This is a genomic window from Streptomyces sp. NPDC107575, assembly GCF_055657265.1.
Map to the genome: position 1 here is coordinate 729812 of NZ_JBVKBG010000001.1, position 56052 is coordinate 785863.

At 70.0% G+C, this 56052-nt stretch carries 53 protein-coding genes and 2 pseudogenes (2 of these 55 only partly in view); 39 read left to right on the top strand and 16 right to left on the bottom strand.

All coding sequences use genetic code 11. The features are described from left to right. On the top strand, nucleotides 1-494 hold the 3' portion of the coding sequence (gene hutC / locus ACZ7L4_RS03395; RefSeq protein WP_472099290.1) for a histidine utilization repressor. The gene continues 262 nt to the left of window position 1, outside the view; only the last 494 of its 756 coding nucleotides appear in the window; its start codon lies beyond the left edge, outside the window; the stop codon is at nucleotides 492-494. 13 nt (nucleotides 495-507) lie between these two features. On the opposite strand, the gene ACZ7L4_RS03400 is transcribed toward hutC, so the two are convergent. Beyond that, complete coding sequence (locus ACZ7L4_RS03400) at nucleotides 508-1356, bottom strand: IclR family transcriptional regulator (RefSeq protein ID WP_472099291.1); 849 nt, start codon at nucleotides 1354-1356, stop codon at nucleotides 508-510. Nucleotides 1357-1479: 123 nt separating this feature from the next. Between ACZ7L4_RS03400 and ACZ7L4_RS03405 the strand changes: the two genes are divergently transcribed. The 6 genes from ACZ7L4_RS03405 to ACZ7L4_RS03430 all read left to right on the top strand — a co-directional run bounded on the left by ACZ7L4_RS03405 (nucleotide 1480) and on the right by ACZ7L4_RS03430 (nucleotide 8583). Further along, nucleotides 1480-2907 (top strand): amino acid permease, encoded by a 1428-nt coding sequence (locus tag ACZ7L4_RS03405; protein WP_472099293.1) that lies wholly within the window; start codon nucleotides 1480-1482, stop codon nucleotides 2905-2907. Between the two features lie 195 nt (nucleotides 2908-3102). After that, the gene (locus ACZ7L4_RS03410) at nucleotides 3103-4053 is read left to right on the top strand and encodes an SDR family NAD(P)-dependent oxidoreductase (RefSeq protein ID WP_472099295.1); all 951 of its coding nucleotides are present in this window, start codon (nucleotides 3103-3105) and stop codon (nucleotides 4051-4053) included. A gap of 196 nt (nucleotides 4054-4249) precedes the next feature. After that, complete coding sequence (locus ACZ7L4_RS03415; protein WP_472099296.1) at nucleotides 4250-5356, top strand: phosphotransferase; 1107 nt, start codon at nucleotides 4250-4252, stop codon at nucleotides 5354-5356. A 52-nt stretch (nucleotides 5357-5408) separates the two neighbouring features. Beyond that, the gene (locus ACZ7L4_RS03420) at nucleotides 5409-6767 is read left to right on the top strand and encodes an aspartate aminotransferase family protein (RefSeq protein ID WP_472099297.1); all 1359 of its coding nucleotides are present in this window, start codon (nucleotides 5409-5411) and stop codon (nucleotides 6765-6767) included. A 77-nt stretch (nucleotides 6768-6844) separates the two neighbouring features. Next, a complete protein-coding gene (locus ACZ7L4_RS03425) occupies nucleotides 6845-7342 on the top strand; it encodes a MarR family winged helix-turn-helix transcriptional regulator (RefSeq protein ID WP_472099299.1) in 498 nt (165 codons plus the stop codon). Beyond that, a complete protein-coding gene (locus ACZ7L4_RS03430; protein ID WP_472099301.1) occupies nucleotides 7339-8583 on the top strand; it encodes a multidrug effflux MFS transporter in 1245 nt (414 codons plus the stop codon). The genes ACZ7L4_RS03425 and ACZ7L4_RS03430 overlap by 4 nt, the downstream gene beginning before the upstream one ends. An 11-nt stretch (nucleotides 8584-8594) precedes the next feature. Here the strand turns inward: ACZ7L4_RS03430 and ACZ7L4_RS03435 are convergent, their stop codons facing one another. Further along, nucleotides 8595-9275 carry an HAD family hydrolase gene (locus ACZ7L4_RS03435; protein WP_472099303.1) on the bottom strand — a complete coding sequence of 227 codons (681 nt, stop codon included), beginning with the start codon at nucleotides 9273-9275 and terminating at the stop codon, nucleotides 8595-8597. Nucleotides 9276-9352: 77 nt separating this feature from the next. Here ACZ7L4_RS03435 and ACZ7L4_RS03440 point away from each other — a divergent pair, with 77 nt between their 5' ends. Continuing rightward, a complete protein-coding gene (locus ACZ7L4_RS03440) occupies nucleotides 9353-9697 on the top strand; it encodes a VOC family protein (protein ID WP_472099304.1) in 345 nt (114 codons plus the stop codon). A 45-nt stretch (nucleotides 9698-9742) separates the two neighbouring features. Here ACZ7L4_RS03440 and ACZ7L4_RS03445 read toward each other — a convergent pair whose 3' ends face one another. Continuing rightward, the gene (locus ACZ7L4_RS03445) at nucleotides 9743-11155 is read right to left on the bottom strand and encodes an FG-GAP-like repeat-containing protein (RefSeq protein WP_472100376.1); all 1413 of its coding nucleotides are present in this window, start codon (nucleotides 11153-11155) and stop codon (nucleotides 9743-9745) included. 477 nt (nucleotides 11156-11632) lie between these two features. On the opposite strand from ACZ7L4_RS03445, the gene ACZ7L4_RS03450 reads away from it, so the two are divergent. The 5 genes from ACZ7L4_RS03450 to ACZ7L4_RS03470 all read left to right on the top strand — a co-directional run bounded on the left by ACZ7L4_RS03450 (nucleotide 11633) and on the right by ACZ7L4_RS03470 (nucleotide 15532). Next, entirely contained in the window at nucleotides 11633-12172 is a 540-nt protein-coding gene (locus tag ACZ7L4_RS03450) for a transglycosylase SLT domain-containing protein (protein WP_472100378.1), read from the top strand. A 75-nt stretch (nucleotides 12173-12247) separates the two neighbouring features. After that, nucleotides 12248-13396, top strand: coding sequence for an LCP family protein (locus ACZ7L4_RS03455; protein WP_472099305.1), 1149 nt, complete (start codon nucleotides 12248-12250; stop codon nucleotides 13394-13396). A 130-nt stretch (nucleotides 13397-13526) separates the two neighbouring features. Next, nucleotides 13527-14276 (top strand): SDR family oxidoreductase, encoded by a 750-nt coding sequence (locus ACZ7L4_RS03460; protein WP_472099306.1) that lies wholly within the window; start codon nucleotides 13527-13529, stop codon nucleotides 14274-14276. A 20-nt stretch (nucleotides 14277-14296) separates the two neighbouring features. After that, nucleotides 14297-14611 (top strand): nuclear transport factor 2 family protein, encoded by a 315-nt coding sequence (locus ACZ7L4_RS03465; RefSeq protein ID WP_472099307.1) that lies wholly within the window; start codon nucleotides 14297-14299, stop codon nucleotides 14609-14611. 42 nt (nucleotides 14612-14653) lie between these two features. Continuing rightward, nucleotides 14654-15532 carry a LysR family transcriptional regulator gene (locus ACZ7L4_RS03470; RefSeq protein WP_472099308.1) on the top strand — a complete coding sequence of 293 codons (879 nt, stop codon included), beginning with the start codon at nucleotides 14654-14656 and terminating at the stop codon, nucleotides 15530-15532. A 27-nt stretch (nucleotides 15533-15559) separates the two neighbouring features. Here ACZ7L4_RS03470 and ACZ7L4_RS03475 read toward each other — a convergent pair whose 3' ends face one another. Together ACZ7L4_RS03475 and ACZ7L4_RS03480 are read right to left on the bottom strand one after the other, a co-directional pair. After that, nucleotides 15560-16309, bottom strand: a complete 750-nt coding sequence (locus tag ACZ7L4_RS03475) for a FadR/GntR family transcriptional regulator (RefSeq protein ID WP_472099309.1) — start codon at nucleotides 16307-16309, stop codon at nucleotides 15560-15562. Nucleotides 16310-16313: 4 nt separating this feature from the next. Further along, entirely contained in the window at nucleotides 16314-17642 is a 1329-nt protein-coding gene (locus ACZ7L4_RS03480; RefSeq protein ID WP_472099310.1) for an enolase C-terminal domain-like protein, read from the bottom strand. Nucleotides 17643-17876: 234 nt separating this feature from the next. Between ACZ7L4_RS03480 and ACZ7L4_RS03485 the strand changes: the two genes are divergently transcribed. The 3 genes from ACZ7L4_RS03485 to ACZ7L4_RS03495 all read left to right on the top strand — a co-directional run bounded on the left by ACZ7L4_RS03485 (nucleotide 17877) and on the right by ACZ7L4_RS03495 (nucleotide 20623). Further along, nucleotides 17877-19205 carry an MFS transporter gene (locus ACZ7L4_RS03485; RefSeq protein ID WP_472099311.1) on the top strand — a complete coding sequence of 443 codons (1329 nt, stop codon included), beginning with the start codon at nucleotides 17877-17879 and terminating at the stop codon, nucleotides 19203-19205. After that, nucleotides 19180-20097, top strand: coding sequence for a fumarylacetoacetate hydrolase family protein (locus tag ACZ7L4_RS03490; RefSeq protein ID WP_472099312.1), 918 nt, complete (start codon nucleotides 19180-19182; stop codon nucleotides 20095-20097). The genes ACZ7L4_RS03485 and ACZ7L4_RS03490 overlap by 26 nt, the downstream gene beginning before the upstream one ends. 67 nt (nucleotides 20098-20164) lie before the next feature. Next, entirely contained in the window at nucleotides 20165-20623 is a 459-nt protein-coding gene (locus tag ACZ7L4_RS03495) for a nuclear transport factor 2 family protein (protein WP_472099313.1), read from the top strand. A 19-nt stretch (nucleotides 20624-20642) separates the two neighbouring features. Here ACZ7L4_RS03495 and ACZ7L4_RS03500 read toward each other — a convergent pair whose 3' ends face one another. Continuing rightward, nucleotides 20643-22121, bottom strand: coding sequence for a glycoside hydrolase family 43 protein (locus ACZ7L4_RS03500; RefSeq protein WP_472099315.1), 1479 nt, complete (start codon nucleotides 22119-22121; stop codon nucleotides 20643-20645). 155 nt (nucleotides 22122-22276) lie between these two features. Between ACZ7L4_RS03500 and ACZ7L4_RS03505 the strand changes: the two are divergent. Beyond that, nucleotides 22277-22948: pseudogene (locus ACZ7L4_RS03505) on the top strand (LacI family DNA-binding transcriptional regulator); the annotation flags it as partial. Further along, nucleotides 22834-23289 (top strand): annotated as a pseudogene (locus tag ACZ7L4_RS03510) (substrate-binding domain-containing protein); the annotation flags it as partial. The pseudogenes ACZ7L4_RS03505 and ACZ7L4_RS03510, both read left to right, overlap by 115 nt. A gap of 50 nt (nucleotides 23290-23339) precedes the next feature. Here the strand turns inward: ACZ7L4_RS03510 and ACZ7L4_RS03515 are convergent. Then, the gene (locus tag ACZ7L4_RS03515; protein WP_472099316.1) at nucleotides 23340-24200 is read right to left on the bottom strand and encodes an SDR family oxidoreductase; all 861 of its coding nucleotides are present in this window, start codon (nucleotides 24198-24200) and stop codon (nucleotides 23340-23342) included. An 89-nt stretch (nucleotides 24201-24289) separates the two neighbouring features. On the opposite strand from ACZ7L4_RS03515, the gene ACZ7L4_RS03520 reads away from it, so the two are divergent. Further along, a complete protein-coding gene (locus ACZ7L4_RS03520) occupies nucleotides 24290-25042 on the top strand; it encodes a TetR/AcrR family transcriptional regulator (RefSeq protein WP_472099317.1) in 753 nt (250 codons plus the stop codon). A 28-nt stretch (nucleotides 25043-25070) separates the two neighbouring features. On the opposite strand, the gene ACZ7L4_RS03525 is transcribed toward ACZ7L4_RS03520, so the two are convergent. Continuing rightward, a complete protein-coding gene (locus tag ACZ7L4_RS03525; protein WP_472099319.1) occupies nucleotides 25071-27053 on the bottom strand; it encodes an ABC transporter ATP-binding protein in 1983 nt (660 codons plus the stop codon). 227 nt (nucleotides 27054-27280) lie between these two features. On the opposite strand from ACZ7L4_RS03525, the gene ACZ7L4_RS03530 reads away from it, so the two are divergent. The 8 genes from ACZ7L4_RS03530 to ACZ7L4_RS03565 all read left to right on the top strand — a co-directional run bounded on the left by ACZ7L4_RS03530 (nucleotide 27281) and on the right by ACZ7L4_RS03565 (nucleotide 34383). Then, nucleotides 27281-28660, top strand: a complete 1380-nt coding sequence (locus tag ACZ7L4_RS03530) for a GntP family permease (RefSeq protein WP_472099320.1) — start codon at nucleotides 27281-27283, stop codon at nucleotides 28658-28660. Between the two features lie 45 nt (nucleotides 28661-28705). Continuing rightward, nucleotides 28706-29881 (top strand): CaiB/BaiF CoA transferase family protein, encoded by a 1176-nt coding sequence (locus ACZ7L4_RS03535; protein ID WP_472099322.1) that lies wholly within the window; start codon nucleotides 28706-28708, stop codon nucleotides 29879-29881. After that, nucleotides 29878-30702, top strand: a complete 825-nt coding sequence (locus tag ACZ7L4_RS03540) for an HpcH/HpaI aldolase/citrate lyase family protein (RefSeq protein ID WP_472099324.1) — start codon at nucleotides 29878-29880, stop codon at nucleotides 30700-30702. Before ACZ7L4_RS03535 ends, ACZ7L4_RS03540 begins: the two co-directional genes overlap by 4 nt. A 39-nt stretch (nucleotides 30703-30741) precedes the next feature. Further along, a complete protein-coding gene (locus ACZ7L4_RS03545; RefSeq protein ID WP_472099325.1) occupies nucleotides 30742-31725 on the top strand; it encodes a LysR substrate-binding domain-containing protein in 984 nt (327 codons plus the stop codon). A 102-nt stretch (nucleotides 31726-31827) separates the two neighbouring features. Beyond that, complete coding sequence (locus tag ACZ7L4_RS03550) at nucleotides 31828-32598, top strand: DUF1206 domain-containing protein (protein ID WP_472100379.1); 771 nt, start codon at nucleotides 31828-31830, stop codon at nucleotides 32596-32598. A 55-nt stretch (nucleotides 32599-32653) separates the two neighbouring features. Continuing rightward, nucleotides 32654-32872 (top strand): hypothetical protein, encoded by a 219-nt coding sequence (locus ACZ7L4_RS03555; protein WP_450810037.1) that lies wholly within the window; start codon nucleotides 32654-32656, stop codon nucleotides 32870-32872. 62 nt (nucleotides 32873-32934) lie between these two features. After that, nucleotides 32935-33105, top strand: coding sequence for a hydrophobic protein (locus ACZ7L4_RS03560; RefSeq protein WP_422481572.1), 171 nt, complete (start codon nucleotides 32935-32937; stop codon nucleotides 33103-33105). A gap of 114 nt (nucleotides 33106-33219) precedes the next feature. After that, the gene (locus ACZ7L4_RS03565; RefSeq protein WP_472099327.1) at nucleotides 33220-34383 is read left to right on the top strand and encodes an FUSC family protein; all 1164 of its coding nucleotides are present in this window, start codon (nucleotides 33220-33222) and stop codon (nucleotides 34381-34383) included. Between the two features lie 77 nt (nucleotides 34384-34460). Here ACZ7L4_RS03565 and ACZ7L4_RS03570 read toward each other — a convergent pair whose 3' ends face one another. Beyond that, nucleotides 34461-34865, bottom strand: a complete 405-nt coding sequence (locus ACZ7L4_RS03570) for an ATP-binding protein (RefSeq protein WP_472099329.1) — start codon at nucleotides 34863-34865, stop codon at nucleotides 34461-34463. A 160-nt stretch (nucleotides 34866-35025) separates the two neighbouring features. Here ACZ7L4_RS03570 and ACZ7L4_RS03575 point away from each other — a divergent pair, with 160 nt between their 5' ends. After that, complete coding sequence (locus ACZ7L4_RS03575) at nucleotides 35026-36027, top strand: YdcF family protein (RefSeq protein WP_472099330.1); 1002 nt, start codon at nucleotides 35026-35028, stop codon at nucleotides 36025-36027. A 164-nt stretch (nucleotides 36028-36191) separates the two neighbouring features. After that, the gene (locus ACZ7L4_RS03580; RefSeq protein WP_472099332.1) at nucleotides 36192-36431 is read left to right on the top strand and encodes a lipoprotein; all 240 of its coding nucleotides are present in this window, start codon (nucleotides 36192-36194) and stop codon (nucleotides 36429-36431) included. Between the two features lie 30 nt (nucleotides 36432-36461). Here ACZ7L4_RS03580 and ACZ7L4_RS03585 read toward each other — a convergent pair whose 3' ends face one another. The 7 genes from ACZ7L4_RS03585 to ACZ7L4_RS03615 all read right to left on the bottom strand — a co-directional run bounded on the left by ACZ7L4_RS03585 (nucleotide 36462) and on the right by ACZ7L4_RS03615 (nucleotide 45444). Further along, complete coding sequence (locus tag ACZ7L4_RS03585; RefSeq protein WP_472099334.1) at nucleotides 36462-37046, bottom strand: S1 RNA-binding domain-containing protein; 585 nt, start codon at nucleotides 37044-37046, stop codon at nucleotides 36462-36464. A gap of 10 nt (nucleotides 37047-37056) precedes the next feature. Further along, nucleotides 37057-37836, bottom strand: a complete 780-nt coding sequence (locus ACZ7L4_RS03590; protein ID WP_472100380.1) for a class I SAM-dependent methyltransferase — start codon at nucleotides 37834-37836, stop codon at nucleotides 37057-37059. A 165-nt stretch (nucleotides 37837-38001) separates the two neighbouring features. Next, the gene (locus ACZ7L4_RS03595; protein WP_472099335.1) at nucleotides 38002-38250 is read right to left on the bottom strand and encodes an SCO4226 family nickel-binding protein; all 249 of its coding nucleotides are present in this window, start codon (nucleotides 38248-38250) and stop codon (nucleotides 38002-38004) included. Nucleotides 38251-39711: 1461 nt separating this feature from the next. Further along, a complete protein-coding gene (locus ACZ7L4_RS03600; RefSeq protein WP_472099336.1) occupies nucleotides 39712-41394 on the bottom strand; it encodes a carboxylesterase/lipase family protein in 1683 nt (560 codons plus the stop codon). Nucleotides 41395-41407: 13 nt separating this feature from the next. Beyond that, entirely contained in the window at nucleotides 41408-42553 is a 1146-nt protein-coding gene (locus ACZ7L4_RS03605; protein ID WP_472099337.1) for an ABC transporter ATP-binding protein, read from the bottom strand. Between the two features lie 17 nt (nucleotides 42554-42570). Beyond that, the gene (locus ACZ7L4_RS03610; protein ID WP_472100382.1) at nucleotides 42571-44223 is read right to left on the bottom strand and encodes an ABC transporter permease; all 1653 of its coding nucleotides are present in this window, start codon (nucleotides 44221-44223) and stop codon (nucleotides 42571-42573) included. A gap of 156 nt (nucleotides 44224-44379) precedes the next feature. After that, on the bottom strand, nucleotides 44380-45444 hold the full coding sequence (locus tag ACZ7L4_RS03615; protein WP_472099338.1) for an ABC transporter substrate-binding protein: 1065 nt from the start codon (nucleotides 45442-45444) through the stop codon (nucleotides 44380-44382). Nucleotides 45445-45916: 472 nt separating this feature from the next. On the opposite strand from ACZ7L4_RS03615, the gene ACZ7L4_RS03620 reads away from it, so the two are divergent. From ACZ7L4_RS03620 to ACZ7L4_RS03665, 10 genes are all read left to right on the top strand, one after another. Continuing rightward, the gene (locus ACZ7L4_RS03620; RefSeq protein ID WP_472099339.1) at nucleotides 45917-46600 is read left to right on the top strand and encodes a GntR family transcriptional regulator; all 684 of its coding nucleotides are present in this window, start codon (nucleotides 45917-45919) and stop codon (nucleotides 46598-46600) included. Nucleotides 46601-46777: 177 nt separating this feature from the next. Then, complete coding sequence (locus ACZ7L4_RS03625; RefSeq protein ID WP_472099340.1) at nucleotides 46778-47671, top strand: substrate-binding domain-containing protein; 894 nt, start codon at nucleotides 46778-46780, stop codon at nucleotides 47669-47671. 64 nt (nucleotides 47672-47735) lie between these two features. Beyond that, entirely contained in the window at nucleotides 47736-48602 is an 867-nt protein-coding gene (locus ACZ7L4_RS03630; RefSeq protein WP_472099341.1) for an amidohydrolase family protein, read from the top strand. Between the two features lie 47 nt (nucleotides 48603-48649). Continuing rightward, nucleotides 48650-49738, top strand: a complete 1089-nt coding sequence (locus ACZ7L4_RS03635) for an ABC transporter substrate-binding protein (RefSeq protein WP_472099342.1) — start codon at nucleotides 48650-48652, stop codon at nucleotides 49736-49738. Further along, nucleotides 49728-51005 carry an MFS transporter gene (locus ACZ7L4_RS03640; protein WP_472099344.1) on the top strand — a complete coding sequence of 426 codons (1278 nt, stop codon included), beginning with the start codon at nucleotides 49728-49730 and terminating at the stop codon, nucleotides 51003-51005. Before ACZ7L4_RS03635 ends, ACZ7L4_RS03640 begins: the two co-directional genes overlap by 11 nt. A gap of 251 nt (nucleotides 51006-51256) precedes the next feature. Further along, nucleotides 51257-52051 carry an ABC transporter ATP-binding protein gene (locus ACZ7L4_RS03645; protein WP_472099345.1) on the top strand — a complete coding sequence of 265 codons (795 nt, stop codon included), beginning with the start codon at nucleotides 51257-51259 and terminating at the stop codon, nucleotides 52049-52051. A gap of 99 nt (nucleotides 52052-52150) precedes the next feature. Further along, entirely contained in the window at nucleotides 52151-52801 is a 651-nt protein-coding gene (locus ACZ7L4_RS03650) for an SRPBCC domain-containing protein (protein ID WP_472099347.1), read from the top strand. After that, nucleotides 52798-53670 (top strand): HpcH/HpaI aldolase family protein, encoded by an 873-nt coding sequence (locus ACZ7L4_RS03655; protein WP_472099349.1) that lies wholly within the window; start codon nucleotides 52798-52800, stop codon nucleotides 53668-53670. Before ACZ7L4_RS03650 ends, ACZ7L4_RS03655 begins: the two co-directional genes overlap by 4 nt. A 45-nt stretch (nucleotides 53671-53715) precedes the next feature. After that, the gene (locus ACZ7L4_RS03660) at nucleotides 53716-54783 is read left to right on the top strand and encodes an amidohydrolase family protein (RefSeq protein ID WP_472099351.1); all 1068 of its coding nucleotides are present in this window, start codon (nucleotides 53716-53718) and stop codon (nucleotides 54781-54783) included. Then, nucleotides 54780-56052: the 5' portion of a thiamine pyrophosphate-binding protein gene (locus tag ACZ7L4_RS03665; RefSeq protein ID WP_472099353.1), read on the top strand. The gene runs 380 nt beyond the window's last position; only the first 1273 of its 1653 coding nucleotides appear in the window; its start codon is at nucleotides 54780-54782; the stop codon falls past the right edge of the window. The genes ACZ7L4_RS03660 and ACZ7L4_RS03665 overlap by 4 nt, the downstream gene beginning before the upstream one ends.

Below are 56052 nucleotides of genomic sequence, written 5' to 3' on the forward strand. Positions count from 1 at the left end.
GCAAGGCCAGCTCCGCGCTCCTGGAGGTCCACAACATCGCCGACGAGGTGCACCGGCGCGGCCACCGCTACTCGGCCCGCGTGCTGTCCCTGGGCGAGGAGGAGGCCGACGAGCGCACGGGCGCCCACCTCGGCCTCGGCAAGGGCCGGCCGGTCTTCCGCTCCCAGGTCGTGCACTACGAGGACGGGGTGCCGCTCCAGCTGGAGGACCGGTACGTCAACCCGGCCTTCGCGCCCGGCTACCTGGAGCAGGACTTCACGCTGCAGACGCCGTTCGCGTTCCTGTCGAAGGTGGCTCCGCTCGGCCGCGGTGAGCACATCGTCGAGGCGGTCCTGGCCTCGCCGGAGGAGTGCGCGATCCTCGACGTGGGACCGACGGAGCCGTGCCTGCTGATCCAGCGCCGCACCTGGTCGCGGGACGCCCTCGTGAGCATCGCGCGGCTGCTGCACCCGGGCACCCGCTACCGGCTCGAGGGCGCGTTCGCCACGCACTGAGCACCGGCCCGGCTCAGGACGACGCCTGACCCCCACCCGGAGTCGGGACGTGTCCGGAGAACGCCGTGGTCAGCCGCGCCGCGCCCTGGGCGAGTGCCTCGCGGACGTCCTCGGTGTCGTGCCGGCCGTGGTGGCGGCGCCAGGTGGTGCTGATCGCGGCCACCGGGCGTGCGTTGTGGTCGAAGGCGGCCGCGCCCATCGAGCAGAAGCCCGGCGACACCAGCTCCACCTCCTGCGACCAGCCGCGCTCCCGCTCCCTGCCGAGCTCGGCGGTCAGCTCCGTGAGCGAACGCGGACCGCGCCCGGTGCGGGTGGTCAGATCGCCGGGCCGGGAGAACAGCGCGCGCAGCTGCGCCTCGGAGGTGTGCGCGAGGATGGCGCGCCCGTTGGCCGTCAGATGCGCGGGCAGCCGCACACCCACATCCGTCACGAGTGCGATGTCGATGTCACCGGCACGGACCGGAGGACGCTCCTTGAGCAGATAGACCGTCTCCGCGCCGTGCAGGATCCCGAGGTGCACGGTCTGGCCGAGCCGGCTCGCGACGGTGCGCAGGATGGGCCGCGCGAGCCGCTCCAGGGGCTCGTGGCGCAGATAGGCGGAGCCCACCTCGAAGGACGAGACACCCAGTCCGTAGGCCTGCTCGGAGGGCACGTAGGTGACGAAGCCGCGGTCCACCAGGACCGTGAGCACGTGGTAGGCCGACGAGCGTGGAATGCCCAGGTCACGGGCTAGAGTGGCGGCTTGCACCAGGCCAGGTCGGCCGGCGAGGTACAGCAACATGTCCAGGGCGCGTCCCACGGCCGGGGACGCGCTCGACGCGGTTCCGGGGGACCGCTCGGGGCCGTTCGCCCGCTCACTCATCGGACCACCTCTTGACGCACCTGTATAGACAGGAATATACAGGCTGCCGTTCGTCATTGGGAGCCCGGACATCAGGTCCCCCGGAACGTCCGTTGGCCCCACCCCGAAGAGGGAGACACTCGTTTGCGTACCGAAAAGGCCGGCCTGAGCCGAGGGCTCAACTCACGGCACATCCGCTTCATCGCGCTCGGCTCAGCCATCGGCACGGGGCTGTTCTACGGCTCCTCCGAGTCCATACAGGCGGGCGGTCCGGCCGTCCTGCTCGCCTATCTGATCGGCGGCGCCGCCGTCTTCCTCGTCCTGCGGTCCCTGGGCGAGATGGCCGTGGCATCGCCGACCGCCGGCTCCTTCGGCGAGTACGCGAACCGGTACCTGGGCCCGCTGGCCGGCTTCGTCACCGGCTGGACGTACGCCTTCGAGATGGTCATCGTGGCCGTCGCCGACGTCACCGCCATCGGCGTCTACATGGGCTTCTGGTTCCCCGACGTGCCCCGCTGGATCTGGGTGCTCGCCGCCGTCGTCATCGTCGGCGCGCTCAACCTCGTCAGCGTGAAGGTCTTCGGTGAGCTGGAGTTCTGGCTCTCCCTCGTGAAGATCGTCGCCATCGTCGCGATGATCCTCGTCGGCATCGCGGTCATCGCCTTCGGCCTCGGCAGCGGCCACGTCCACGTCGGCCTGGACAACCTGTGGAGCCACGGCGGCTTCTTCGCGGGCGGCATCGACGGCTTCGTGGTCTCCTTCGCCATCGTCATGTTCGCCTTCGGCGGCACCGAGATCATCGGCGTCACGGCGGGCGAGGCGCAGTCCCCGGAGAAGACGATCCCGGGCGCGGTCAACACCATCCCGATGCGGATCATCCTGTTCTACGTCCTGACCCTCGCCGTGATCATGTCGATCACGCCGTGGCAGCAGATCGACGACTCGGGCAGCCCGTTCGTGCAGATCTTCGCCGGGGTCGGCCTCAAGTCCGCGGCCGCCGTCCTCAACGTCGTCGTCCTGACCGCCGCCCTGTCGGCCATCAACAGCGACATCTTCGCCGCCGGACGCACCATGTACGGCCTCGCCGAGCGCGGCCACGGCCCCGCCGCCATGCGGCGCACGACCCGCAACGGCGTGCCGTGGGTGACCACCCTCGTCATGATCGGCGCGCTGCTCTTCGGTGTCGTGATGAACGCCGTCGTGCCCGGCGAGATCTTCCTGATCATCTCCTCGATCGCCACGTTCGCGACGGTCTTCGTCTGGGTGATGATCATGCTGACCCATGTGAAGGCCCGCCGCTCGATGTCGGCCGAGGAGACCGCGGCCCTGAAGTTCCCGGCCCCGTTCTGGCCCTACGGCCAGATCATCACGCTCGTCTTCATGGCCGCCGTCCTGGTCCTGCTCGGCTTCCACGAGGACACCCGCGTGGCGCTCGAGGTCGGCGCGGTCTGGCTGGCGCTGCTCACGGTGGTCTACGTCCTCGCGGCACGCCGCAAGACCGGTGCGGGCCCGCAGTCCGCACCGGCCGAGGCGGACGTCACCTCGGAGGAGCGGGCCGAGGTCGCCGGCTGACCCGACGAGAACCCCCTGCGGCCCGGACCGCGACGTCGACCGTGCAAACGGCGTCGCGGTCCGGGCCGCAGTGTGTGCGGACCGCGGTGTGTCGGAGACCTGTCGGCGACATGTCGGCGGGGCTTGTGAGGGTGGGCGTACGGGTGCTCCGCAGGCCATGAGCACACCGCCCCCGAGCGCAAGGAGTCCGACACCGTGTCTTCCGCAACCCGGCACCGGCCGTGGGACGTTCACCGGCTGCCGTCCGCCGAGGGCAGCACCTTCCTGGTCACCGGGGGCAACGCCGGCATCGGCTACTTCACCGCGGAGCAACTCGCCGCCACCGGCGCGCACGTCGTCCTCGGCTGCCGGGACGGCGCCAAGGCCGACGCCGCGGCGGCGTCGATCCGCTCGCGCGTCCCCGAGGCGCGGGTGAGCCACCTCCGGCTCGACCTCGCCGATCTGACGTCTCTGAAGGCGTCCGTGGCCGATCTCGGTCTCGACCGTCTCGACGCGGTGGTCCACAACGCGGGGGTCGCGCTCGACGACCCGCCCCGCAGACAGACCGGCGACGGCCACGAGCTGATGTTCGCCACCAACCACCTCGGCCACTTCGCCCTGACCCGGTGGCTTGCACCCCTGCTGTCGGCGGCGCCCGCGGGCCGCGTCGTGACGGTGGGAAGCTTCGCGGCACGCTCCGAACGCCTGGACCTCGACGATCTCCAGTCGACCCGGGACTACCGGCCCAAGCAGACCTACGGCCGCTCGAAGCTCGCCCAGATGTCCTTCGGCTTCGAACTCGACCGCCGACTCCGTGCCCTCGACAGCACCGTCCTCAGCGTGGTCGCCCACCCCGGCGGCGCGCTCGACTCCCTCACCCCGTCCCGCCCGCCGGTCCGCGTGACCACGCCCGGCGAGCGGCTGCGCGCCCTGCCCGCCGCGCTCCTGGTCCAGGGCAAGGAGGCCGGGGCATGGCCCGTCGTACGCGCCGTGCTTGATGAGCAGGTACGGGGAGGTGACCTGTGGGGGCCCCGGATCTTCGGGCTGCGGGGCACGCCGCGACGGGAGCCGGTTCCCGCGCACATGGCGGACGCGGGCGTGGCCGCACGACTGTGGGCCACGAGCGGGGAGTTGACCGGTACGGATCCGGACCTCGGCTTCCGGTAGGCGGTCGGCAGGTTTTGGCGAGGGCATCGCGGCGTATTCCTTCGGGGAGGCACAGGAGTACGAGCGGCACGAGGCGTGAGGGAGGGACGGGGAGCCGGAGCGGCACGAGGAGCGCACGAACGTCGAGTGCGTCATTACGTCGAGTACGTCATTACGGAGATCACCGGTGACCTGCGCGCCGGGGGAGGACGGTGCCATGACGGACGCGGTTGCCCGGCAGATCGAGGGCGTGGACCCCGGGGTGACGCTCGACCGGCTCGGCCTGGGGAGCGGGCGCCTTGCCGCGGCCCACGCGGTGATGAGCGAGTCCGAGGCGGTCGCCCTGGCCCGTGCGCGATGGGCCCTCGACGTCGTCGCCGCGACCCGCCTTGCGACGGAGAAGGACGACACGTTCCGCCTCGACGCCTCGGGCGGCGAGCGCTTCGTCGTGAAGGTCTCCCACCCCGACGAGGACGACGACGAAGTCGACTTCGAGACCGAGCTGATGCGGCACGTGCACGAGTCCGGATACCGGGTGCCGGTCCCCGAACTGCTGCCCTCACGCGGCGGCCGACTGCTCGAACCGCTACGGGACGGGTCCGGCCGGCACCGCCTGGCCCGGTTGATGACCCTCGCGGCGGGCACACCGCTCGACATGACGGGGACCTCCGCGCCGGAACGGGAACGCATCGGGGAGATGCTGGCGCAACTGCGTTACGCCACGGCAGACTTCCACCACCCGGCGGACGGCCGGGTGTGCGCCTGGGACGTCACCCACCTCCCGGCCCTGCGCCCCTTGATCGACGAAGTCCCGGACGCCGCGCAACGCCGGGCCCTGGCCGAGGGCCTGTCCCGCTTCACGGACGTGGTCGTGCCCCAACTGCCTTCCCTGCGTAGCCAGGTGCTGCACAACGACTTCAGCACGTCCAACCTCCTCGTCGACCACGGCGCCCCCGAATTCGTCACCGGTGTCATCGACTTCGGCGACGCCGTGCACACCGCGATCGCGGTCGATGTCGCCACCGCATTGCTCAACCAACTGCCCCGGGATGCCGCGCGGCGCCCCGTCCCTGACCTGTTCGCCGAGGCCCGCGACGTACTGCGCGGATACCTTCGCCGCACCGACCTCACCGAGACGGAACTGGTGCTGCTCCCGCACCTCGTGATGGGCCGGGTGGTCGCCCGGGCGCTCATCACCATGCACCGCGCGTCGCTGATCCCGGGGAACACCACGTACATCCTGCGCAACACCCGCCCGGGATGGGGCCAGTTGGCGTGGTTCCTCGACCGCACGCCCGACGAGATCTCCGCGACGTTCCTCTGAACACGGCCGACGCCCGGGCCGCCCACCGCACACACCACCACGAAGGACGAGCATGAGCACCCCTGAGACCACCACCAAGGCCCGCGGAAAGATGAACAACGCGTTCGACCCGAGCGCGGCGGAGGGCCTCTCACCGGCCTCCCGCCAACTTGTCGCGCGCCGCGAGAAGTTGCTGGGCCCCGCCTACCGCCTCTTCTACCAGCAGCCACTGCACATCGTGCGCGGCAAGGGCTGTCGCCTCTGGGACGACGAGGGAAACGAGTACCTCGACGCCTACAACAACGTCGTCTCGGTAGGCCACGCCCACCCGCACGTCGTCGAGGCCGTGCACCAGCAGATGCAGACACTGTGCACGCACACCCGCTACCTCCAGGAAGGCGTCCTGGACTACGCCGAGGACCTGCTGTCGACCCTCAGCGGTCCGGTCGCGGACGGCCACGCGATGTTCACCTGCACGGGCTCGGAGGCCAACGACCTCGCGCTGCGCATCGCCAAGTACCGCACCGGCAACCAGGGCGTCATCATCACCTCGGAGGCGTACCACGGAAACTCCGACCAGGTGGCGGGGATCTCGCCGGCCATGGGCGAGAACGCGCTGCTGGGCACCTGGGTGCGCCGGGTGCCGACCCCGGACTCGTACCGCGTCCCCCCGGAGGGCATGGCGGAGTGGTTCGCCGACCATGTTCGCGAGCAGATACGGGAGTTGGAGCGCCACGGCGTGGGCGTGGCCGCCTTCGTCGTCGACTCCCTCTTCAGCTCCGACGGCCTGTACGCCCAGCCGACGGACCTGCTCGGCCCGGCCGTCAAGGCGGTGCAGGACGCGGGCGGACTGTTCATCGCGGACGAGGTGCAGTGCGGCTTCGCCCGCTCGGGCGAGCGGATGTGGGGCCACCAGCGCCACGACGTGCACCCCGACATCGTCACGATGGGCAAGCCGATGGGGAACGGGTACCCCGTCGCCGGCCTCGCCGTCACCCACGACGCCGTCGCCGAATTCGGCCACGACATGCGGTACTTCAACACCTTCGGCGGCAACACGGTCGCCATCGCGGCGGCCCAGGCGACCCTCGACGTCATCCGCGACGAGAACCTCCTCGACAACTCCCGCCGGGTGGGCGAACTCCTCCGGACGGGCCTCACCGACCTGGGCGCCCGCCACCCGGCCATCGGCGACGTCCGCGGGGCCGGCCTGTACGTGGGCGTGGAACTGGTCACGGACCGCGACACCAGGACCCCGGACCAGGCGCTGGCGACCGCGGTGGTCAACGGCCTCCGCGAACGCAAGGTCCTGATCTCGGCGACCGGCGCGGAGGGCAACGTCCTGAAGATCCGCCCGCCGCTGGTCTTCGACGAGAACGACGCGGACCGGCTGGTGAGCGTCCTGGACGAGGTTCTCGGTGGCGGTCGGTAAATAGAACGCTTGGGCTTGGTATTTCTCTCGCTGTCCTAGGGCTTCTCTCGTGAAGAAGGAAGCCCTAGCTTGGTGTTATGGACGCGGACGAAGAGGACTTGGTCACCGCTGAGCAACTGCGCTGGGGCGTCTCGCGCCTGGCCTCCCGGCTGCGGGCGGAGCATCCGGGACATGCCGAGCCCCTGACCCGGCTGTCGGCCTCGGTGCTGTCGAACCTCAAGCACCGCGGCCCGCTGGCGATCAGCGAGTTGGCGGCGATCGAGGGGGTCCAGGCACAGTCGCTGACACGCGTGGTGCAGGAGCTTGAGCGACAGGGGCGGGTGGCGCGCAGTCGGAGCACCGTGGACAGGCGGCGTCAGGACATCGTGGTCACCGAGGACGGTGTGGAGGCACTGCGGGAGCATGTCCGGGACGGGAACGCCTGGTTGGCGTCCGCCCTGGCACGCACACTGACGCCGGCCGAACGCGGACTCCTGCGCCTGGCGGGCGATCTGATGCAGCAGGTCGCCCTGGTCGACCTGGAGTTGGAGGGCGGCCAGGAACCTGCCGACGGGGCACGGGAACGGTCGAGGTGATCGCCGGCCGGGAAGGAACGCGGCGGGGGAAGGCCCGGGCACGGAGCCGCGGCGGCTCTCGGGCGCTGCTGTTGGCGGTGCTGGCCGGGCTCGGGGCGGCGAGCCCCTTGGCCACGGACATGTACGTGCCCGGCCTGCCGGACATGGCGCGGTCGCTGGACACGAGCAGCGCGGGGACGCAGGTGACGCTCACGGCGTTCCTGCTCGGTGTCATCGTCGGGCAGCTCGTCCTGGGACCGCTGAGCGACATCGTGGGGCGCAGGCCCGTCCTGCTGTTGGGTACGGCGGCGTTCGCCCTGTTCGGACTGGGGTGCGCGCTCGCGCCGACGATCGAGGCGATGACGGCGCTGCGCTTCGGGCAGGGTGTCTCGGGGGCCGCGGGCCTGGTGGTCGGGCGAGCGGTGGTCGTCGATCTGTTCCACGGGAGTGAACTGGCCCGCGTGTACGGGACGTTGTCGGGGATCGGCGCGCTGGGGCCGGTGCTGGCCCCGGTGTTGGGCGGGGCGCTGCTGGCGGTGGCGCCGTGGCGGTTCGTGTTCGTGGCGCTCGGGATCGTCGGGGTTGTCCTGGTGGTGGGTCTCGCGCGCGGCGTGCCCGAGTCGCTGCCGCCGCAACGGCGCATCGGGGGAGGGGCCGGAGGCGCCCTGCGCGCGACGACCCGCCTCCTGGCGCGGCCCGCCGTACTGGCGCCGGTACTGACCATGGGCTGCATGGGCGCGGCGGTCTTCGCCTACGTGGCCGGGGCCACGTTCGTACTGCACGACCTGCTGCGCCTTTCGCCCGCGGCGAGCAGCCTCGTGTACGGGGTGAACGCGCTCGGGAACCTGGGGGCCTCGCTCCTGTACGGGCGCCTGGCCCATCGGTTCGGCCCGGAGTCGCTGATGCTGGCGGGAGCCGCGGTCGGCCTCGCGGGGCAGGTCGCACTCCTGATGTTCACCGGCGCGGGCGGTGCGGGCCTGTGGCCGGTCTGGCTGTGCCTGTTCGTGTCGGTGGCGTCGTTCGGGTTCCTGTTCCCCGCCCTGACCACGGTGGGCCAGAGCCGAGGAAGGGAGGCTCCCGGCGCGATGTCCGCGCTCCTGGGCGCGGCCCAGTTCACCTTCGGTGCGGCGGCGTCACCACTGGTCGGCCTGTTCGGTACGCGGAGTGCCGCTCCGATGGCACTGGTGATGGGTGGGTTCCTGGCGCTGGCGACGGTCGGGGCGGTTGTGTGCCGCCGGCAGAGCGGTGCGGTGGTCTCGTAGGGCGTGAAGCATCAGAAGAAGCGCAGGAGTTCGGCCAGGGAGCCGATGGACGGCACGCCGGAAACGGCGGCGTCGCGGCACAACGCGCATCCCGCGTAACCGAGTTGGACGGCCGCGGCGACCAGTCCCGGATCGTCGTCCACGAAGAGGCACTGTGACGGGGCGAGGCCCAGCGCGGTGCTGGCGTGGTGGTACATGCGCGGGTCCGGCTTGTTGCAGCCGAGGACCGCGGAGATCGCGTACGCCTCGAAGAACCGGGCGATGCCCAGCCCGGCGTGGAGCTCGGGCAGGTTGGGCCAGGCGTCCGACACCACGGCCATCCGGACCCCTCGGCGGCCCAGCTCTTCGAGGGTCTCCTCGACGTCCGGGTACGTCTCCAAAAAGACCGACGGGGCCACATCGCGGCGCAAGGCGGCCAGGAGACGTGAGGTCGGTTCCACGCCGAGGTGGCGGAGCATCAGGCGGTGGTAGTCGTCGTAGGCGGGCGTCGATGAATCGGTCGCGAAGAATTCGTCGCCCGCCTCGATGGCCGCGGTGAACTGTTCCGCGGTGATCGACGGGGCGTGGTCGAGGACGGTCCGCTCGAAGTCCGCTCGGGGGTTCCAACGGCCCCCGATCGGCCGCATGAGCACGCCGCCCGAGTCGAAGAGGACGGCCTGGAGGGTGTCGGGGGAGTTCGGTGCTGTCGTCACCCGGTCAGCATGGCTGACGATGAGTCCCGGACCCGGAATCGGTCTACCCTCCGAACCGACCTGGAGGAGTGGTGCACGTGGACCTGTACAGCGTGATGTGCGTGAGCGACCGGGCCAAGGCGGTGGAGTGGTACGCGGTGTTCTTCGGGCGCCCGGCCGACGAGGTCATCGGTGAGGAGCACCTGTGGCAGGTCGGTGCGGACGCGTGGGTCGTCGTCGACGATCGCGACGTCCGCGCCGAGCGTGTGGGTGGCGCCATGGTCACGCTCGGCGTGACCGGCCTGGACGAGACCCTGGCCCGGCTGGCGGCACACGGTGTCGACCATGAGCCGGTCGAGACCTACGGCAACGGCGTGCGCCACGTCGTCGTGCTGGACCCCGACGGCAACAGCCTCTCGCTCGCCGAGGCACCCACGGCGTGAAACCGGTCCCGGGGCGCGCGGTGGCACGCCCCGAGGCCGTCCGCGTCAGTGGCTCGTCGTCGCGCCCAGGGCGGAGCCGAAGCGGGCCTTGACCGCCGGGTGGTCCAGGTCCTCCGGGGTGAAGAGGATCGAGCCCTTGCCGGTCGGGCCGTCCGCCGAGCCGGGGATGACGCTGACCGCGCCGGTGCCGAGGTACTTGCCGGGGGCGCCCACGGTGAGGTCGGCCGTGCCGTCCGCGTCGTAGTCGCCAGCGGCCACCGCCGAGCCGAACAGGTCGTTGCCCTCGCTGGAGCCGGTCACGCCGGGCGTGGCCAGGGTGACGGTGCGCGCGCCCTGCGCGTCGAGGCCGGAGTCGGCGCCCGGGACGACCGTCACCGCGCCCGCGTTGTTGAAGCCGTCCGGGTCGGTGGCGGTGGTGTCGGAGGTGACCAGGTCGGCGTGGCCGTCGCCGTCGAGGTCCGCGAGGACGCCGGCGCGGCCGGGCTGTGCCTCGCCCTCGTACGCGACACCCTTGCCCATCCCCGAGGCGGTGCCCGGGAACATGCGCATCAGGAAGTCGTCGGGGCCGTCCGAGAACGTGGTGTCCACGACGATGTCGTCCTTGCCGTCGCCCGTGACATCACCGGCGACGATGCTGTAGCCCGCGAACGGCAGCCCCGTCTTGCCGAGCGTCGTACCGGTGAGGCCCTTGGCCGATCCCGCCAGGACCCCGAGGGTGCCCTCGTCTGCCGCGTCGTCGGCGTAGGCGACGGTGGCGAGGTCCTTGTAGCCGTCGCCGTTGACGTCGGCCGCCGCGATCCGGCCCGTTCCGGCGCCGCCGCCGGGCGGGGTGAGGGCCTTCATGGCCGGCTTCGGGGTGTCGCGCAGCTTGGCGGCCCCCTTCACCACCTGCACCTTCGTCCCGGCTGCGACCGCGATGTCGGCGCGGCCGTCGTGGTCGAAGTCGCCGACGGCCAGCTTGTCGCCGAAGGCCTGCCGGGCCGTGGGCGTCGGGGCGTGGAAGGCGATGGCGTCCGCGCTCAGCCCGCCCTTCGCACCGAAGACGACGGTGACCGAACCGGCCCCCTTCACGGAGCCGATCGCCTCTCCGCCCGCCCCGATGACCAGGTCCGCGTACCCGTCGCCGTCCACGTCACCGACGGCCGTCGACGAACCGAACCGGTCGCCCGCCTCCGGGGTGCCCGGGACGCCCGCGGTGCGCTGGGTGATGCCCTTGTGCCGGGTGGTGCGCACACCCTGCGAGGTGCCGTAAGCCACCGAGACGTAGCCCGCCTTCGCGAACCCGGCGATCGTCCCCTCCGGCGCGCCCACCGCCAGATCGCCGAAACCGTCGCCGTCGAAGTCACCCGCGGGTGAGGCCGCCGCCCGGGGCGCGGCCTGCGCGGGTGCCGCCAGGAGCACTCCGCCCGTCACCGCCAGCGCCGTCGCGCACGCCGCGAGCAACCGTTGCCGTCTCATGCCGTTCACACACACTCCCGTTTGTCCTGTCGCCGTGGTGGCGGTGCGCGGCGATTCCCCGCGGAACGCGGCGCAGCGTCATCACAGCAGACCGCCGAGGAGGGCGACTGGTTGTACACGCCGCGGTGGAAGTGGTGTGAACGGCGGGGGTCTTCCCGGTGCCGCCGACCGCAGGTGGAAAAGGGGCCCGCAGGCCCCTCCGGCTGTGAGCCCACCCATATGAGCCACGGCACATGCTAAGGACGGTAGTAATTCCGGCCGGCGTGGAACCCCGCCGCCCGGCCCCGGTCCGAAGTGCCCGATCTGCCGGTTCTGCGTACCCGGGTAGTACGTCACACCTTTGCGTCCGCCCACCGCGCGCCGCTACCCCTGATGGAGTCCCGAGCAGCCGGGAACGGCCGGAGAGCACCGGCACCGGCTCGCGCCGCACGACGCACTTCGTGCACCACCCCGTAGGAGAGGCACCCCCTCATGCTGATGCCCTTTGCCCCGATGCCGGCGAGCACCGCCAACCGCACCGACCGCATGCGCCGGATCTCCGCCGCCGGTATCGCCACGGCGGCGGCCGCCGCCGCGGCCCTCACCCTGGTGCCCTCCTCCCCGGCGCAGGCGGCCGAGCACACGGCTCCCGCCAAGGCCGCCCCCGCGAAGGCCGCCTCTGCCCCGGCCAAGCCCGCGGCGCCCGCCAAGACGTACTCGAACAACCTCGACGGCTGGATCCGCGAGTCCCTCGACATCATGAAGTCCAAGGGCATCCCCGGCTCCTACGAGGGCCTGCACCGCAACATCATGCGCGAGTCCTCCGGCAACCCGAACGCCGAGAACGGCTGGGACGTCAACGCCCAGAACGGCGTCCCGTCCAAGGGTCTGCTCCAGGTGATCCAGCCCACCTTCGACACGTACCACGTCTCCGGCACGTCGAACAGCATCACCGACCCGGTCGCCAACATCACCGCCGCCGCCAACTACGCGGCCGACCGCTACGGCTCCATCGACAACGTCGACTCGGCGTACTGAGCAGCGGTCCGGCGCGGACCGCGCACGTAGCACCAGCAGCACCCAGCAGTACCCAGCAGTAAGGAAGCCCTCCCCATGCCGCACGAGAGCGGGAACGAGCACCAGCCGCACCCGGCCGATGAGCCCGCGGCGCCCACGGTGCCCGCCTACGGCCCCGCGCGCCTGCGCCGCTCCCGGCACCGCAAGCGCAAGCGCGCCCTGCGCTGGATGGCGGGCGGCGCCCTCGGCCTGACCCTGGTCGGCGGCGGCGGTGTGGCCTACGCCTGGCAGCACCTCAACGGCAACATCAAGGGCACGGACGTGGACGCCGCACTCGGCGCCAACCGTCCGCACGAACAGCACGACGGCGCGATGAACATCCTCCTGCTCGGCTCCGACTCCCGGGCGGGAACCCACGGCGAGTACGGCAGCGGCGTCATGGGCGCCCGCGCCGACACGGCGATGGTCCTGCACGTCGACAAGACCCACAAAAAGGCTTCCGTCGTCAGCATCCCGCGCGACACCGAGGTCGACCGCCCCACCTGCAAGACGTCCCACGGCGACGTCCAGGCCGCCCACAAGGCGGTGTTCAACTCCTCGTACGCGCTGGGCGGGCCCGCCTGCACCGTGAAGACGGTCGAGAAGATGTCGGGCGTCCGCATGGACCACTACCTCGAAGTCGACTTCAAGGGCTTCCAAAAGCTGATCGACGAGCTCGGCGGCGTGGACATCACCACCCGCAACGCCATCCACGACAGCAACAGCGGCCTCTCCCTGGACACCGGAAAGCACCGCCTGAAGGGCAAGGACGCGCTCGCGCTCGTCCGCACCCGGCACGGCGTGGGCGACGGCAGTGACCTGGGCCGCATCCAGCTCCAGCAGGCGTTCATCAAGGCCCTGATCCACCGCGCCGACACCGTCGACCCGCTCGGCAGCCCGAGCAAGTCCTACGCCCTCGCGGACACGGCCACCAAGACCATCAGCGCCGACTCCGAGCTGGCGTCCGCCGACAAGCTCCTGGGCCTCGCCAAGGAGCTGAAGGGCATCAGCCCCGACCACACGAACATGGTCACCCTCCCGGTCACCTACGACGCCCAGGACGCGGGCCGCGTCCTCCCCCTGAAGAAGGCCTCGCACCAGGTCTGGAAGGCCCTGCGCCACGACCAGCCGATCCCGAAGAAGGCCACCCAGGGCTCGGTGGGCGACCGGACGGATTCGCCGGTGGTGTCGGGGGCGGGGGTCTGACCTGCGGTTATCCGTAACACCTGTGGGGCAACCCAAAGGTTCTGTTACCCGGCGCCCGGAATGTCCTCCTAGCCTCGACCGTGAGACACCAACGGATCGATCACCGGCAGGACACGAGGGAGTGCTGAACATGACCGAGGACACGCTGCGTGACAAGGTCGCCGTCATCGGCGGCGGCGAGAAGAACCTGGGCGGGCTGACCAGCCGGACCTTCGCCGAGGCGGGAGCCAAGGTCGTCGTCCACTTCCACACCTCCGAGGACGAGGCCCGGCAGACGGTGAAGCAGATCGAGGAGGCCGGAGGCCAGGCGCTCGCCGTCCAGGGCGACCTGACCCGGGTGGCGGACGTGCGGCGCCTCTTCGACGTCGCCGTGGACACCTACGGCGGGGTCGACATCGCGGTGAACACCACCGGAATGGTGCTGCGCAAGCCCATCCTGGAGACCACCGAGGACGAGTACGACCGCATGTTCGACATCAACGCCAAGGCGGCCTACTTCTTCATCCAGGAGGCCGGGCGACGCCTCAACGACCATGGAAGGATCGTCAGCCTGGGGACGTCGCTGCTGGCCGCGTACACCGACGGGTACTCGACGTACGCCGGCGGCAAGGCGCCCCTGGAGCACTTCACCCGTGCGGCGTCCAAGGAGTTCGCCGACCGGCACATCTCGGTGAACACGGTGGCTCCCGGACCGATGGACACCCCGTTCTTCTACCCGCAGGAGACCCCGGAGCGCGTCGCCTTCCACAAGTCGCAGGCGATGGGCAACCAGCTCACCCACATCGAGGACATCGTCCCGCTCATCACCTTCCTGGCCACGTCCGGTCGGTGGATCACCGGGCAGACCCTGTTCGCCAACGGCGGCTACACCACCCGCTGAACAATCCCCAGGAGGAAGCGATGACCACGCAATCGACGGACCCGGCGGTGGCCGCGTTCATCTCCGCGGTGAACTCCGGGGACAAGCAGGCGTTCTTCGCCGCGCTCACCGACGACGCCACGATGTCCGACGACGGCACGGAACGCGATCTGGCCGCATGGGTCGACCGCGAGATCTTCTCGGCCGACGGGCGCATGGACGTCGACGACGTGTCGGACGACGGCAGGACCCTGACCGCCGTCTACACGAACAGCACGTGGGGCAGCATGCGTACGCGGTGGACCTTCACCGTGACCGACGGCCGGGTCAGCCGCTTCGAGACGGGCCAGGCCTGAGCAATCCACGCGGTCGACACCTCCATGCCGTAGGACAGTGACATGGCCCTGGACCTGAACAAGCTCGAGCACCTGGTCGCTGTCGTGGAGGAAGGCAGTGTCACCCGCGCCGCCGCCCGACTGCACCTGTCGCAGCAGGCAGTGTCGACGTCCATCCGCGTCCTCGAACGCGAGGTGGGAGTGCCCCTGTTGGAGCGCGGCAGCTCCGGCGTCGCCGTCCTGCCCGCCGGGCAGGCGCTCGTCGAGGACGCCCGTGTGCTCAACGGTGTGGTGCGCTCCGCCCTGCGCCGCGCCCGGCACATCGGGCGCGGCGACACCGAACCGCTGCGCATCGGATACACCCCGGCGGTGACAGGCGAGGAGGTCGTCACCCTGCTCGCCCCGCTGACCGACGCCCACCCGGACATGGTCCCCGAGGTGCACCAGCGCTACCCCGACGAGCTGACGGCCGCGCTGCTCGCCGGGAACCTCGACGTCGGGCTGTGCCGGGGCATGGCGCCCGAACACGGACTGACCCGCATGACCCTGGGGGAGCAGCGGCTGCACATCGCCGTCGCCGCGGACCACCCCCTCGCCGAGCGAACCACCGTGACCCTGCCCGACCTTGAAGGCGAGCGCTTCATGATGTGGGGGACACCCGGCAGGTCCGGCTACACCGACCTCCTCATCGCGCACTGCCGCCGCGCCGGGTTCGAGCCGCGCGTCGAGCGCACCGACCGGCAGGGCACCCCGCCGGTCACCGCGGTCATCGGCACCCGGCGCCTCGCCTTCGTCACCGCACCACCCGGCGTCGTCGCGGGCGGCAAGGCACAGGTCGTCGCACTGGAACCGCCGGTCCACGCGCCGCTGCACGCGCTGTACCTAGAGAAGGCGACGTGTGCCGGCCGCGACCTGTTCCTCGACCGCGTGACGCTCCCGTAGCCGCTCTCCCCGTACGGCGGCGGCCCGTCAGCCCGCCCCCCGAACCGCCTCCAACCGCTCCCGCACCCACGAATCCACATCCGTCACATGCCGGTGCGCCGCCGCGAAGGCGCTCAGGGAGTCGTGGGCGCGCAGCGCGCGGTAGATGTCCAGGTGCTGTTCGTGCGTCCACATGACGACGTCGCACTTCACCAGGGCCCGCCAGATGCGGGCCCTGGCGGTGCGCTGGGCGACCGTCTCCAGGAGGGACACCAGGGTCGCGTTGCCCGTCGCCGCCACGATGTCGGTGTGGAACGCCAGGTCCTCGCGGACGAGTTCCTCGGCGTCCTGGAGGGTGCGCATCCGCTCGATGCGTTCCTGGAGCCGGTCCAGGGTGGCGGTGTCGATGCGGGTCGCCGCGAGCGCGGTGGCGCCCGGCTCCATCACCTTGCGGCACTCCAGCATCTCGTCGAGCCCGGTGTCGCCCGCGAGGTCGAGGAAGCCGACCGCCGCCCGGACCAGACGGTCCGGGCGCAGGTCGGTGACGAACGTGCCGTCGCCGCGCCGCACTTCGAGCACTCCGGCCATGGCGAGGGCCCGCACCGCCTCGCGCAGGGACGGGCGGGACAGCTCCAGCTCGTGGGCGAGCACGGTCTCCGGGGGGAGGCGGTGCCCGGGGCTGAACTCGCCCGTCTCGATGCGCTTCTTGAGGCGGTGGATCGCCACGTCGACGACACTGCCCGCGGCGTCGCCGGAACCGTCAGCGGCCGCTGTGGTGGGTGTGATGGGCATCGGCATGCGCTCAGGATGCCATTCCGGGGCCGCTCCATCGCGGGCCGTCGGGGAAGCGGTAGTCGGCCAGCGTCTCGCGGCGGATCTGCGCGCTGTAGCCGGGGGCCTCGGGCACCAGGTAGCGGGAGCCGCGGATGCGGACCGGGTCGTGGAAGTGCTCGTGGAGGTGGTCGACGTACTCCACCACGCGGTCGTCCATGGAGCCGCTCACCGCCACGTAGTCGAAGATCGACAGGTGCTGGACCAGCTCGCACAGGCCCACGCCGCCCGCGTGCGGGCAGACCGGGACGTCGTGCGCGGCGGCCAGCAGCAGTGCGGCGACCGCCTCGTTGACGCCGCCGAGCCGGCAGGCGTCGATCTGGCAGATGCCGATCGCGTCGGCCTGCAGGAACTGCTTGAACATCACGGCGTTGTGGGCGTGTTCGCCGGTGGCCACGTGCGTGGGCGCGATGGCGCGGGCGATGGCGGCGTGCCCGAGGATGTCGTCGGGGCTGGTCGGCTCCTCGAACCACCAGATGTCGAACTGGGCGAGCGCCTTGGCCCATTCGACCGCTTCGGCGACGCCCAGGGTCTGGTTGGCGTCGATCATGAGCCGCCGGTCGGGGCCGATGATGTCGCGGGCGATCCGGCAGCGCCGCACGTCGTCGTCCAGATCGGCGCCGACCTTGAGCTTCACGGAGTCCCAGCCCGCGTCGACGGCCTCCTGGCACAGCCGGGCGAGCTTGGCGTCGTCGTAGCCGAGCCAGCCCGCGCTGGTGGTGTACGCGGGGTAGCCCACCTCCCGTACGTGGGCCTCGCGTTCGGCGCGGCCCGCGGCCCGGGATTCGAGGAGGGCGAGTGCCGCCTCCGGTGTCAGCGCGTCCTTGAGGTAGCGCCAGTCCACCAGGTCCACGATCTGCCGCGGTGACATGTCGGCGAGCAGCTTCCACACCGGCTTGCCCGCCAGCTTGCCGGCCAGGTCCCAGGCGGCGTTGACGACCGCGGCCGTACCCAGGTGGATGGCGCCCTTGTCCGGGCCGAGCCAGCGCAGTTGGCTGTCGCCGAGGAGGTGGCGGGAGAAGCCGCCCAGGTCGCCGACGATCTCCTCCACGGACATCCCGACGGCCCGCTCGCCGATCGCCCGGGCGGCGTGCACGGCCAGGTCGTTGCCGCGCCCGATGGTGAAGGTGAACCCGTGCCCCTCCAGGGAGTTGGTGCGCTCGTCCCCGCCGCCCACGCGCAGCACCACGTAGGCCGCGGAGTAGTCCGGCGCGTCGTTCATCGCGTCCGAGCCGTCGAGCGACGCGGAGGTCGGGAAGCGGACGTCGATCGTCTCGACGTCGACGATACGGGCGGTCATCGGCAATCACTCCTGTCAGACCTGTCAGAGCACGGGAGGCCCGCGGTCGGCAGTCGCCGACACGGCCCCAACATGTCAGATGTCTGCGCCAGTGACCAGACGTTTCGGCAAGGTCAATTTCTTAAATCCCAGGTATTGCACGGAAGTTGCGCGATCACTACGGTCCACGGGTCAGACGTCTGGCCCGGTCGCCGGTGTCTGTCAGACACGCTTCCCTGGATCGCAGGAGGTCCGATGAGTACAGCGACCACCGTGCAGGGGGTGCGCCGCAAGGTGTCACGGCGCCTGCTGCCACCGCTGTTCGTGATGTTCGTGCTGAGCTTCCTCGACCGCACGAACGTGGCGCTGGTCAAAAGTCACCTGGAGACGGACGTCGGCATCGACGCGGCCGCCTTCGGCCTCGGCGCCGGCATCTTCTTCGTCGGCTACGCGGTCCTCGGCGTGCCCTCGAACCTCGCCCTGCACCGCATCGGCGCGCGCCGCTGGCTCGCCGGACTGATGTTCGTCTGGGGCCTGTTGTCCTGCGCCATGGCCCTGGTCAGCAGCCCGACCACGTTCTACGTCCTGCGCTTCCTGCTCGGCGCCGCGGAGGCCGGCTTCTTCCCCGGCGTGATCCTCTACATCACGTACTGGTTCGCGGGCCCGGACCGCGGGAAGGCCACCGGTGTGTTCCAGTCGGCCGTCGCCGTCTCCAGCATCATCGGCAACCCGCTGGGCGGCTATCTGATCGGGCTGCACGGCCTCGCCGGGATCGACGGCTGGAAGTGGATGTTCATCCTGGAGGGCGCGCCGACGGTGGTGATGGCGCTGGCCATCCCGTGGCTGCTCACCGACCGCCCGGAGCAGGCGACTTGGCTGACCGACGACGAGCGCCGGCTGCTCGTCGACCGCATCGCCGCCGACCGCCCGGCCGAGGGCGCCGACACCCCGCAGCGGGCGGGCGAGATCCTGCGCGACAGCCGCGTACTGCGCCTGATGTTCGTGTACTTCGCGATCCAGATCAGCGTGTACGGGGTGACGTTCTGGCTGCCCGCCCTGGTCGGCCGCATCGACGGCCTGGGCGACGTCGGCATCGGCTTCGTGTCCGCCCTGCCCTGGGTCTTCGCCCTCGCCGGGGTGCTGATCCTGCCCTGGTGGTCGGACCGGACCGGCGACCGGCGCGGCCCGCTGCGGCTCGCGCTGCTCCTCACGGTCGCCGGCCTGCTCGGCGGAGTCCTGCTGCCGCCGGTTCCCGCGGTGGCCGCCCTGTGCGTGGCCGCCTTCGGATTCCTGGGCGCCCAGCCGGTGTTCTGGACGGTTCCGCCGACGATCCTGGCCGGGGTACAGATAGCCGGAACCATCCCGCTGATCTCCGGGTTCGGGAACCTCGGCGGATTCGTGGGCCCGTACGCGATGGGCGCGGTCGAGGCGGGCACCGGCTCGCAGACCGGCGGCCTCTACCTCATCGCGATCCTCGCCGCCGCCGGAGCGCTGGTGGCGGCGACCTTCCACTGGGTCGGACAGAAGAGCAACGCAACGACGGAAGAAGGGACGGCCGATGACACACATCGTGCGCTTCGCTGACGAGAACGGGACCGTACGCACCGGAATCTCCGACGAGGCAGGCACCGTACGGGCCTTCACGGGAGGGCCCCGGATCGCGGACCTGCTGCGACTGCCGCTCGACGAACTGCGGGCCCGTGTCGAGGGGCCCACGGAGACGGTGATGGGGCCGGTGCTGCTCCTGCCCCCGATGGACGGTCTGATGGAGCTGTGGGCGGCGGGCGTCACGTACGAACGCTCGCGCGACGCCAGGGTGGAGGAGAGCAGCGAGCAGTCGGTGTACGAGCGGGTCTACGACGCGGACCGGCCCGAGCTGTTCTTCAAGTCGCAGCCGTGGCGCGTGGTCACGGACGGCGAACCCATCGCTGTACGCGACGACTCGGAACTGAACGTCCCCGAGCCGGAACTCGGCCTCGTCCTCAACCGCCATGCGCAGACGGTCGGTTACGTGGTCGTGGACGACGTCAGCTCGCGCTCCATCGAGGGCGAGAACCCCCTCTACCTTCCCCAGGCGAAGATCTACGCCGGTGCGTCCGCGGTGTCCGCGGGCATCGTCCCGGCGTGGGAGATCGAGGACGCCGGCGCGCTGAAGATCGGCATGCAGATACGGCGGGACGGGGGAGTGGCCTTCGAGGGCACGACCACCACGGCCGCCTTCCACCGCCCGCTCCAGGACCTGGTCGACCACCTGTGGCACTGCCAGCCGTTCCCCGAGGGCGCGGTGCTGTCGACGGGCACGGGCATCGTGCCCGGCCTCGACGTCACCCTGACCGAAGGCGACACGGTGTCGATCACCATCGAGGGCGTCGGCACCCTCACCAACCCCGTACGCACCGGACAGGCTGCGCTTGACTGGCTGGTGCCGGCGCTGGACGACCCGGGGGCGCGGAGGGCGCACCGGTCGACGCCATGACGCGGTGACGTCCCCTTGGCGGGGCCCTCCTTGACCTCAAGCGCACTTGAGGCAGGAGGCTCCCGCCATGGACACCGAGAAGATGCAGCGACAGGTACAGGCCCTCACCGACCGCGCCGAGATCACCGACCTGCTGGACCGCTACCTGCGCTCCCTGGACGACGGGATCTTCGACGAGGAGTGGGTGCGCGCCTTCCACACCGAGGACGTCACCGCCGAGATGCCCATCGGAACCGTCCACGGGCGCGCTGCCCTGCTGGCCCGCATCCAGGGCGGCATGGCGCTGTTCGACCGAACCGTGCACCTGGGCACCAACACCGTCATCGAGCTCGACGGCGACCGGGCCACGGCCCGCGGCGCCCAGTTGAGCACGCACGTCCTGGCGGACGGCTCCGGGAACGTGTTCATCTCGGCCGCCCACACCGACACCGCACTCGTGCGAACGGCCGACGGCTGGCGGATCTCCGAGACGGCACTGCGGGTGGTGTGGACGCAGGGGACACCACCCGTGGTGCCGGTCGGCTAGGGCCGGGGCGACACGCGCCTCAGTCCGTGTACACCTCCGCCCGGTCCACGCTCACGAACGCTCCCGAGGAGTCCGCGTTGTGGTCGCCGGTGACCCGGACCTTCAGTGTGTGCGGGCCGTTGGTGAGGCGGGGGCTGAGGTACTGGAGGGTTTCGCCGGTGCGGATCGGGCCGTGGAAGTCGACGCGCTGCTCGGGGCCGCCGTCGACGCTGATCGCGGCGATGCCGTTGCCGGTGTCCTGCACGGAGAGCAGGGCGATGCGCGTGCCGGTGAAGGAGTACGTCGCGGTGTTGCCCGCCGTGTCGCTCCAGTGGTCGTCGCTCCAGAAGCACTGGGTCCCGCAGCCCGTACCGGAGTTCCATGTGCCGGTGTACTTCACGGAGCCGGAACCGCTGGAGCGGCCGTCGTCGTTGATCCAGTGGTTGCCGGAGCCGGGGTCGCCGGAGGGCAGGTTCTGGGTGGCGCCCAGGGCGAGCGGGGTGCCGAGGTTCGGGCTGCCGTCGGCGTTCCAGCCGATCTTCTGCGCGCGGGTCGTGCGGTTGCTGTAGGTGTTCGTCGACGTGGTCTTGGCGTGGTAGATCAGCCAGTCCTCCTTGCCGTCGGGCGACTTGAAGAAGGCGTGGTGGCCGGGGCCGAACACACCCCGGTCGTCCGCGCGCTTGAAGACCGGTCCGTCGTGCTGCTTCCAGTTGCCGGCCACGAGCGGGTCGGCGCCGTCCGCGAGGGACATCATCCACACCTGGTAGTCGGGCTTGCCCGTGTCGCAGGTCGAATACGTCATCCACGTACGGCCGTTGCGGTTGAGGAACTCCGGGCCCTCGCGGACCTCGGGGCAGCCGCCCGCGCCGTCGATGGCGACCGCGTCGCCCGAGACGGTGTAGGGGTTGGACATCGGTGCGATGTTGAGGCCGTTGTGCTGGTACGGGTTGAGCCCGCTGTACGCGAGGTACAGCTTGCCGTTGTGCTGGAGGATGCCCGGGTCGATGGCGAAGTCGTTCGCGTGGTTGGGCGGCGTGAGCTTCGCCTTGAAGTGGTACGGGCCGGTCGGGTCGTCGCCCTGCGACTCCAGGACGTAGAGGCGGTGGTGCTCGTCCGTGCCGTCGTCGGCCGTGTAGTACATGTACCAGCGCTCACCGAAGCGGTAGAACTCCGGCGCCCAGATGTGCTGGTTGCGCGAGGTGTCGCTGTCCGTCCACACCGTCTTCGGGTCGGCGTCGAGGAGCGTGGCCAGGGAGGGCGAGCTCCACATCTTGATGCTGCCGCCCTGGGTGGTGGTGAGGTGGTAGGCCCCGTTCGCATAGGAGAGGAACGGGTCCGGGCCGGAGTTGAGCGGATTGCGGAAGGTGCTCGATGCGGCCGCTGCCGAGGCGGGTTTGCGCGCGGAGGCCGGTGCCGACGCCTCGGTCGTGGACTGCGTCGCGCTGACCAGGCCGGCGAACAGGGCGATCAACGCGGCGGCCAGCCCGGCGACGAGAGCGGCACGGTGTCGTGCGCGCATGAGCGACTCCTTACATCGATGTAAGTCCTCAGGCTTCTGGACGGTAGGGAAGGGGCACAAGCGTGTCAACGCGGCGGCTGTGACGGCGAGTCGGCCAACCGGGGCGGCCCTGCGGATACGCTCACGAGCGGCGGAGGACGGAAGGAGCGAGCGGCATGGCGGCCAGGCCCCGGATCAAGGACGTGGCGGAGTACGCGGGTGTCTCGCCCAAGACCGTCTCCAACGTGATCAACGACTTCGAGCAGGTGTCCGACCGGACCCGCGCGGCGGTCAAAGAGGCGATCGACGCACTCGGTTACCGGGTCAACATCGCGGGCCGCCAACTGCGCCAGGGCCGCACCGGCATGATCACCCTGGCTGTGCCCGAGCTGGACGTTGCGTACTTCGCCGAACTGGCGGGGCTCGTGATGGCCGAGGCGGACCGGCGCGGACTGACCGTCCTTCTGCACCGGACGGGCGGGGTGCGCGAGCGCGAACTGGCCGCGCTGCGCGGCTTCGACGCCCGCTTCACCGACGGCGTCGTCCTCAGCCCGCTCGCCCTGCACCCACGCGACCTCGCCGGCCGCGACCGCGGCTTCCCGGTGGTCCTGCTCGGCGAGCGGCCCGCCGGGGGCGGCACGGACCATGTCGCCATCGACAACGTGGCGGCCGCGCGCGAGGCCACCGCGCACCTGCTCTCCCGGGGCCGCCGCCGTATCGCCGTCGTCGGTGGCAGAGTGCGCGGCCCCCAGGGCACGGACCGGCTGCGCACCGACGGCTGCCGCGAGGCGCTGAAGGAGGCCGGGCTCGCCTTCGACGCCCGCCTCGTCGTGCCGGTGGACGCCTTCCAGTGGCGCGACGGCGCCCGGGCCGCGACCACGCTCCTCGACTCGGACCTGCGCCCGACGCCCTGCTCTGCCTCAACGACCACCTCGCCCTGGGCGCGCTCCGGGCCCTGCACGAGCGGCGGGTGAGCGTCCCGGGCGCCCTCGACGTGGTCGGCTTCGACGACATCGAGGCGTCACGCTTCAGCGTGCCGAGCCTGACGACGGTGGCCCCCGACAAGCAGGAGATCGCCCGGGCTGCCGTGGCCCTGCTTCTCGACCGCATCGACGGTCCGGCCGAGGCCCCGCCGCGTGCTCACGTCGTCGGGCACGAGCTCATCGTCCGGGAGAGTACGGGCGGTTGAGGGCTTGAGGGCGTGAGGGCCTGCGGGCCTCCGCCGCGACCCGTCGCCACCTACGCGGCCCAGGCGTGCTCCAGCAGCGTACGGAAGTCGGTCGGCGCACGGCCGATCAGCTCGGCGAGCGTCGGATCGACGGTGCTGAACTCGCCGTCCCGCGCCGCCACGAAGACGCTCAGCATCAGGTCGGCGGCCGGGGCCGGAACACCGTGCGCGAGGGCCCGCTCGCGGAAGGTGTCGTCGTCGACGACGGTGCGGGTGAAGGGGCGTCCTTCGGCCCGGGCCGCGAGTTCCGCGACGGCCTCGAAGTCGAGTGCCGCGGGGCCGGTGAGTGCCGGGGTGGGCCCTTCGAAGCGGCCCTCGTCGGTGAGGATCGCGGCGGTGGCCTCGGCGAGGTCGTCATGTCCCGTCCAGGCGACGGGGCCGTCCGCGGGCAGAGCGGCTTCGCCGCTGTGGCGGGAGGACTCGAGGAACTGCAGGGCGCTGGAGGCGTAGAAGCCGTTGCGCAGGGAGGTCCAGGGCAGGCCGGTGGCGCGCAGGAGGTCCTCGGTCCGGGCGTGGTCGCGGCACGGCGGGAAGCGCGAGTCGTGGGAGGCGCCCATCTGGCTGGTGTAGAGGATGCGCCCGACGCCGGCCTTCACGGCGGCGTCGATGGCGGTGCGGTGGCCCGCCACGCACTCCTCGCCGGTGCGGTCGAGGGAGACGAGAAGCACCTGGTCGGCGCCCTCGAAGGCGTGCACCAGGGAATCGGGGTCGTCGAAGCTGCCCTGCCGTACGCGCACGCCTCGGTCGGCGAGGTCCTGGGCCTTGCGGGGGTCGCGCACGCTGACGCCGACCTGGTCGGCGGGGACCCGCTCCAGGAGGCGCTCGACGATGCGGCGGCCGAGCTTGCCGGTGGCTCCGGTCACGATGATCACGGGGTTCTCCGAACGTCGTTTCCAGTGGAATCAGAACAACGATAACACTGGAACTAACGATGGAAGCGAATAATCGATACCATCGATACATGCCTACCCGTGACACCGCAGCGAGTGCGGAGAATGCAGTGAGTCCCCGCCGCCGCATCGTCGAAGCGGCCGTCGAGCTGCTGGAGGCCGGGGGCCCCGACGCGGTGAGCACCCGCGCTGTCGCCGCCGCGGCCGGCATGCAGCCACCGGCGATCTACCGCCTCTTCGGGGACAAGGACGGACTTCTCGAAGCGGTCGCCGAGCACGGATACGCGCAGTTCCTGGAGAGCAAGCGCGCCCAGCTCGACCCTGCCCCGGAGGACCCGGTGGAGGAGCTGCGCCACGGCTGGGACATGGTCGTGGAGTTCGGTGTCTCGCGCCCCGAACTGTTCGCGGTGATGAACCGGTCCACCGGCCGGGAGGCGGACGTCGCGCACAGTGCGGGTCTGGAGATCCTGCGGGGCCGGGTGCGGCGACTGGCGGCCGGAGGATGGCTGCGGGTCGACGAGGAACTGGCCGCGCAGATCATTCAGGCCACGGGCCAGGGTGCGGTCATCACGTGGCACGCCACTCCGCAGGAGCGCCGCGATCCGGCGCTGCTGACCGTCCTGCGCGAGGCCATGGTCAGCGCCGTTGCCCGCGCCGAACCCACCTTCTCCGCCGCCGAGTCCGGCCCCGCACCGGCGGCGGCCCGCGCCCTGCGCGCCGCGCTGCCCGACCAGCCGGACGTCCTCAGCGAGGCCGAGCAGATCCTGCTGCGCGAGTGGCTCACGCGGCTGGCGGAGGGCGGCGCGGCGGACGTGCGCCCCTGACCGTGCGCCGGCGGTTCGCCCCTGACCATCAGTTCGGCTCCGGGACGGCCGACCGGTCGGCGTCGGGCGTTGGCCGGTGGGGAAGGTGTTCGTACTGCTCCGCCTGGAGTCGGTACATGTGCGCGTACCGGCTCGTGGGCTCGGCGGCGAACAGGTCCCTGTGGCTGCCCTGTTCGATCAGCCGGCCCTCGTGCAGGACGAAGATGCGGTCGGCGTGCCTGACCGCCGCCATGCGGTGCGTGACCAGGACGATGATGCGGTCGGGGCCCGCGAGCCCGAGGATCTGGTCGAAGGCGCGCTGCTCGGCGTCCGGGTCGAGCGCGGACGTCGGCTCGTCCACGATGATCATGCAGGCGTCGCGGAAGTGCGCGCGGGCAAGCCCGATCTTCTGCCACTGGCCGCCCGACAGGTCGCTCCCGCCGCGGAACTGCTTGCCCAGCAGGGTGTTCATGCCGCGGGGGAGCGCCGCGATGTCCCCGTCCGCGCCCGCGTACTCGGCGGAGGTGTGCAGCTCGTCGTCGGTGGCCTCGCGGCCGGGCTCACCGATGCGAATGTTGGCCGCGGCCGTGAACGGCCAGCGTTCGAAGCTCTGCGTGAGGAGGCTGACGTGGGCGAACAGCTGGTGCCGGTCGGCTTCGGCGACGTCGACCCCGTCCCAGTGGATGTGCCCCTCGCCGGGCAGATGCAGCCCGCACAGCAGCCGCACCAACGTCGACTTGCCCGAGCCGTTCGGTCCTACCAGGGCGATGACACTGCCGAGCGGGATGGTGAAGGAGACATCCTTGACCGCCGGTTCGTCGCGGCCGGGGTAGCGGAAGCTCACCTTGTGCAGACGGATGGCCCCGGGGCGTTCGGGCAGCGGGAGCCCGCCCTTCGGGATGGCCCAGTCTTCGGCCTTCACGAGGAAGTCGGCCAGGTCGTGCACGTACAGGGACTGCTCGTGGAGCTGGCTCATCGTGCTGACCAGAGCGCCGATCCCGGCGGAGCCCGAGTTGAGCGCCATCGCGGCGGTGCCGAAGGCGGCCACGCTCATGTTCCCCGACAGACACAGCCCGATCATCAGCATGAACGTCAGCAGATAGCCGACCCCTTGCAGGGCGGACGCGGCCAGTTCCGTACGGGCCTTGTCCTTGGCCAGGCGTTCCTGCTCGGACTCCGCGGTGTGCGACATCCGGTGGAAGTGGCGCAGCAGAAAGCCGCCTACACCGTGCACACGCACCTCAAGGGCGGCCGTGACCGAGGTCAGGAGGCTGGACAGCACACGGCTCGCCCGCAGATGCTCGATCCACGTCATCGTCGAGAAGTACCGCTGCTGCGCCACCCGCATCACGCCCCAGCCGCGCGGCGCCACGATGAGGATCAGCATCGGCAGCAGCACCGGGTTGAGCGCGAGCAGCACCCCGCCGGAGGCGATCAGCGAGAACACACTGTTGATCGCCGAGACACTCGATCCGATCATGTGCCGCGCCTCGTTCGCCCCGTACTGCGCCCGGTCGATCAACTCGCGGAACGCGCCGTCCTCGATCGCCGCCATCTCGACGCGCTCGCAGGCCGCCAAGTACTGCTCGGACGCGGCACGTTCGACCTTTGGCTCAAGACTGCCCGCCGCCGAGGTGGACCAGGACGCCAGGATGGCGTTGACACTGTTGACCGCCACCAGGACCGCTCCCGCCGGCAGCGCGTGGCGCAGGCCGCGCACGTCGGTGCCGGCCGCGAGCACCGCGTGCAGGGCGGCGTTGACCGCGAGCAGCTTGAGCGCGGCCGCGATGCCCTGGCCCACCTCGGTGGCGCCCACGATCATCAGTGAACGCCGGTCGGTGTGCCAGGCGAGGGCGATGGTGTGTCCCACGAGGCGCGGCAGGGACTTGAGCGCACCCCAGAGGGTGAGGTCGAGGCGGGCGTACTCGTGTTTGCTCCAGCCCATGTCATAGCGCAACGGGCCGCCGAACAGCTCCAGTTCGGAGGTGGAGACCTTCGGCTCCTCCATCCGTGGTCGCCGAAGAATCCTCACGCGTCCGCCACCTCCGTCGAAGCCGCCCTCGTCCACGGTGAGGCCGGCGCATGGGTGGAGTAACTGGTTCACCGAAATACGGAACACCAGTGACGAACGAGGCGCCGACGGGTCGCCGCCCGCGCTATAAGCACGCCTGATACCCCCCCTCGCGGATTCCCGTCTTCCGCCACTGTGAGCAGCATGGTTCCCTCACGTGGACTCACGCCGTGGTGAGAGGAATCCCCGTGACAGCTCTGCACACCGCGATCGCCATCCTGGTGGTCGTCCTGCTCATTCTGGTGCCCAAGGTGGAACCGGTGATCGCCCTGGTCATCGGCTCGCTCTATCTCGGCATCGCGACCGGCCTCGGTTTCGAGGGCACCATCGACACGATCGTCGACGGCTTCGGCGACATCATGGCCGAGGTGGGGCTGCTCATCGGCTTCGGCGTCCTGCTCGGCTCGCTGCTGAACTCCATGGGGGCGCTGCAGAAACTTGTCGAGAAGCTGATGCGCGTCCTCGGCCCCGGCAAGCTCCCCTACGCGCTCGCCGGCGCCCTGAGCGCCGTCTTCCCGTCCATCTACGTGGACGTCCAGCTCGTCCTCGCCGCCCCGCTGGCCAAGTCGGCCGCGCCGCGCATGGGCCGCTACGGTCTGCCCATGATGGGCGGCGCCCTGAGCGCCGGAATCCTCGTCGGTTACGTGTTCGTGGTGCCGGGCCTCGGCACCCTGGCGGTCGCCGGTCTGCTGCATGTGCCGCTCAGCACGATGCTGGTGTACGGCTTCGTCCTCGGCCCGCTGGCTGCGCTGCTGACGACGTTCCTCTACGGGCGGTTGCTGCGGGTCGGCTTCTGGAACGCGGACAGGGACGAAATACCCGCCGACACAGAGCCGACCGAGCCGGCCGATTCCACCGAGCCCGCCGAGACACCTGCGTCCGAGGACGAGCGGACCCACGCCCGCCGCCCGATGCCGCCGCTCTACCTGTCTCTGCTGCCGATCGTCGTCCCCCTGCTCCTCATCGCCACCGGCGCCATCGCCGACGCCGCGGGCGTGAAGTCCGACCTGCTCGCCTTCCTCGGCAACCCCGCGTTCGCGCTGTTCGCCGGCCTGGTCGGCGCGTACACCCTCGCTAAACGGGTGCTCAGCAACGAGCGCGTGGAGCAGGCGGTGACCGAGGGCTTCCACAGCACCGGGCAGATCCTGCTCGTCACCGGAGTCGGCGGATCGCTCGGCGCCGTCATCGGCAAGACCGGCCTCGACAAGGTGCTCTCCGGGATCTTCTCCGCCGACGCGGGCATGTCCACCGTGGTGACGATCCTGTTGGTGTGGCTCGTCGCGGCGCTGCTGCACCTGGCCATCGGCTCCATCGGCGTCGCCGCCATCGCCGCGGCCGGGATCATCGCCCCGATCATGGGCGACCTCGCCGTGCCGCCCGCGGTCCTCGCACTGGCCATCGGTTCGGGATCGCTCTTCGCGCTGCAGGTCAACAGCAACTTCTTCTGGATGTTCCAGCCGCTCCTCGGGGTGACCACCCGGGGTGCTCTCAAGGCCCTCACCTTCGTGACCGCGATGGCATCGGTCGTCTCGCTGGTGCTGGTCATCGCGGTGAGCTTCGTGGTGTGAGACCCGAGAGCCGCCCCCACAAGCACGTACGAGAGAAAGAAGCACATGCAACCCCTCCGCGACATCACCGTCGTCTCGCTCGAGCAGGCCATCGCCGCTCCGTACGCCACCCGCCAGCTCGCCGACCTCGGCGCCCGCGTGATCAAGGTGGAGCGGCCGGGCGCGGGCGACTTCGCCCGTGCCTACGACAGCCGGGTGCACGGGCTCAGCTCGCACTTCGTGTGGGTCAACCGCAACAAGGAGTCGCTCACCCTCGACATCAAGGACCCTCAGGGCATGGACGTACTGCGCCGGCTGCTCGCCGAGGCCGACGTCTTCGTGCAGAACCTGGCCCCCGGCGCGGCCGAGCGGGCAGGACTCTGCTGGGCCGAACTGCACTCCGCCCACCCCAAGTTGATCGTCTGCGACATCTCCGGCTACGGCACCCCCGGCCCGTACGCCACCGCGAAGGCGTACGACCTGATGGTCCAGAGCGAGTCCGGACTCCTGTCGGTGACCGGCAGCGCCGAGGAGATGGCGAAGGTGGGCATCTCGGTGTCCGACATCGCCGCCGGGATGTACGCCTACAGCGGGATTCTCGCCGCCCTGCTGGAACGCGGCCGCACCGGCGAGGGCTCACACGTCGACGTGTCGATGCTGGAGGCCACCGTGGAGTGGCTCGGTTTCCCGCTGTACTACGCGTACGACGGCGCCGAGCCGCCGCCGCGCGCGGGAGCGGCGCACGCGACCATCTACCCGTACGGCCCCTTCACCGCCGGGGACGGCAAGGTCGTCATGATGTGCATCCAGAACGAGCGCGAGTGGGCGGCCTTCTGCGAGCGCTTCCTGGGGCAGCCGGAGCTGTCGACGCACCCGGAATACGCGGGCAACGCCGCCCGCAACGCGCACCGCGAGGCCCTCGGCGCGATCATCGCGGCGCGGTTCGCCGACCTTACCGCCGCCGAGGCCGTCGAACTCCTCGCCGCCGTCCCGGTCGCGCACGCCCAGGTCAACTCGCTGGCCGAGGTGTGGGAGCACCCGCAGCTCACCGCCCGCGAGCGCTGGCACCAGGTGCAGACCCCGGCAGGACCGATCCCCGCACTCGCCCCGCCCGGACTGGTCGACGACGCCCCGCGCATGGACCCGGTGCCCGGCCTCGGCGAGCACACCCGCGACATCCTCGCCGAGGTGGGCCTGACACCCACCGAGATCGACGAACTCACGAACCGGGGTGCCGTATGACCGACCCGACGGACCCACTGGCCACGGCGGTGACCTGGCTGTTCGTGCCGGCCTCCCGCCCCGACCGGTTCGAGAAGGCGGTCACCAGCGGCGCCGACGCCGTCGTCATCGACCTGGAGGACGCCGTGGCGGCGGGCGACAAGGCGTCTGCCCGCGAGCAGTTGCGTGCCGACTGGCCCGGGGACGCCGGCATCCCGGTGGTCGTACGGGTCAACGGTCCCCGGGCCGCCGAGTACGCGGACGACATTGCTCTGTGCCGGGCTCTGTCGCCCGCTGCCGTCGTGCTCCCCAAGACCGAGTCAGCCGCGCAGGTGCGGGACGCGGCCGAGACGAGCGGCACCCGCGTCCTCCCGTTGATCGAGACCGCGCGCGGGCTGGTCGCCCTCGACCGCATCACGGCCGAACCCGCCTGCGCCCGCCTGTTCTTCGGCAGCATCGACCTCGCCCTCGACCTGGACGTGTCCGACGACAGGGCGCTGGACTCCGCCCGCGCCGACCTGGTCCGCTGGTCGGTGGTGAACGAACGGCCCGCACCCGTGGACGGAGTGACCACGGCCGTCCGCGACGAGCCCGCCGTGACCCGGGCGGCCACCCGCGCCCGCGCCTGGGGCTTCGGCGGCAAGCTCTGCATCCACCCGGCGCAGCTCCCGCACGTGCGCGCGGCCTTCGTCCCCGCAGAGGACGAGGTGAACTGGGCCCGCCGCGTCCTCGCCGCGGGCCACGACGCGGCGGCGACCGTGGACGGTGAGATGATCGACCGGCCTGTCGTCGAACGAGCGCGCCGCATTGCCCACCGCGCCGCACGGCATACCGAGACGTAGACCGACACCCCAGAGCCGGAAGGCGGCCGCGAACACCCCGTGGACATCGCCCAGCTCCGCGACTTCATCGCGGTCGTCGACGCCGGTAGTCTGTCCCGGGCCGCCGGTGTGCTGCATGTGTCGCAGCCCGCCGTCAGCCAGCGCATGGCCCAGCTGGAGGCGCATCTCGGCGTCCGCCTTCTCGACCGCGGCCCGCGAGGCGTGCGGCCGACGGCCCAGGGGCTGACGCTCTACCGGGACGCGCAGCAACTGGTGCGGCAGTTCGACCGGCTCGCCCAGGACGTCACCGGCGGCCGCCAGCCGGTGCACGGCCCGGTCGCGATCGGCCTGCCCACGACGGTGACCGCGCCGCTCGCGCCGGCCCTCTTCTCCTGGGTGCGCGCCCACTATCCCGGCATCCACCTGCAGCTCTTCGAGTCGATGAGCGGCTACGTCCACGAGCTGCTGCTCGCCGGGCGCCTCGACCTGGCCGCGGTCTTCCGCGAGGACGACGCGCCGCGCACGGCCGAACTCCCGCTGTACTCGGAGGAGTTGTACCTCATCGGCCACCCGGACCCTGCCCCGGAGAGCCCGGACGAGGTGTCGCTGCACGACCTGCGGCAGGTCCCGCTGGTGACGCCGGGGGCCCGCAGCAACCTGCGGGCCCTGGTCGACCGGGCGTTCGCCGCCCACGGCCTGGTGCCCAGGAACGTCGGCGACGTGGAATCGCTCGGCACGCTGATCCGTATCGCGGAGAGCGGCGAGGCCTGCACGATCCTGCCGCGCTCGGTGGTCGCGGTCCACGGCACCCGGCACGACCTCGAAGTCCGTCGCATCGTCGACCCGGTGCTGCGCCGCCACATCGCGGTGCGCACGGCCACGGACGGCTACGATCCGCGCGACACGGTGGTGGCGGTGCGGCGCGGCATCGTCGAGGTCACCCGGGAACTGGCCGCGACGGGCCGGTGGCCGGGCATCCGGCTGTCCCCGGCCGCCCCACGGGACGGCCTCGGCGCGAAGTCGCCCGCCACGGACAGGAGTTGAAGTTCGAACCGGGGGCATTCGGCTGTCATGGCAGCTATTGGATCGGCGAGGACACGAGGACTGGGACGGGCACGCAGCGCGGCGAAGAGCCCCGCGATCGCGATGGCGGCCCGGGCGGGCTTCGTCGGGCGCGGCGTCATCTACCTCCTGATCGGATTCCTCGCCCTGCGCATCGCCTTCGCCGACGGCGGCGGCAAGCAGGCGGACCGCAGCGGTGCGGTGGCGGAGATCGCTGAGAAACCCTTCGGCATGGCCCTGCTGTGGCTGCTCGGCATCGCCCTGGCCGGAATGGCCCTGTGGCGGTTGTCCGAGGCGGTCTTCGGCCAGGCCGGCCCCGACGGCGGGAAGGCGAGCAAACGGGCGATGGCCGCAGGCCGTTGCGTCTTCTACGGCTTCGTCGCGTACTCCGTGCTGTCCTTCGCCGCAGGTGAGAAGTCCAGCGGCGGCGGAAGTTCCGACAAGAGCTCCAAGGACGTCACGGCGAAGGCGCTGGACTGGCCGCACGGGCAGTGGATCGTCGGCGCCGCCGGGTGCGCCGTCGCCGCGGCGGGCCTGTGGATCGCCGTACGGGCGCTCCTGCGCAAGTTCCGCAAGCACTTGAAGATGTCCGCACTCTCCTCGCGCGCCCGCAAGTACGTCGACTTCCTCGGCGTGTTCGGCGGCACCGCCCGCGGCGTGGTGTTCACCGCCGCGGGAGCCTTCGCCGTCACCGCCGCGGTGCGACACGAGCCGGGCCGGGCCAAGGGCATCGACGACACGCTGCGCTCCTTCACCGACACCCCGGCTGGACCGTGGCTGCTCGTACTGATCGCCGTGGGGCTCGTCGCCTTCGGACTCTTCTCGTGGGCCAACGCCAGGTGGCGCAAGGTCTGACGTGACGTGATGTGACGTCACGCTCGGCGTCGGCTTCGTGGGGCACAATGCGGCGATGGACGAACCCAAGTTGGAACTCGCGCTGCAGCGGTACCAGGACGCCACCGCCGCCCTCGACGCGGCCCGCACGGACCTGGAGGCCGAGGCGGCCGCGGTCCTGCGGTCGAGTGAGGCGACGCCCGAGGACTGGGCGCAGGTGTCGCAACTGACCGGCTGGACGAAGGAGGAGTTGCGGCGCCTCGTCGACGCGGCACACAAGGTCGACCTGCCGTAAAGCCTCGAACCGTGGTTTGTGAAAGGCGAACCAGAGCACTCGGTGGCCAGGAGGTAATAACAATGGTTCCCCTGCTTCTGGTACTTCTTCTGGCCCTGCTCCTCTTCGGTGCGGGCTTCGCACTGAAGGCCTTGTGGTGGGTCGCTGTGATCGTGCTCGTCGTGTGGCTGCTCGGCTTCGTGGTCCGCCCCGCGTCGGGCGGCGCCCGCAAGGGACGCTGGTACCGATGGTGAGGCGGCCCTGAGCGGCGCGCCGAACGAGCAGGATGGGCCCGGCCTTTCACGGTCGGGCCCATCCTTTTGTTCTGATGCACGCGAAGGGGCACACAGAAAGGAAAGGCAGAGCACGTGCTGGACCGGATCCGAAGCGGTGGTCAGTGGTGGGCGCGGGCGTTGCGCTCGTCCGGGCACGAACGCGACACCGTACTGTTCGTCGGCAAATGCGCCCTGGCCGCGACACTCGCGTGGTGGGTCGCACACGACCTCATGAAAGCGATGTCGCCTGCGTTCGCACCGTTCTCCGCGGCGCTCACCATGAACACCACGATCCATGCATCGGTGTGGCAGGCGCTGCGCTACGCCGGTGCCGTCACGGTCGGCGTGGCGGTACAGGCCGCGATCGGCTTCACCGTGGGACCCGATCTCATCGCCTTCGTCCTGGTCGCCCTGATCGCTCTGGTCATCGCGCAGTGGCCGGCGCTGGGCGAACAGCGCTCCCAGGTCCCGACGGCCGCGTTCTTCGCCTTCTCCACCTACGCCGCGGCCACCTCCACAGCGGACAAGGCGAGCCAACTCGGGCAGATCATCCTGCTCGTGCTCGTCGGCTGCGGCATCGGCCTGATCGTGCACCTGTGCATCGTGCCTCCGCTGCGCTACCGCAGCGCGGAACACGGCTTGCACGCCCTGGCCGCCGAGATCGAGGCCCTGCTCGACGACGTGGCGGACGGCCTGGGCAGCGGTGACGTGGACGCCGACCGGGCCGAGCACTGGCGCACCACCGGCGGCCGCCTGCAGGACGCGGTCGAGAACGCGCGGAGCGGGCTCAGCATGGCCGAGCACAGCCTGCCCTTCAATCCGCGACGCCTGCTGCCCGCGCACCGGGGCTACCTGTCGTTCGAACGCTACCGGGACACGCTGGACGCACTGGAGCGCGCGGTCTACCAGCTCGGCTCGCTGACCCGCAGTCTCGGCACGTGGCGCGAGAAGGAGAGCACCTACACCTACGCCCCGGTCCTCGAGCGGTACGCGGACTTCGCCCTCCGACTGCGCGACATCGCCCATGTCGTCGCCGAGATCGACAGTGACACCCTCGCGGAGCAGGCCGACGAGATGTGCAAGCTGGCGGTCACGGCGCAGAAGGCGCGGGAGCGGATCACGGAGTCGGCGAAGGAGCACGACCTGCCGCTGGCCGACTCCACCCGCCCCTACGGCGTTCTGGTCGTCGAGGCGACCCGCTTGATGGAGGAGTTCCAGCACACGTGCGACGTCCTCAAGGTCACCGCCGACGCGTGAGGAGGGCCGCGTGCGTGGGGCGGCACGCCCCCAGGCAGGGATTCATCCCGATCAGCACGAGTTCGATCACTCGCCGGTCATGCGCCGGGCAGTCGCGCTGCGTCGAGCGTAACCGTGATGGTCTTGCCGCCTTCTTCGCCCGGCGCGACCTCGACGTGGGTGCTGAGGAGGCGGACGATGGTCCAGCCGAATCCGCCGGCTTGCTCCGGCGCGCGGGGTGCCGTGCGGGGCAGGGCCGTGCTGTGGTCGCTGACGCCGACAGTCAGCACCTTGTCGTCGACGTGGGCATGGAAGTCGCTCACGCCGGCACCGTGCAGCATTGCATTGGTGATCAGTTCGCTGGTCACCAGGCAGGCGTCCTGGCACAGTTGGTGGGCCTGGTGGGCGGGCAGCTTCTCGCACAGGGGCTGGAGCACCGACCTGACCCGACTTCGGGCATCGGGGCAGGTCACGCGCTCCGCCTGTGTCATTGGAGCGCTCATGAGGGAGCCGTCCCTTCTTCGTTGCAGATCGTGGCTCTCACTGAGTGTCCTCTTCGCCTGCCCGATTCCCGGCGGCGAAACCTGTGGCGGCCTTTGCGGCCGAAACCAGGGCGGGATGCGTTGCGTTCAGGCCCGGGAAGTATGGGCCTAGCATGTGCGCATGTTGGCCTACGCTCCGGCGGTTCTGCTCTTTCTGATGTTCTGCTTCGGAGTGGTGCGGGAGCGACGCCGATTCAGCAACGCCGTCCTTCTGGGCCTGGCGGTGATCTTCGCGCCGGCTCCCTGGCTGCTCGAGCTCGTGCGCGAGGACCCGCGGCTGACCCGGACGCTCGCCGTCTGGCTGGTCGCGCTGGCGGTCGTCTGCATCGTCGTCCTGTCGGGATTCCTGATCTCCAACGGCGTGACGATGTGGCGCAAGGAGGGAAGGAGCCCGGCGAACTTGCTGTCCTTGCTGGCCGGGGGCGCGCTCGCGGCGCTGCTGTCCCTGCTGATCGTGGCCCGGGTCCAGCACACCCGCACCCTGCTGATCGTGGCGGGGACTGCCGTGGCCCTGGTGGGATACTGCGCCTTCCTGTTCCTCTGCTTCCTCGTCTACGCGTTCCTTTACGGAAGGCTCCACCTGCGCCGACGGACCGACTACGTGGTGGTTCTCGGATCCGGTCTGGTGAACGGTTCTTCGGTGCCCCCGCTGCTGGCGAGCCGCTTGGAGCGGGCCCGCCGTCTGCACGCCGCACTCTCGAAGAGGGGTGGTCGGCCGATCCTGCTCGCCTCGGGAGGACAGGGCCCGGACGAAGAACTGCCCGAGTCCCACGCGATGGCGGACTACCTCGTGGAGCGGGGATTCCCAGCCGAGTTGATCGAACGTGAGGACCGTTCGACGTCCACGGAGGAGAACCTGCGGTTCAGCAAGGCGATCATGGAAGAGGCCGTGCCGGGATACCGGTGTGTGATGGTGACGAACAACTACCACGTGTTCCGCGCCGCGGTGACCGCGCGCAGGGCCGGGGTGCGGGGGCACGTCGTGGGCGCCCCGACCGCCGCGTACTTCTGGCCCAGTGCGATGCTCCGCGAGTTCGTGGCACTGTTCCTCGCCTACCGGCGCACCAATCTGGGCATCTGTGCGGCCCTCCTCTTGGGCGGTGTGCTCGTCTGGTGGAGCTGAGTCAGGGGTTCGAGCGCGTCGAGGCCACCAGAGAACCGGACGCCACGCGCTGGCGGCCGGGCCTCCGCCTCACGCAGCCCGCGCGAACGTACGCCTTCTCGCCTGGGCAGGTGATCCTGCCCGCCGCCCCGCACCCAGATGGCGCACCGCATCGTTCGCCGGGCATGAAGAAGATCATCAGCGCCGCCGGCCTCGTCCTCGCCCTCACGGGACTCGCCGCACCGGCCCAGGCCGCCAACGGCAGCAACCTCGGCTCCGGAGTCGGCATCGCGGACGACGTGAACGCCGCCGACGCGGCCACCTGCCTCAAGGAGGTCGCCGTCACCCCCGCGCTCGGAGGCGGCCACGTGGGTGAGCACACCGAGCACTGCAAGGACGGCAGCCTGATCACGCACGGCGAGTAGCGGGCGAAGAGCCCCAGTTCACTCGTCCGTTCACCCAGCGGGGTGACCTTCTCGCCGGGCCTTGAGGGAGAGGGCGACCTGTCCGGAGCGCGGGTCGGCGATGATCACCTCAGCGGTGATCCGCCGGCCCACCTCGACGACCTCGCGGGGATGGTCGAACCGGTCCCACGACAGGTCCGGCACCCGGACGAAGCCGGTACACAGACCGTCCGGTTCGCCGTCGACGTGAACGAAGACCCCGAAGGCGTGCACCGCGGTGACGGTCCCCTCCACGAGCTGCCCCCGCTCGAAGGCGAGGAGGAAATCCCGCAGGGCCGGAATCTCACACGCCCTTGCGGAGAGGCGGAGTTGCCCCTCGCTCCACCGCCCGATCTCCTCGGCCTCGATCTCCTGGCCGACCTCGAACAGTTCGTCCGGAGGCCCCGGCCGACGCATCGACGCTTCGTGCCGAGGAATCCGACCGACCTCGGAAGCGCCCGCCCCTCCCTCGGCATCGAGGAGCCGCACCAGGACATCGTCCCCGTCGAACCCGAGGACCTTCACCCTTCGTACGGGTCCCGGCTGGATCCGGTGGGCCAAGGACTGCAGACGTGGGTCGGGATCGGGCTCGGACATGGCGAGGAGCCTACGCGGCTCCGCCAGGCAGTCGGCGCGCCGTATAGACCGTCGCCGTCATCGGGGCGGTGACCGGGCCGATGCCGAGGGCGTCCGTCATGCCCCGGGTGACGGTGTCCCGGACGGCCGCCGCGTCCGGGCGGGAGGCGAGCGCGGCGCTCACCGGTGTGCCGGTCAGGAATCCGGTGGCCACGGAGGCGGCCGATTCCGCGACGCCCTCCAGCGTCACTTCCTCGGCGGCGTCCAGGCCGAGCCCCGCCGCCGCGAGGTCCTCGGCCACCACGGCCGGATCGGTGTAGCCGTGCGGAATGTCGCGGAGGAAGGTCGGGGCGCCCTCGGGGATCGCGGCTTCCAGGGCGTCCTGGAAGGCCGCGCCGAAGCCGTGCGAGGCCACGGACCCCCAACTACTGAACAGGAAGCGCCCTTCCGGGACGAGGACCCTGCGCACCTCCGCGTAGGCGCCGGGCCTGTCGGGGAAGAACATGACCCCGAACTGGCACAGGACAAGGTCGAACGACGCTTCCTCGAACGGCAGCTTCTGCGCGTCCGCCTGCCGCCACTGCGCGCGCGGCTCCTGGGCCGAGCCGCGGGTCACCATCGCGTCGTTGAGGTCGGTCGCCAGGACTTGGACGTCCGGTGCCGCGTCGAACAGGGCGGTGGTAAGGGCCCCGGTACCCGCGGCGAGTTCGAGCACACGCTGCGGGCGCAGCGCCGCCGCACGCGCCGCGAGGTCGGCCGCGAAGGGCCGGAAGAACACCGGCACGAGGTGGTGCTCATAGGCATCCGGCATGGACTGCGTCCACAGCCGGTCCGCATCGTTTCCGCTCACATCTCCGACGTTACTCCGGGCCCGGGGATACGTCTCAGGACGGCGGCGGGGGAGGGGCGGCAGCGCCGTGCGGGCCCCGGGCGGAGGTTCCCGCACGGCGCCGTTTCCCAGGCCTCGCGCCCGGGATCACACGGCCAGGGGGACTGCGTGAATCTCGTCGGCCTTGTGCCCTGCCCGTTCGTGGATGCGCTGGACCGCATCCGCGGTGGGGGCCTTGGACAGGCAGTAGACCGTGCCGGACTCCGGGTCCGCCCATGCCTTCTCGAAGTGGACGCCTTCTTCCTTCTCGATCGCGAGATCGGCCTGGTGCGCCTTCATCAGGTCGTCGGCCGTGAGGCCTTTCATTCCGTGGTGGACGTCCATGAACTGCGACATGACGCCGCACCTCCTCTCTCACTCGGCCCGTCGGTCAGATCTGGCTGCTCACCGGCCGGCTCCGTACACTCCATCCTCCTCCGCGGCCACTCGGGCGGCGACAGGAGCGGGGTGTCCGGATCCCCACTCCGGGAGATGTGCGGAACGTGATGGTTAAAGAGTGGGCCGTCGCTCGGCGGAGACGGCTACCAATGGGACTTCCGATTCGTCTTCCCGCTAGAGAGGCAGCCCCAAGACGCCGACAAACCGCAGCTCAGCGGCGCAATGCCCACTTCCTTAAGTGACCGCAACTCAATGCTGTCTCGTAGTACTTCTCAGCTTCATGAGTAGCGGGGCCACTGAGGTTGAGGGCTGCTGACGCCGCCCGGTGCCCCGAGCTATTGGCTGCTGGGTTTCGTCGGTTCGGCGGCGTGCGGATGCAGTGTGGTTGAGGTGCAGGGCGCCGAGGGGCCCAACAGCCGGACACAACGCGGTCCGGACCGCCGCCGGTGACGGTCGGACCCGAATCGGACCGTATCGGACTGCATCGGACTGCATCGGACTCCGAGGCGGGCCGGGTGGCAGCGGACCGGACCGAGTCCGGACTCTCGACGAACGGGTGGGAGTGGACGGTGAGTTGGAACAGACCCTTCGTCACGGCGGACCTCCGGACGCGGGGCGAACATCCTGACCGGTCCGATGCCGGTCCGGCTCGAGTCGGACCGATTCGACGAGGTCCCCCCCGGTCCGATTGAGGTCAGCAGCTGCACGTGCACGACAGGAGACAGCCCGTACCGGTCTTTCGGGACCGGCGCACCAGCTGGGCCCTCACGAAGACGGTGGCGAGCACGAGCAGTTGGTCACACAGCGACAAGAAAAGGACAAGTCGAGGAAAGCGCGGCAGCGCCGCGCGCCCTTGGCGCGGTGAGGGGCCTATGCCCGACGTAGACCATGTGGCGGCATGGGGTGAGGACCTCACAGCGGCTTGGATGCGCAACGTAGATGCAGAGCTTTTCGGCTCTTAGGCGCCGCTTAGCCGTTCCTTTTCCGAACACCTTGTGTGGTGGTTGCCTGTCGTGAACGAGGTGGGACCTGTCGCTTACGTCTTGGCCCGTGTTGGGGCACGCCGAGTGCCCGTACGTACTCCTGTCAGGGATGTGAGGGGTGCACGTGGCGACGGCCTTCACGCCGCAGGCGACATCAAGCACCTGCTGGGGAGCGCTGGGCCCCTAGTAGGGCTCGTCGTCGGTGTGCTGTCACTATGGATGGCGCGTGGCTGGACTACCGGGTCAACGTCTGTTGACCTTGGGCGAGCCGGGTGCGGGCAATGCCGCCCGCGAGCCGGCGACGGACACGGGCTGGCTCGCGGGAACGCCCTGACGCGCTGCCAGGTGAACCGGGCACGCGCTGACCTGCTCGATGACCTCGCCCTCAGTGACCTCCTGCGAGCGCCGTGAGGCGGCCTTCGGTCGACCTGGTGGATCACCACGCTCCCTGCGTAGCGAAGAACCGCCTCCAGAAGTCGAGCCGCTCGGGCGTGGCGACCGGTATCGGACCGAAGCGGTCGCCGACCTCCATGACCGTGGGCGAAGTTGTCGAGTACTCGGGCCACTTGGGGAGCCCGCGACCGTTGGGGTCGCCCGTGGCCGCGTAGTTGGCCCAATAGGACGACATGACGTCCGCGATCTCGTGGTCCTTGTCGGTCCAGTACGAGGTCGGGTTGGCGAAGACGTAGGCGATCTCGGAGGCGTGGTAGGCGCCGCGGATGTCGTGGTCGGGGCCGGGCGGCCGGTGGGTCCAGAAGTACGTGTGGACGGGCCGGTCCGTGTGGCGGGTCCAGCGCGTGGCCCACAGGTATGTCGAGGAGCGCGCGTTGTCGCGGACCGCGTCGTTGCTCGCACGGGCCGCCTCGTCGTCCGTGGTCGCGGGGTAGAGCCGCAGGAACTCGTCGGCCATGGAGCCGAACTTCTGCCGGGCGGCGCTGGTGAAGTCGTCGAGGGTGACATGGATGGGTGGCGCCCCGGGGCGGCCGGGGTAGCCGGCCTCCCGCCAGTAGTCGAAAGCGGTCTCGGGGACGGCGCCGCTCTCGTCGAGGTTGTTGCCCGCGAGGAACATGACGTCGTTCTGGGTGCCTCGGGCGAGCGTCGTGCGGAAGCCGGACGGGATCACCCAGCCGTCCACGACCGGCCTGAACAGGGGCGGCTTGGCGACGCTCCCGGTGTCGACGGTGGTGTCCGGGAGCGACGCGGCGTCGTTCAGGTCCTGCCAGCGCAGAGCGCGCAACTCCTTGAGATTCGCCGCGCCGTGCGAGGAGGCGTAGGCACTGCCCTGTTTCTCGGCGGTGGCGGAGTTGCGGTAGGAGGTGCCGAGGTAGCGCAGTTCGGGATCGCCCGGGTCGCGGACCTGGCTTTCGGCGATCGAGCGCCGGAAGAGTCCCTTGGCGAGCGGTGACATGGACAGGAACCCGACCGAGCCCGCGCCGGCGGACTGGCCGGCGATGGTGACGTTGTCCGGGTCGCCGCCGAACGCGGCGATGTTGCGCCGCACCCACTTCAGGGCCGCGACCTGATCGAGCACGCCGTAGTTCCCGGAAACGCCGTGCGGCGACTCCGCGCTCAGCTCGGACGTGGAGAGGAAACCCAGAGCGCCGAGACGGTAGTTGAAGGTCACGACGACGATGTCCTTACGGGCCAGGTTCTCGCCGTCGAACAGTGGGTCCGAGCTCGTGCCGCCGGAGAATCCACCTCCGTAGATCCAGACGAAGACGGGGCGCCGACGGCCGCTGCGTGACACCGATGCCCCCGTCCACACATTGAGGTACAGGCAGTCCTCGCTCATCGTCAGGCTGCCGTCGGCGGGCTGGGCCTGCGGGGGAGAGGCGCCGAACGCGTCGGCGTCGCGCACACCCTTCCACGGGGCGGGCGGCGCCGGCGGCTTCCAGCGCAGGTCACCGACCGGCGCGGCAGCGTAGGGGATGCCCTTGAAGGCGGTGATGGATGCGTCGCTTCCCGGGGTGCCGCGCAGCACACCGGACACGGTCCGTACGGTGCGCCCGGCGGCGGCCGAGGCCGGGCCCGCCGTGGCGAGAACCGGTCCGGCGGCTGCGGCGAGGAGCGCGGAGGCGATCAGGGAGCGCCTGCTGGGTGACATATTGCCGATCTCCATGCCCACGTCCTCCTCAGCTCGCGAGATAGCTCGTCGTCTCCGGATCGAACCCCACCACGACCTGGTCGCCCGGCCGACACCCGAGGCCGGCCCGTGCGGACACCGTGATGGGTATGTCGGCGGCGCGGACGACCAGTTCGAGGCGGTCGCCGAGGAATTCGGAGGAGTCGACCGTGGCGAGGAACTCGGCGTCGCTCAGTGTCGGTTGCTGTCCCTCAGGGGTGGTTCGGACCTTCACGTTCTCCGGGCGGACGCACACGTACCCGCCGCTGCTGGAGCGCTGGTCCCCGTCGGCCGACGAGCGGCCGCAGACCACCGGGCCGACGTCCGTCTTCGCGGTCACACCGGTGCCGTCGCGCAGGGGCGAGACATCCTGCACGGGCAGCAGGTTGGCGCTGCCGATGAAGTCGGCGACGAAGGACGAACGGGGGTGGTCGTAGAGCCGTTCCGGGTGGTCGATCTGTTCGATGTGCCCGTGGTTCATCACGATCACGATGTCCGAGAGCGCCAGGGCCTCCGCCTGGTCGTGGGTGACGTAGAGGGCGGTGACCCCGAACTGTTCCTGGAATGAGCGGAGTTCCTGGCGGAGATTGGAGCGCAGTTTCGCGTCGAGGTTCGACAGCGGCTCGTCGAGGAGGAGTACCTCGGGATCGCCGAGCAGGGCACGGGCGAAGGCCAGGCGCTGCTGCTGCCCGCCGCTCAGCTGGGTGGCCCACCGGTCCGCCATGGGGGCCAGACCCACCTGGTCGAGCATGTCCAGGGCGCGACCCCGGATGTCCTGGCCCTTGCGCCGGTTGCGGCCGTGCCGCATCGGGAAGGCCGCGTTGTCGAGGACCGTCATGTGCGGCCAGATGCCGTAGGACTGCGGGACCATCGCGATGGGCCGGTCCTCGGGACGGACATGGATCTTCTCCGGCACGTCGAACATCACCTGCCCGCCCATCTCGATCCGCCCGCCCGTGGCCTGCTCAAGACCCGCGACACAGCGAAGGGTCGTCGTCTTCCCGCACCCACTGGGCCCGAGCAGCGTGACGAACTGCCCCTTGGGGACATCGAAGGAGACACCGTCGACGGCGTACGTGGCCTCGCTGCCGGCCGTCCGGTCGTAGGACTTGCGCAGCTCCGTGATGACGATCGAGTTCACGGGATTCTTGCTCATCGTTTCCACCATTTCTCTCATGCCTCCTGCATGTCGCTGCGCCTGTTGACCAGCCAGACCGCGGCCGTCGAAATCACCACGAGGACCACGGCCAGGGCGCTTGCCGTGGGGTTGTCGACACTGGACGTGAACGTGTCCCACAGGACCACCACCAGCGTGCGGTTGTCCGAACTGGTCAGCAGCAGGGCGATCGGGAGCTCGCCCAGCGCGTGGGCGAAGACCCAAAGCCAGCTCTTCCACAGGGTCGGCCGCAGAAGCGGGAGCAGTACGGTCCTGGTCACGGTGGCCGGGCTCGCGCCGGTGACACGTGCGGCCTCGATGAGGCCGTCGTCGAGTTGCAGGAGCGCCGTCTGCACCATGCGTGAACTGCGAGGGAGGAAGCGGGTCACGAGTGCGACGACGATGATCCATACGGTGCCGTAGATGGGGATCGGGACGAACAGGTACAGGAACAGGACAGCGGCGCCGAGGACGACGCTCGGAATCCCGAAGACCGCGAACTGGGTCTCGAACAGGAGCGTGCTGCCCCGGAACTGCCGTCGTGCCGCCGCCACGGCGATCCATACCGACATCGCGGTGGTCACCGTGGCGGTGACCAGGACGACCTCCCCCGTGTTCAGCAGAATCTTGCCGATGTCCGGGATGTCGAGCAGGTGGCTGTAGTTCGCGAAGGTCATCGACTCGAACCCGGACCAGGTGATGGGTCGGGTGTACGGCGAGAAGCTCGTCCACAGCAGGGCCAGGATGGGCAGCACGATGCCGATGAACATGTAGGCGCAGACGACGATGAAGACCGGGATCCGCCACTTCCCGAGACTCACCCTGGTCTGGCGGTAGCCCTTGCCGACCACGACGCGGAACCGGTTGGTGTCACGGACGCGGCGCCGGTACACGGCGAGCAGGACGAGTGACACCACCAGGATGAGGACGCCATAGGTGCTGGCCTGGCCGTAGTTGGGGATGCCGCCGGGCGGCTGCAGCGAGTACTGGATGAGGCTGCTGAAGACGAAGATCTTGTCCGGCAGTCCGAGGACCGCGGGAATGGCGAATCCTTCGAGCGCCACGACGATGAACAGGATCCCGGCCGCGGACACGGCAGGTGTGACGAGCGGCAGGACGATCAGCCGGAGGCGGCGCCACAGGGAGGCCCCCACCGTCGCGGCGGCCTCCTCCAGTTCCGGATTGAGCCGGGCGAGGGCCGGGGCGATCATCAGGTACATGCTGGGCACCCCGAAGATGCCCATCACCAGAATCATGCCGGGGATGGAATAGATGTCGATGTGCACGCCGAAGATCTTGTGGATGAGGATCGCCAGCGGCCCGTTCGCAGGGTTCGCGACGAGCGCCCACGCGATCGCCATCACCGTGACCGGGACCGCCATCGGTGCCAGCGCCATCGGACTGAGGAACCTGCGCCCGGGCAGGTCGGTCCGCTCGAAGAGGTAGGCGAGGCTGACGCTCAGTACCAGCGCGACAAGGAGCGAACCGACCACGTAGATGACGGTGTTGAGCGTCACCGTCCCCAGCCGGCTGGACTCGAACACGGCCTGGAAGTTGTCGAGCGAGAAGCCGGGCACATCGAAGGGGAGCTCGGTGGGTGACGGCTTCAGGCTGCTGTAGATCAGGATCGCGAGGGGGACCAGGACCAGATAGCCCACCAGGACGGCCATCGCCACGGTCAACAGGGTGCCCGCTGCGGGCGCGACCTTCCGCCGTGTCGCAGAAGGGCTCTTCGCCGGCGTCGTGTTCGGTTCTTCAGCCGCCGCCGGCGGCGGTGTCTCGTCGGTTTTCAGGACCATCGCGGGCCCCCGGACTTCTTCGTATCGCTAGCCGACATCGGTCCCGAATTCCTTCTCTACCTTGGGATAGAACGTGGAGAGCTTGTTGTACTTGGCGAGTGTCTTGGTGCCGTACCACTTCAGGTGCGCCGCGCACATCGCGTGGAGGACGGCGGTGTCTCCGGGGTCCGAGCAGTCGGTGTCCACCGGGATCCGGGAGTTGTAACTCTTCGCGAGCACCTTCTGGGCGGCGTCGGACGACAGGAACGAGGTGAGCAGCGCCGCGGCGGCCGGGTGCTGGGCCCCCTTGGGGACGTAGAGGTACGACTCGCTGGCGCTGGTCGGCGAGATCGGCGCGATGCCGACGGGCGCTCCCTTCGCCTTCGCGGCGAGGGCCAGACTGGCGAGGCTTGTCCCGATACTCACCTGGCCCGACTCGATGGGCGCCTCGGCCTGGGTGACGTTCGGCGAGTAGTGCGGTTTCAGGGCGCCGAACTTCTTGGCCCATGCCAGCGCCTTTGTCTCGCCCATCGCGTCGTCGAGATCCCAGACGGACATGAACGACGCGCGCGACTCCGCGGAGATCTTGCCACCGGACCACCTGGTGTCGAGCAGATCGTCCCAAGTCTTCGGCACGTCAGCGGGTTTGACCTTGTCGGTGTTGTAGGCCCACACCTTGGGTGTGGCCCAGACGTAGACGAAGTTCTTGGCGAAGACGTTCTTGTCGGCGATGCCGTACTTCGACCAGTCGACGTCACCGGCCAGCTTGACCGCCGGTGTCATGGTGAGTCCGCCGGCGTTCGCCACGTCGATCGACACCTTCTTGGCGGCCTGCTCCATCCTGAGCTGGCTCACCTGGTCCGGTGCCTTGATGTTGGTGTACTTGACCTTGATGCCGGGGTGCTTCTTCTTGAACAGGTCGATGGCGGGCTGCATCTGGGCTTCCGGGTTCCAGGAGGCCCAGACGACCTCGCCCTCCTTCTTCGCCTGCTTCTCCAGGGCAGTCATCGACGCGGGGAGTGCGGTCTGCCCGGCTCCTGCTCCGCAGCCGCTCACGACGGCCGTAGTGAGCAGCGCGAGTGCCGCGCAACCGGTGGCACTGCGCCGTGTCACCCTTCTCTTCACGTTATGACTGATCGCCATCCCCTCCTCGGGGGTATGCGCCCCACGTTGCGCAGGGCACCTGGTCTACGTCACGCGCTCTCCGGCAGTGGCGCGTCATGTTCTTCTGCACAGCGGCAGGGATGAACGGGGGAGGCGGGGCACCAAGCGGCGACGATCTCTGGTCGACGCGGGCAGATGCCGGGCCCTGGCGGTGCGGGCGACTGTGAGTGGGCCGTGGCGGCCCCTCGCGGCTCAGACGCTTTGTCAAACAAAATGGACCGTAGCACCGGCCCTGCTCGACGTGAACCCCGTCACGCAAAAATCCCGTGCTCCCGCCGTTTCCGCCTGTTGTTCGCGCGGACGCGTGCCGTAAAGCTGCTGGGCGTAGGGGTGTGACGGCCGTGGTCAGGCCCCTGGTTCCGTGTCGGACGGTCTCTTATTGTTGGACAAAGAGTCCGGGTGTTCGAGGGAGGGGAACGGGATGAGCGAGCGGCCGTCGAGCGGGCCGGAGGGGGTGCCGTCGAGCAGGTTCGAGCAGGCCTACCAGGACCTGCGGAGCCTGCTCGTCTCGGGGCACTTCGAACCGAACGCGCGCCTTACCGAAGCGGAGTTGACGAGCCGTCTCGATGTCTCGCGTGGCACCGTCCGGTCGGTTCTGGTGCGGCTCGCGCAGGAGGGGTATGTCACCAGGGAGCCGAACCGGGGTGTCAGAACACGTGTGTTCACCGTCGAGGAGGCGGCCGCCGTCCTGGAGGCGCGCGAGGTCCTCGAATCGGCGTTGGCCGCCAAGGCCGCCATCTACGCCACCGACTCCGAGCTGCGGGAGCTCGCCGGAATTTGTGAGCAGATGGGCGACGCGGAGCAAGCGCGCGCCGAAGAGGACTACTCGCGGCTCAACAGGCGCTTTCACCGGCAGGTGCGGGCGATGGCCCGCCAGCCCATTCTGTCCGGGTTCGTCGACGTCCTCGTCTACCCCTTGGTCATGCGGCAGTTCCGTGACCGGAATCGAACCCACCCGAGGCCGAACTCGCTGAACGAGCATCGCGCCATCGTGGCGGCGCTCAAGACGCGCAACCCCGACGCGGCCGCGGCGGCGATGCGGCACCACGTCGCCTCCGCGAGGCAGGTGCTGCTGCTGAACGCCACCCGGGCCACCGACGTCTGAAGCCGTCCCGCCGGGTCGGATTGTTTGACGATTCTCATGCTGAAGCCTTGTGTGTGGGGCGAAAGCGCTGTTAGCTTCCCCGCATTGTCAAACAAAAGCGTCCGGTGAGGAGAACGACATGATCAGTCAACGCCGCCGTAACGCAGGGCTTCCCCGGGGTCACCGAGGGGTCGCACGATGACGCGACTCTCGGTGGCGCTGCGCCGCTACCCGCACACAGAACCGCTTCTCGACGGCACCGTGAAGGTCGCCTGCGATCTCGACTTCCCGGAGATCGAGCCCATCCACCGGGCGTTCGCCCCGATGGTCCGTGAGCTCCGCTACGACGTCTCCGAGCTCGCCATCGCCACCCTGCTGCAGGCCGTGGAGGCGGGCGTCCCGGTCGCCGCGCTCCCCGTGGTCCTGCACGGAAACTTCCACCACAAGTCCATCTCCGTCTGGGGCGGTGAGGGCCGGCTCCGGCCGGAGGACCTGCGCGGACGGCGGGTGGGCGTGCGCGCCTACAGCCAGACGACAGGGCTGTGGGTGCGTGGTGTGCTCAGTGACACCTATGGAGTGCGCTCCCAGGACGTGACATGGGTGACCCGGGAAGGTGCCCATGTCGACGGCGTCCCCGAGCCGTCCAACGTCGAGCACACGTCGCGGCCCCTGGTGGACGCCCTGCGGGGCGACGAGCTCTCCGCGGTCGTCATGGGCGCCCGCTCGGCCGACCACGTGGACGGCCTGGTCCCGCTGATCAGCGACTGGAAGGCCCAGCAGGCACGGTTCCTGGAGGATCATGGCTGGGCCCCGATCAACCATCTCGCCGTCGTGCGCAAGGACCTCCTGGAATCCAGGCCGGACCTCGTACGAGAGGTCTACCGGGGGCTCTGCGCCGGCATCGACGCCGCCCGCCCCGTGGAACCCACCGGCTCCACCCGTGAGCTCGTGGTGCAGCACGGTGTCAGTGACACCCTCCTGGCCACCCTCCAGACGGCCATCCGCTACGCCCGCGAGCAAGAAGTCATCAAGGCGGACATGGACGCGGCGGACCTCTTCGCCGACTTCAACCGCTACGTGGGCGGCCCGTGACCGGCTCACGAGACCGGACCCCCCTTCCCACGCCGCTGTACCGACACCGTTCAGAGGAAAGCTGATGCGCTACTTCGACACCCACACCCACGCCATCTCGAGTGACGCGGACACCTACCCGCCGAAGCCGCTCGGCGGCACCCGGTCGGAGTGGTCCCAGACCCGGCCGGTGGATGTCGCCGGTCTGATCCGGAGCCTCGACGACGCCGGCGTCGAGCGAGCCGCCCTCGTCCACGCCTCGACCGTGTACGGATTCGACAACCGGTACGCGGCCGACGCCCTGGCCACGTTCCCGGACCGCCTCGTGGGCGTCTGCGCCGTCGACTTCCTCTCCGACTCGGCCGTGCCGGACCTGCGGCACTGGATCGAGGAGCGCGGCTTCAGCGGCGTCCGTATCCGGGTGTCCGACGGCACCACGAAGGTCCCCACGCCGGGCAGCGGGCTCTCCGACGAGCGGATGGCCGCGGTCTGGGACTACGTGGAGAGCCGTGGTGTGCCGGTGTGCATCCAGATGCACTCGAAGGACACCGGCAAGCTCCTCCAAGTCCTCGAAGCACACCCGGCGTTGACCGTGCTGCTCGACCACGCCGGGCGCCCCGACGCCAGTGGCGGCCCCTCGTACCCGAAGCTCGACGAACTCGGGCAGCTGGCCCGCTTCCCGCGGGTCAACCTCAAGATCACCCCTCCGGCCCTGCGGCGCCTCAACGACACGGAGGGCGCCGATGTCGCCGAGGTGCTGCGACGCCTGGCGGGCATCTTCGGCGCCGACCACCTGATGTGGGGGTCGAACTTCCCGGCGTCCGACGGTTCCTTGAAGGACCTGCGTGACTCGATTGAGGGCCTCCTGTCCTGGATGTCACCGGACGAGCGCGCGGACGTCCTCGGCGGCAATGCCGCCCGTGTCTACAACGCACCCGCGATCAACCGATAGCCACTGCCAAGCCCGCGTGGGCGGACACGACCTGAGGACATCATGTGATGGGACAGGAACGAAGGAGCGGGACGGGTCGCAAGCGGTTCGCCCTGACGGCGGCCACCGCGCTGGTCGGCGCGGCCGCCTTGGCCGGCTGCGGTGCACGGGTCGAGAGCGCCGATCTGCCGAAGTCGATGGACGCGCTGGTCAAGCAGGCGAAGAAGGAGGGGGAGGTCGAGTGGTCGGCCCCCAAGCCGCAGCAGCAGATGCAGCCGGCGATCGACCTGTTCGAGAAGACGTACCCGAGCATCAGGATCAAGTACACCAACACCAAGGCTCCCGACCAGGTGAGCCAGCTCAGGATGGAACAGGCGGCCGGAAAGGTGTCGGTCGATGTGGCCAACGCCGGCGGAATCACCGTGACCCCGTCCGCCGACATGGCCGACGACATCGACTGGTCGACGTACGGCATCGGCGCCAAGAACCTCCTCGACAAGAAGCTCGTCTACATCTGGGCGGTGCCCAAGGTGTGGGCGTACAACACGGAGAAGGTCAAACCCGCGGACGTGCCGAAGACTTGGAACGATCTGCTCGATCCCAAGTGGTCCGGCGGCAAGATCTCCGCGGAGTCGCGCGCGTCGTTCCTGACCCCCTGGGCGCTGGATCCGGCCATGGGCGAGGCGAAGGCGCTGGCGTGGGCGAAGAAGTTCGCCGCGCAGAAGCCCCACTTCACACCGAACACGACGCAGTCGGAGGCGCCGATCGAGTCGGGAGAGGTGAGTGTCGGCACCAGCCTCATCAACCTCGTCCTCCAGGCGAAGAAGACCGGCGCGCCCGTCGAGGTGGCCCCCATCTCGCCGACCAACGCCAACGAGTCGTACCTCTACGTCCCGAAGGGCGCACCGCACCCCGCCGCCGCGGCGCTGCTCACCTCGTTCCTCTCCTCCGACAAGGCCCAGCGGGCCCTCGCCACGACGTACAACTCGCGGATCCCGGCGAGCACCGACTGCTCGGACCCGAGCGGCACACCTGTCCTCGAAGCGATCTGCAAGGCGAAGCTGAAGTGGTATCCGACCGCGACGCTGGCCGAGTACGACAACCTCACGACCTTCTTCCCCAAGGGGGAGGACGCGATGGGTACGAGTGTCGGGTGAGGACGCGGGACCGAGCGCGGCCCCGACCCATGACGAGGGCCGCCCGGGCAGCTTCGCCTCGCTGAAGATCCGCAACTACCGCCGGTTCTCGATCGGGCAGTTCACGTCCGTGGCCGGCAACTGGATGCAGAACATCGCCGTCGGCTGGCTGACCCTGGAACTGACCGACAGCGGAACCGTGCTCGGCATTGTGACCGCCGCCCGGTATCTGCCGATCCTGCTGCTCGGGGCCTGGGGCGGACTCGTGGTCGACCGCCACGACACGCGCAGGCTGCTGCTCCTCACCCAGATCTGCTTCGCCCTCCAGGCCGCGGTCCTCACCGTGCTGTCCTGGATACACCTCGTGACACTGCCGCTGCTCATCGCGGTCATGCTCGGGCTCGGCCTCACGAACGTCTTCGACAATCCCGCACGCCAGAAGCTGATCAGTGAACTCGTCGACGCCGCGCACCTGTCCAACGCCATCGCGATCAACTCCACCCTCGTCAACACGGCCAAACTCGCAGGACCCGGCATCGCCGGATCCGTGATCGCGGCCCTGGGGGTGGCCCCGTGCTTCGCCCTGGACACGGTCTCGTTCCTCGCCGTCATCGTCAGTCTGCTCGGGCTGCGGACGGCGGAGATGTTTCCGGGCGAGCGGGAGGTGCAGGCGAAGGGGCAGATCCGCGCCGGTCTCGGCTACATCCGGCGCACGCCCGAGCTGCTGTACCCGATGGTCATGGTGTACGTGACAGGCGTCCTCACCTGGGAGTTCCCGGTGAGCCTGCCGCTGCTCACGAGATCGGTGTTCGGGGCGGGGCCGGCCGGCTACGGCACGGCGATGGCCGTCATGAGCGTGGGCGGGGTGCTCGGCGGCCTGGTCGCGATGCGCCGACGCCGGCTCGGTACCCGGTCACTCGCGGTGTCCGCGGTGATCTGGGGAGTCCTCATCTGCGGCGCGGCCCTGGCGCCGACGCTGCCCATGGCACTGGTCGTGCTCGCGTTCGTCGGTTCCGCCTCGATCACGTTCAACTCGTCGGCCAAGACCCTGATGCAGGTGTCGGCCGCCCCGCAGATGCGGGGGCGGGTGCTGTCCATCTGGTCGATCGGCTGGCTCGGGGGCACCGTCGTCGGAGGCCCTGCCGTCGGGGCGATCGGCGCGTCGTGGGGCGCCCGCGGCGCACTGCTCGTCGGCGGGCTCGCGGCGGCCGGCGTCGGCCTCGCCGTACTGCTGGCCATGTGGGGCCGTCGCCGGTCACCAGGCCACCCAATGGTTGTCAGACAATGATCGCTCGATCACGCCCGGTGTTTCTGTGAATCCAAGGTTCTCCCTGCGCACTTCTTGTTCCCGCTCGAAGGGGGTGTTACGTTCGCATCACTGGTTGTCCGACAATCTAGAAAGTGGCGCGAGCCGCCGAGATTGCCTCAGCAAGAGCACGTCCACCGCACTGCCACCCATGAACGCCGCCACAGGCGCGAGCGCGGGGCCTCCGGCTCGATTCGTCGCGAGGACGCGTGGAAGGGGCCGAGGAGACAGACATGTCGACCACACAGCGCAACTCCCAGTCGGAGGCACTCCGTCTGGAGAACGTCACCCTGCAGTTCCCCGGCACCCACCGGCCGGCGATCCAGGACGTGACGTTCAACGTCGATCGCGGCAAGGTCGTCGCCGTGATCGGTCCCAGCGGCTGCGGGAAGAGCACCATCCTCAACCTGGCCGCGGGACTGCTCACTCCCACGCAGGGAGAGGTGCACTACGCCGGCGAACCGGTCACCACCGTCAACTCCGACGCGGCGTACGTGACGCAGCAGTCCCACCTGCTGCCCTGGCTGAGCGTGCGGGCCAACATCGGCCTGGCGCTCACGTTCCGCAAGGTCCCCAAGGAGGAGCGCGAGGCGCGCATCGCCGACTGGATCGAGCTCGTCGGCCTGACCGGATTCGAGAACCACTTCCCCCGGGAACTGTCCGGCGGCATGCAGAAGCGCTGCGCGATCGCGCGGGCGCTGATCTACAACCCGTCCATTGTCCTGATGGACGAGCCGTTCGGGCCGCTGGACGCGATTACGCGCCTCAAGCTCCAGCAGGAACTGCTGAACATCTGGCAGGAGCAGAACGGGACGCTCATCTTCGTCACGCACGACCTCAACGAGGCCCTGTACCTGGCCGACGAGGTCATCGTGATGTCAAAGGGCCCGGGCACGATCCGTCGTGTCATCAAGGTCCCCTTCGAGCGGCCCCGCAGCATCGGCTCGCTCGTCGAGACACGTGAGTTCTCGGAGCTCTACAACGACCTCTGGGGCCTCTTCGCCTCCGAGCAGCGGGAAGCCGCCTGACGCGGCAGGGCCCAGCCGCACCAGCCAATACACCGCAGAGCACGACGGCACGTTCCTTTCGGATGCCGTCACGCCTGCCGCCCAGTGAGGTTCACAGCGTTGCTATCGATCACGGAAGAGATCGCCGTACCAAGTCCGCCCAAGCGTGTCTGGGAGGTCATCTCCGACCCCCAGGCCGTCGTGTCGTGCATCGGCGGCGCAGAGCTCGGCCCCTCGCACGACGACGGGTCCTTCGACGGGACGCTCGTCGTCAGGTTCGGCGGCATCCGGGTCAAGTTCGGCGCCCGGGTCTCGCTCGACCTGGACGAGTCCGGGCACGAGGGCAAGCTCACCGCCCGCGGCAAGGACGGACAGGGTGCCACGCGCTTCAGTGCCCAGGCCACCTTCCGGGTCGTCGAGGGGGAGACGCCCGACACCTCGCTGGTCTCGGTCGACGGTGAGATCCAACTCAACGGAAAACTCGCCAAGTTGATCGAGTCGGGTGCCGGGGCGGTGATCTCCCGGATGACCAAGGAGTTCTCCGGCCAGCTCATCGAGAAGTGCGCGCCGCCCGCCGAGCCGGTGGCGGCGGCGCCCTCCGGGGCGCAGGCCGCTACCGCCGCCCGCCCGGCCCGTCCTGCTGGCCTGTTCGCCCGGCTGCGTGCCTGGTGGGCGGGTCGGCGCTCCAGGCGCGGCGCGCAGCAGTCCCCGGCGGCATCCGGTTCCGCCAGCAAGTCCAGTGCAGCACTCGGTCGAGGAGGTCGACGATGACGACGAAGGCAACGTCCAGGCACAACAAGGTGATCGGCGCTCTCAAGGCGGGCGGGCACGTCTTCGCGACCTTCTCCGCGGCCGACCCGACAGCCGCCAGCGAACTCACCACCACCAAGTACGACACGGTGGTGTTCGAGATGGAGCACAAGCCCTGGGACATCAACGCGCTGAGGGACAGCTTCCAGTACCTGCTCAGCCGCCGGCAGATCTTCGGCGCGGACAGCCTCGCCCCCGCCGTCACCCCGATGGTGCGGATCCCCGCCAACGGCGCCGAGAAGGCGCAGTGGCACGCCAAGCAGGCCCTCGACCTCGGCGCGTTCGGCATCATCTGGCCGCACATCTCCACGGTCGAGGAGGCCCGCAACGCCGTCGCCGCCTGCCGTTACCCCCGCCTGCCCGACGCCCCGCTGTACGAGCCGGCCGGCCTGCGCGGCGACGGCCCGCACGCCGCGACCCGCTACTGGGGCATCTCGAACATCGAGTACTACGCCAAGGCTGATGTGTGGCCGCTCGCCCCGGACGGGGAGATCCTCGTCGGACTCATGATCGAGGACCAGCGCGGCATCGAGAACCTGCCGGACATCCTCGACCAGGTGCCGGGCATCGGCCTGATCCTCATCGGCGAGGGCGACATGAGCCAGGAGCTCGGCGTCCCCCGCCAGTACGAGCACCCGCGGGTCCTGGAGTGCAAGCGGCGGATCCTCGACATCTGCGCCGAGCGCGGGGTCGCCGTCGGCCATCCGCATGTGACCGCCGACAACGTCAAGCAGGTGCTCGACGACGGCTACCGGTTCCTGATGTCGGCGCCGGTGCGCACCTACCCCGGCCTGGAGAAGGCCCGTGAACTGACCGGCCGTGACAGCTGACCGGCCGCGACCGACGGCGTCCGTCTCCCCACTTCGGAGCAATTCATGATCATCGACAGTCACGGCCACTTCACCACGGCGCCCCCGGCGCTGGGGGAGTGGCGGCAGAAGCAGATCCAGGCGTTCGAGGAGTCGGGCGCGCGCGTCTCGCCCGACCAACTGCACATCACCGACGACGAGATACGCACCGCCATCGAGAACGGGCAGCTGAAGCTGCAGACGGAGCGCGGCACCGACCTGACGCTGTTCTCGCCGGGCGCGGGCAAGATGGCCCACCACTACGGCGACGAGCGCACCAGCCTCGACTGGTCCCGGGTCAGCAACGACCTCATCTCCCGGGTGTGCGGCCTGTTCCCCGAGCGGTTCGTGGGGGTGTGCCAGCTGCCGCAGTCCCCGGGCGACGCCCTGGCCGCTTCCATCAGCAACTCGGTCACCGAACTGGAGCGCTGCGTTAAGGAGTTGGACTTCGTCGGCTGCCTGCTCAATCCGGATCCCTCCGACGGGTACTACCAGGCGCCGCCGCTGACCGACCGCGTGTACTACCCGCTGTACGAGAAGATGGTCGAGCTCGACGTCCCGGCCATGGTGCACGTCGCCATGTCGCGGAACCCCGCGCTGCAGGGCACATGTGCGCACTACCTTGCCGGTGACACCGCCGCGTTCATGCAGCTGTGCGAGTCGGACCTGTTCAAGGACTTCCCGACGCTGAAGCTGATCCTGCCGCACGGCGGCGGCGCCGTCCCGTACCACTGGGGGCGCTACCGCGGCATGATGCAGGACCGCGGCCGGCCGCCGCTGGAGGAGTCGATCCTGCGCAACGTCTCCTTCGACACCTGCGTGTACCACAAGCGCGGCATGGAGCTGCTGCTCGACATCGTCCCGGCCCAGAACGTGCTGTTCGCCTCGGAGATGATCGGCGCCGTCCGCAGCGTGGACCCCGAGACCGGGCGCCGCTTCGACGACACCAAGTACACCCTCGACTCCATCGACATGACCGACGCCGACCGGCAGGCGGTCTACGGGGGCAACGCGCTGCGCGTCTTCTCCCGGCTCGACGGTGTCCTGAAAGCGCGGGCCACGGCCGCGGCGAACGTGAAGGAGTCCCACAAGTGAAGGTCTACGAGGCCCTGGCCGAGGCATTCGTCAAGGAAGGCACCAGCGACGTCTTCGGCATGATGGGCGACGCCAACATGCACTGGATGGCCGCCCTCGCCGACCGCGGCGTGCGGCTGTACGAGGTGCGGCACGAGGGATCGGGTCTCGGCATGGCCGACGGCTGGGCCCGCGGTGCCGGACAGCCCGGTGTGGTCACCACGACCAGCGGCCCCGGTGTCTCGCAGCTGGCCACCTCGATGATCGTGGCGAGCCGGGCCCGCACCCCGCTGATCGCCTTCTGCGGCGAGACACCCCTCGGCGACGAAGGTGCCACCCAGTACCTCGACCAGCGGCGCTTCGCCGCCGCCATCGAGTGCGAGTTCATCCACGTCACCCGGCCCGAGAATGCCCAGGACGCGGTGCGCAAGGCCTTCTACCTGGCGCGCACCGAGTCCAAGCCGGTCATGATCAGTGCGCCGTTCGACGTGCAGACCGCCGAACTCGACGACTACGACGACGAGTACGTCCCCTCCACCGCCCTGATCGAGAAGCCCCGGCTGCTGCCGGACCCGGCCGGGATCCAGGCCGCCTGCGACCTGATCCAGGACGCCAAGCGCGTGGTGATCATCGCGGGCCGTGGCGCGCGCAAGGCCGACTCGGCCGAGGAGATCCTCGCTCTCCAGGAGCAGACCGGCGCCCTGCTCGCCACCACGCTGCAGGCGAAGAACTGGCTGTGCGACCGCACCGACTTCCACGTGGGCCTGTCGGGCCTCTTCGGCGACAAGCCGTCCATGGAACTGCTCCAGGAGGCCGACTGCGTGATCGCGGTGGGCGCCAGCCTGAACCACTACACGATCGAAAGCGGCTACCTCTACCCCGAGGCCAAGTACATCCAGATCGACACCGCCCCGCACGTGGTGATGGGCAACGGCAAGGTGGCCGACTGCTACCTGCAGGCCGACGCGGTCACCGCGCTCGGCGAGCTGGCCCGCGAACTGCGGGACAGGTCCGTCCGGTTGGACGGCTACCACACCGACGCGGTCAAGCAGCACCTCACCGCCCGCATCCAGCAGCCCGAGTACGTCAGCGAGCCCGGCCGGCTCGACCCGCGCGAGGCGATCTGGATCCTGGACCACGAACTTCCCGGCGAGATGGGCCTGGTCCTCGGCAGCGGTCACCAGACCGACTTCGGCACCATGCTCTTCCAGCGCTCTCGCGACGTCCTGTCCAACTACGGCATGTTCGGCGCCATCGGCCAGGCCCCGCTGATCACCCTCGGCCAGCTCA

Bases quoted from the DNA above. Each gene is read 5' to 3' on its own strand.
- ACZ7L4_RS03550 (WP_472100379.1), top strand. From the start codon at position 31,828: ATGGCGGCCCGGGCGGGCTTCGTCGGGCGCGGCGTCATCTACCTCCTG.
- ACZ7L4_RS03580 (WP_472099332.1), top strand. From the start codon at position 36,192: ATGAAGAAGATCATCAGCGCCGCCGGCCTCGTCCTCGCCCTCACGGGA.
- ACZ7L4_RS03570 (WP_472099329.1), bottom strand. From the start codon at position 34,865: ATGAGCGCTCCAATGACACAGGCGGAGCGCGTGACCTGCCCCGATGCC.
- ACZ7L4_RS03655 (WP_472099349.1), top strand. From the start codon at position 52,798: ATGACGACGAAGGCAACGTCCAGGCACAACAAGGTGATCGGCGCTCTC.
- ACZ7L4_RS03555 (WP_450810037.1), top strand. From the start codon at position 32,654: ATGGACGAACCCAAGTTGGAACTCGCGCTGCAGCGGTACCAGGACGCC.
- ACZ7L4_RS03470 (WP_472099308.1), top strand. From the start codon at position 14,654: ATGGCCCTGGACCTGAACAAGCTCGAGCACCTGGTCGCTGTCGTGGAG.
- ACZ7L4_RS03450 (WP_472100378.1), top strand. From the start codon at position 11,633: ATGCCCTTTGCCCCGATGCCGGCGAGCACCGCCAACCGCACCGACCGC.
- ACZ7L4_RS03455 (WP_472099305.1), top strand. From the start codon at position 12,248: ATGCCGCACGAGAGCGGGAACGAGCACCAGCCGCACCCGGCCGATGAG.
- ACZ7L4_RS03540 (WP_472099324.1), top strand. From the start codon at position 29,878: ATGACCGACCCGACGGACCCACTGGCCACGGCGGTGACCTGGCTGTTC.
- ACZ7L4_RS03425 (WP_472099299.1), top strand. From the start codon at position 6,845: ATGGACGCGGACGAAGAGGACTTGGTCACCGCTGAGCAACTGCGCTGG.
- ACZ7L4_RS03500 (WP_472099315.1), bottom strand. From the start codon at position 22,121: ATGCGCGCACGACACCGTGCCGCTCTCGTCGCCGGGCTGGCCGCCGCG.
- ACZ7L4_RS03485 (WP_472099311.1), top strand. From the start codon at position 17,877: ATGAGTACAGCGACCACCGTGCAGGGGGTGCGCCGCAAGGTGTCACGG.
- ACZ7L4_RS03620 (WP_472099339.1), top strand. From the start codon at position 45,917: ATGAGCGAGCGGCCGTCGAGCGGGCCGGAGGGGGTGCCGTCGAGCAGG.
- ACZ7L4_RS03645 (WP_472099345.1), top strand. From the start codon at position 51,257: ATGTCGACCACACAGCGCAACTCCCAGTCGGAGGCACTCCGTCTGGAG.
- ACZ7L4_RS03445 (WP_472100376.1), bottom strand. From the start codon at position 11,155: ATGAGACGGCAACGGTTGCTCGCGGCGTGCGCGACGGCGCTGGCGGTG.
- ACZ7L4_RS03400 (WP_472099291.1), bottom strand. From the start codon at position 1,356: ATGAGTGAGCGGGCGAACGGCCCCGAGCGGTCCCCCGGAACCGCGTCG.
- ACZ7L4_RS03475 (WP_472099309.1), bottom strand. From the start codon at position 16,309: ATGCCGATGCCCATCACACCCACCACAGCGGCCGCTGACGGTTCCGGC.
- ACZ7L4_RS03600 (WP_472099336.1), bottom strand. From the start codon at position 41,394: ATGGAGATCGGCAATATGTCACCCAGCAGGCGCTCCCTGATCGCCTCC.
- ACZ7L4_RS03480 (WP_472099310.1), bottom strand. From the start codon at position 17,642: ATGACCGCCCGTATCGTCGACGTCGAGACGATCGACGTCCGCTTCCCG.
- ACZ7L4_RS03590 (WP_472100380.1), bottom strand. From the start codon at position 37,836: ATGCCGGATGCCTATGAGCACCACCTCGTGCCGGTGTTCTTCCGGCCC.
- ACZ7L4_RS03610 (WP_472100382.1), bottom strand. From the start codon at position 44,223: ATGGCCGTCCTGGTGGGCTATCTGGTCCTGGTCCCCCTCGCGATCCTG.
- ACZ7L4_RS03635 (WP_472099342.1), top strand. From the start codon at position 48,650: ATGGGACAGGAACGAAGGAGCGGGACGGGTCGCAAGCGGTTCGCCCTG.
- ACZ7L4_RS03595 (WP_472099335.1), bottom strand. From the start codon at position 38,250: ATGTCGCAGTTCATGGACGTCCACCACGGAATGAAAGGCCTCACGGCC.
- ACZ7L4_RS03660 (WP_472099351.1), top strand. From the start codon at position 53,716: ATGATCATCGACAGTCACGGCCACTTCACCACGGCGCCCCCGGCGCTG.
- ACZ7L4_RS03460 (WP_472099306.1), top strand. From the start codon at position 13,527: ATGACCGAGGACACGCTGCGTGACAAGGTCGCCGTCATCGGCGGCGGC.
- ACZ7L4_RS03560 (WP_422481572.1), top strand. From the start codon at position 32,935: ATGGTTCCCCTGCTTCTGGTACTTCTTCTGGCCCTGCTCCTCTTCGGT.
- ACZ7L4_RS03605 (WP_472099337.1), bottom strand. From the start codon at position 42,553: ATGAGCAAGAATCCCGTGAACTCGATCGTCATCACGGAGCTGCGCAAG.
- ACZ7L4_RS03490 (WP_472099312.1), top strand. From the start codon at position 19,180: ATGACACACATCGTGCGCTTCGCTGACGAGAACGGGACCGTACGCACC.
- ACZ7L4_RS03420 (WP_472099297.1), top strand. From the start codon at position 5,409: ATGAGCACCCCTGAGACCACCACCAAGGCCCGCGGAAAGATGAACAAC.
- ACZ7L4_RS03625 (WP_472099340.1), top strand. From the start codon at position 46,778: ATGACGCGACTCTCGGTGGCGCTGCGCCGCTACCCGCACACAGAACCG.
- ACZ7L4_RS03495 (WP_472099313.1), top strand. From the start codon at position 20,165: ATGGACACCGAGAAGATGCAGCGACAGGTACAGGCCCTCACCGACCGC.
- ACZ7L4_RS03520 (WP_472099317.1), top strand. From the start codon at position 24,290: ATGCCTACCCGTGACACCGCAGCGAGTGCGGAGAATGCAGTGAGTCCC.
- ACZ7L4_RS03630 (WP_472099341.1), top strand. From the start codon at position 47,736: ATGCGCTACTTCGACACCCACACCCACGCCATCTCGAGTGACGCGGAC.
- ACZ7L4_RS03415 (WP_472099296.1), top strand. From the start codon at position 4,250: ATGACGGACGCGGTTGCCCGGCAGATCGAGGGCGTGGACCCCGGGGTG.
- ACZ7L4_RS03575 (WP_472099330.1), top strand. From the start codon at position 35,026: ATGTTGGCCTACGCTCCGGCGGTTCTGCTCTTTCTGATGTTCTGCTTC.
- ACZ7L4_RS03465 (WP_472099307.1), top strand. From the start codon at position 14,297: ATGACCACGCAATCGACGGACCCGGCGGTGGCCGCGTTCATCTCCGCG.
- ACZ7L4_RS03535 (WP_472099322.1), top strand. From the start codon at position 28,706: ATGCAACCCCTCCGCGACATCACCGTCGTCTCGCTCGAGCAGGCCATC.
- ACZ7L4_RS03585 (WP_472099334.1), bottom strand. From the start codon at position 37,046: ATGTCCGAGCCCGATCCCGACCCACGTCTGCAGTCCTTGGCCCACCGG.